Here is a 48298-nt window from a genome sequence, read left to right as displayed (position 1 = left end):
AGGATACGGAGCCGAGCCGCCGGGATGTCCCGTGCTGCCTGGCTCCCCACAGGGGCGCACGCGGACGCGTGCGCCCCGTCGCGCGTCTCCGTGCGCATACTGGCCCTTGGGGTATGTGGGTATGTGCACCGGGCCCCGACGGGGAGGCAGGGCCCACGGACGGCGTCGTACAGGGAGCACAGCGCAGGTGAGGGACACGGAGGAGCGCAAGCCGCAGTCGGACGAGGCGAGGAGTGCCTTCAGCGCTCCCGCCGGGCTGGCGGCTCCGGCCGACACGGAGACGGCGACGACGTCGGAGTTCGCCGTTCCGGAGGGACTGGAGTTCTCGCCGGTCGGCACGGAGGCCGAGACGACCTCCGAGTTCGCCCTCCCGGAAGGGCTGGAAACCGCCCCGCAGCCGGCCGAGGTGGAGGGGTCGGCGTTCAACCCGCCGAGCACGTACAGCGCCCAGCAGGGGCGGGCGGCGTTCACCCCGCCCAGCGGGATGCCGTCCTTCGCCCTGCACCGGGACGTGCCCTGGCAGGACCGGATGCGCACGATGCTGCGCATGCCGGTGACCGAGCGGCCGGCGCCGGAGCAGGTGCAGCGGCACGACGACACGGGTCCGGCCGTGCCGCGCGTACTCGACCTGACGCTGCGTATCGGGGAGTTGCTGCTGGCGGGCGGCGAGGGCGCGGAGGACGTGGAGGCGGCGATGTTCGCCGTCTGCCGCTCCTACGGCCTGGACCGCTGCGAACCGACCGTCACCTTCACCCTGCTGTCGATCTCCCATCAGCCGTCCCTGGTGGAGGACCCGGTGACCGCGTCGCGCACGGTGCGCCGTCGCGGCACCGACTACACCCGCCTCGCGGCCGTGTACCAGCTGGTGGACGACCTCAGCGACGAAGAGACGCACATCTCCCTGGAGGAGGCCTACCGGCGCCTCGCGGAGATACGCCGCAACCGGCACCCCTACCCCGTCTGGGTGCTGAACGCGGCGAGCGGGCTGCTGGCGGGCTCGGCCTCGATGCTGGTGGGCGGTGGGTTCCTGGTGTTCATCGCCGCCGCGGGCGGCGCGATGCTCGGCGACCGGCTGGCCTGGCTGCTCGCCGGGCGCGGACTGCCGGAGTTCTACCAGTTCACGGCGGCCGCGATGCCGCCGGCCGCGATGGGTGTCGCGCTGACGCTGGCCCACGCGGACGTGAGGGCCTCGGCGGTGATCACGGGTGGGCTGTTCGCCCTGCTGCCCGGACGGGCCCTCGTGGCGGGTGTGCAGGACGGTCTGACCGGCTTCTACATCACCGCCTCCGCACGTCTCCTGGAGGTCCTGTACTTCTTCGTGGGCATCGTGACCGGCGTGCTGGTGGTGCTCTACTTCGGGGTCCAGCTGGGCGCCCAGCTGAGCCCCGACGCGGCACTCGTCCTCACCGAGCGGCCGCTGTGGCAGATCGCCGCGTCGCTCGGGCTGTCGCTGGCCTTCGCGGTGCTGCTCCAGCAGGAGCGGTCCACGGTGCTGATGGTCACCCTCAACGGCGGGGTCGCCTGGGTGGTGTACGGCGCGATGTACTACGTGGGCGACATCTCCCCGGTGGCCTCCACGGCCGTGGCGGCGGGGCTCGTGGGGCTGTTCGGGCAGTTGATGGCCCGGTACCAGTTCGCTTCGGCGCTGCCCTACACCACGGCGGCCATCGGGCCCCTGCTGCCCGGTTCCGCCACGTACTTCGGTCTGCTGGCGATCGCTCAGAACAAGGTGGACGCGGGGCTGGTGTCCCTCTCGAAAGCGGTGGCGCTCGCGCTGGCCATCGCGATCGGGGTGAACCTCGGTTCGGAGATCTCCCGGCTGTTCCTGCGGATCGGCTCCGCCGAGAAGCGCAGGGCGGCGAAGCGGACCCGCGGCTTCTGACGCCGGACGCCCGGGTCCTCGGGACCCGGGCATCCGGCGGTACTGCTCGGCGGGACGGCTCAGTAGCCCCGGTTGTAGGGCTGCTGGTTGTGGTCCGGGCCGTGGCCCTGGGGGTGCCCCTGCCCCTGCCCCTGGGGGTACTGCTGGTCGAAGTACGGGTCGTAGCCGCCCTGGCCGTTGCCGTACGGCGGCTGGGGGCGCTGGGGCTGCGGGTTCTGCTGCTGCGGGTAGCCCTGGTTGCCGTAGGGCTGCTGGGGCTGCCGGTCCCGCTGCGGCGGCTGACCGGCCGGGGTGATGCGGCGCAGCTGGGTCGTGGCGTCGTCCATGACCGGCGGCCGGTCGTACGGGGTCTGCCGGTCGTACTGGTCGTGCTGCGGGGCGGCCGGGCCCTCCGCGGCGGCGCGCTTCTTCTTGCCGCGTTCCCGCAGGTACTCGACGATGATCGGGACCACCGAGAGGAAGACGATCAGGATGAGGATCGACTCGACGTTGTTCTTGATGAAGGAGATCTGGCCCAGCCAGTAGCCGGCGACCGTGATGCCCACGCCCCAGGCGACGCCGCCGATGACGTTGTACGTGAGGAACGTGCGGTACTTCATGCGGCCGGCGCCGGCCGTGATGGGGGCGAAGGTACGCACGATCGGCACGAAGCGGGCCAGGACGATCGCCTTGGGGCCGTACTTCTCCATGAACTCGTGGGCCTTCTCCAGGTTCTCCTGTTTGAAGAGCTTGGAGTTGGGACGGCTGAAGATCTTCGGCCCGAAGAACTTGCCGATCATGTAGCCGACCTGGTCGCCCAGGACGGCGGCGATCACGATCAGCGTGCACACCAGCCACAGCGGCTGGCTGATGTAGCTGCCCTCGGCCACGAAGAGGCCCGCCGTGAACAGCAGGGAGTCACCGGGCAGGAACGCGAAGAATCCGGACTCGGCGAAGACGATCAGCAGGATGCCGGGAAGGCTGAAGGTCTCGATCAGATAGTCCGGGCTCAGCCACTCGGGGCCGAGCGCAAGGGTGGTCACGGGATTGTGGCTCCTGCTGCTTGAGGGGGACGGGCGAGGCTGGCTGCCAAAACTTATCAACGCAGCCGTCCCGGCCCGGGTTCCACGGGGCGTATCCAGGATTGCACCGTGCCTCCTCCCCGGCGAAGCTGGGGCCATGGGCATCGAAGAGTACGGCGGTGGACAGGGCCCCGGGCCCGACGTCCTGGTGGTCACGACGAACGACGTGCCGGGGTACCGGGTGCAGGAGGTCATCGGCGAGGTCTTCGGCCTGACCGTCAGGTCCCGTCATCTCGGCAGCCAGATCGGCGCCGGTCTGAAGTCGATGATCGGCGGCGAGCTCAAGGGGCTGACCAAGACGCTCGTGCAGACCCGCAACCAGGCCATGGAGCGCCTGATCGAGCAGGCCCGCGCACGGGGCGCCAACGGTGTGCTGGCGTTCCGTTTCGACGTCACGGACGCGGCGGACGTGGGCACCGAGGTGTGCGCGTACGGCACCGCGGTGGTGCTCGTCCGCGAGTGACCGCGCGGTGCACCGCCGCACCCGGCAGGGGCGGACGGTGCTCCGCACCCGTACGGGCTCAGCCGCCGTGCCGGGCCGCGTTCGCGACGATCGCGTCGCGCAGGTAGACCGCCAGACCGGGCCGGATGTCCTCGTACGTCCGGGTGAAGCGCGGGTCGGCGACGTACATCTCGCCCAGACAGGTGTGCATCTCGTGCCCGCAGTCGTAGTACGCGCGCGTGATGAACCGCCGGTGCTCCTCCGCCGTGTCCATCGCCCCCTCGGCGTCGGCCGGCACCCCGGCCGACATCAGGTCGGCCATGCGCAGATGGATGGCGTTCAACTCCTCGGTGACGCGTTTCCAGTCGTCCTTGGTGTAGGACGCGGTCCGCTGCCGGGACTGCCGGTGGGCGTCGGTGCCGCCCCAGCGCTCCCGCACCTCGTCCTCGTACTGGTCCGGGTCGAAGTCCCCGAACACCTCGAACTTCTCCTCGGGCGTGAGATCGATGCCCATGTCGTGTGCCTCCATGGCGTGCTCCACGGCCGCCGCCATCTTCCGCAGCCTCTCGATCCGGGCGGTCAGCAGGTCGTGCTGCCGGCGCAGGTGTGCGCGCGGGTCTGCTCTTCCGGTGGCCTGATCGTCGAGCAGGGCGGCGACCTCGTCGAGCGGGAAGCCGAGCTCCCGGTAGAACAGGATCTGCTGCAGCCGGTCGAGGTCGGCGTCGCTGTAGCGCCGGTGCCCCGCGCGGTTGCGCTCGCTCGGGGTGAGCAGGCCGATGCCGTCGTAGTGGTGCAGGGCACGCACCGTGACCCCGGCGAAACCGGCGACCTGTCCCACGGAGTAGCTCACTTCCGCTCCCTTCTCGGTACGCACTCCACCCTGGGACCTCACGCCACGTGAGGTGCAAGCCGGTTTCCCACTTCCGGCACCATCACCGTTTCGTCCCTATTGAAATGGTTCATCCGACTATCGTGTGCGCGTGGCCCAGGACAGCGCGCAGCAGGAACCCTCCGCCGCCCCGGCGACCCGGGCACGCGACCTGCTGCTGTCCGTCGTGCCCGCGCTGATCGTGGGGGTGGGGGCGAGCCTGCTGCTGGTGGGCGTGAGTTCGGCGGCCGGGCAGCTCCAGGACGTGCTGTGGCAGGACCTGCCGGACGCGCTCGGGGTCGGCAGGTACTCCGTGCTGTGGATGTTCGCCGTCCTCGTCGCCACCGGGATCGCGGTCGGTCTGGTGGTGTGGAAGGCGCCGGGCCACGCCGGCCCCGATCCGGCGACCACCGGCCTCGAGGCCCCCGTGCTGCCGCCCGTGGTGCTGCCGGGGCTGCTGCTGGCCACCGCCCTGATGCTGGCCGGCGGGCCGAGCCTCGGGCCCGAGAACCCGATCATCGCCGTGAACGTCTCCCTGGCGGTCCTACTGGGCACCAGGGCGTTTCCCCGGGCCCCGGAGCGCGGCTGGGTGGGGTTGGCGGAGGCGGCGACGATCGGCGCGCTGTTCGGTACGCCGGTGGCCGCGGCGCTCGTCGTCTCCGAGGCGCTGGCGGGCCGGCGGATCAAGGGACAGCTCTGGGACAGTCTCTTCGCGCCGCTGGTCGCCGCGGGGGCCGGTGCGCTCACCGTCACCCTGGTGTCACGGCCCAGCTTCGACCTGCACCTGCCGCCGTTCGGCCGGCCCGGCTGGGCGGACCTGCTGTCGTCGCTCGTCGTCGCCTCGGTGGGCGCGCTGCTCGGCATGTGCGCCGTCCACGCCCTCCCGTACGTCCACGGGGCGTTCCGGCGGCTGCGGCATCCCCTGCTGATGCTTCCGGCCGGTGGAGCGGTGCTGGGCGCGCTGGCGGCCCTGGGCGGGCATCTGACGCTGTTCAAGGGGCTCGACGAGGTCGCGGAGCTGGCTGCCGACCCCGACGGCTGGTCGGCGGGCCAGTTCGCCACCATGACGGTGGTGAAGCTGGCCGCCCTGCTCGTCGCCACGTCCTGCGGGTTCCGGGGCGGGCGGGTCTTCCCGTCCGTGTTCGTCGGCACCGCGCTCGGGCTGTGCGCACACGCCCTGGTGCCCGGTGTGCATCCGGCGGTCGGCGTGTCGGCGGGGGTGCTGGGGGTTCTGCTGGCCGTCACCCGTCAGGGCTGGGTGAGCCTGTTCGTCGCCGCCTTCCTGGTCGTCTCGCCGGGCATCCTCGCCCTCCTGTGCATCGCGTCGCTCCCGGCCTGGCTGCTGGTGACGGGACGCCCCCTGATGCAGCTGCGGACGGACGGGACCTCGGTCCGGTGACCCCGCTCACCGCGTTTCTCGCATTTCCCGTGTTTCAAACGTTTCCAGCGTTTCCCTCATCCCCCACCGCACGAACCCCCCGGAGGTATCCATGCCGCTGCACACCGGACCCCGGCGCGACGAGCGCCCCTTGTCCGTCAACCCCTTCCTGGGGGAGGCGAACCCCGTCGGGGACATGACCGAGGCGCCGCCCAAGCACCGGATGCCCGACGCGCCGATGGCGCCCTCGACGGCGTACCAGCTGGTGCACGACGAGCTGATGCTGGACGGCAACGCACGGCTGAACCTGGCCACCTTCGTCACCACCTGGATGGAGCCGGAGGCCGGCGCCCTGATGTCGGAGTGCCGGGACAAGAACATGATCGACAAGGACGAGTACCCGCGCACCGCCGAACTGGAGCGGCGCTGTGTGTCGATGCTCGCGGACCTGTGGCACGCGCCCGACCCGGCGGTCGCCGTGGGCTGTTCGACGACCGGTTCGAGCGAGGCGTGCATGCTCGCCGGGATGGCGCTCAAGCGCCGCTGGGCGCGGAACAACGCCGACCGGTACCCGTCGAAGGACGCCCGGCCGAACCTCGTCATGGGCGTCAACGTCCAGGTCTGCTGGGAGAAGTTCTGCGCCTTCTGGGAGGTGGAGGCCCGCCAGGTGCCCATGGAGGGCGACCGGTTCCACCTCGACCCGCGGGCCGCCGCCGAACTGTGTGACGAGAACACCATCGGCGTCGTCGGCGTCCTGGGCTCCACCTTCGACGGGTCCTACGAGCCGATCGCGGACCTGTGCGCGGCGCTGGACGAACTCCGGGAGCGCACCGGCCTCGACGTCCCGGTGCACGTCGACGGGGCGTCCGGCGCGATGGTCGCGCCCTTCCTCGACGAGGACCTGGTGTGGGACTTCCGCCTCCCGCGCGTGGCGTCGATCAACACCTCGGGGCACAAGTACGGGCTGGTCTACCCGGGTGTCGGCTGGGCGCTCTGGCGGGATGCGGACGCCCTGCCCGAGGAACTGGTCTTCCGGGTGAACTACCTGGGCGGCGACATGCCCACGTTCGCGCTGAACTTCTCCCGGCCGGGCGCCCAGGTCGTCGCGCAGTACTACACCTTCCTGCGGCTGGGCCGCGACGGCTACCGGGCCGTGCAGCAGGCCGCGCGGGACGTGGCCCGCTCCCTCGCCGACCGGATCGGGGCACTCGGCGACTTCCGGCTGCTGACCCGGGGCGACGAGCTGCCGGTGTTCGCGTTCACGACCGCGCCGGAGGTGACGGCGTTCGACGTCTTCGACGTGTCCCGGCGGATGCGGGAGAACGGCTGGCTGGTGCCCGCGTACGCCTTCCCGGCGAACCGTCAGGACCTGTCGGTGCTGCGGGTGGTGTGCCGCAACGGCTTCTCCGAGGACCTCGCCGACGTGTTCCTGGAGGACCTGGCCCGCTTCCTCCCGGAGCTGCGCCGGCAGCCGCACCCCCTCACCCACGACAGGAGCGCGGCCACCGGCTTCCACCACTAACGGCTGAGCCGTGCGAACCTCCGTACCGCCAGCGGGAAGAACACCGCGAGCAGGGCCAGGGGCCAGGCGACGGCCGCCCACACGTGCCCCGGCTCGCCGCCGGGGCCGCCGAACAGGTCGCGTACGGCCGTGGCGGTGTGGGACATGGGGTTCCACTGGACGACCGTGCCGAGCCAGCCGGGCATGGACTCGGGCGCGGCGAAGGCGTTGGACAGGAAGCCGACGGGCCAGACCAGGATCTGCACGGCCTGCACCGTCTCCGGCTTACCGGCCACCAGCGCCAGGTGGATGCCGATCCACAGCATCGCGAACCGGAACAGCAGGAGCAGTCCCACGGCGCCCAGGAAACCGGCCGCGCCGCCGTGGGCGCGCCAGCCGAGCCCGGCGGCGACGGCGAGGAGCACCGCCAGGCCCAGCGCCGACTGGAGCATGTCGGCCGCGGAACGGCCGACCAGGACGGCACCGTCGGCCATCGGCATGGAGCGGAAGCGGTCGATGACGCCCTTGTCGATGTCCTGGGTGACCGCGACCATCGTGCCCTCCAGGCCGAAGGCCATGGTGAGCGCGAGCATGCCGGGCACCAGGAAGTCGAGGTAGTCGCCGCTCACGCCCCGGCCGCCGCCGACCAGGTAGCCGAACATCAGCAGCAGCATCACGGGGAAGACCAGGTTCACCACCACCGCCACCGGCTGGCGGCCCCAGCGGGCGAGTTCACGGCGGGTCATGGTCCAGGAGTCGGTCAGGGCGTACGTCGTGGTGGTCACGCGGCCTCCTCCACTCGGTCGTCGCGCCCGGTCAGGCGCAGGAACACCTCGTCGAGCGTGGGCCTGCGCAGGGCGATGTCCTCGGCCTCGACGCCTGCCTCCTCCAGTGCGCGGACCACTCCGGCCAAAGCCGCCATGCGGTCGGTGACCGGTGCGCTCAGCAGCCGGCGGTCGGTGTCCACGGTGATCCGGTCCTTCGGTACGGGCAGCAGGGCGACGGCCGCGCCCAACTCCCCCGCGTCGCGCAGGACGACGTCGATGCGGTCGCCGCCGACCGCCGCCTTGAGCTCGTCCGCCGTGCCGTCGGCGATGACCCGGCCGGCGTCCACGACCGAGATGCGGTCGGCGAGCTGGTCGGCCTCCTCCAGGTACTGGGTGGTGAGCAGGACGGTCGTACCGCCGTCGACCAGGGAACGGACCGAGTCCCACACCTCCGCGCGGCCGTGGGGGTACCCCCTGCTCGAGCGAAGCCGAGAGCTTGGGGGAGGGTCCAGGCCGGTGGTCGGTTCGTCCAGGAAGAGCACCTCCGGTTCGGTGATCAGGGAGGCGGCGAGGTCCAGGCGGCGCCGCATGCCCCCGCTGTACTGCCGTACCGCCTTGCGGCCGGTGTCGGCGAGGTCGAAGCGCGCCAGGAGCTCGTCGGCACGCGCGCGTGCGCGTCGCGCGCCCAGGTGGTGCAGGCGGCCGAACAGTTCGAGGTTCTGCCGGCCGCCCAGCTCCTCGTCGAGTGCCGCGTGCTGGCCGAGCAGGCCGATGCGCAGGCGGACCGCGTACGCCTCGCGCACCACGTCGTGGCCCGCCACACCTCGATCCGACCCGCGTCGGGCCGCAGCAGGGTGGCCAGGATCCGGACCAGGGTGGTCTTGCCCGCGCCGTTCGGGCCGAGCACTCCGTGCACCGTGCCGCGCGCGACCGTGAGGTCGAGCCCGTCCAGCGCGGGCCTGCCGTTCGTCGTGCCTGTTCCGCCGTTCTTCGGGTTCCTCGCGCTCTTCCCGCCGTACGTCTTGCGTGCTTCCTCGACGGTGATCGCCGCGTCGGCCACTGGGACTCCCTTGCTAGTCAAACTTGACTACACGCTTTCGAAGGTAAGCGCCGCCAAACCCCTCAGTCAAACTTGATTACTGCGCGGATCACCGCACGGGCGGACGCCTCAGCGCTCGTCCCCCGGGTGCCGCTCCCCCGTCGCGTACGGGTTCTCCTGGTCCTCGGCCAGCACGCCGACGAACGACTCGCCCTCCCCGGCGAAGGTGTAGGCCCCGGCCTCGATCCGCTCGATCAACCCCCTGGTCCACTCGGCCTCGGCGTCGGCCGTGTGCACCCACAGGTTCATGATCTCGCCGATGTGCCCCAGCGGCTCGGGGCCGTCCTCGGGCACGTAGTGCTCGAGGACGGCGGCCCGCCACTCCTCGATGCGCCGGGTCCGCTCCTCGAGCAGCGCCGTCGCCTCCTGCCTCGGCAGGTCGACGACGAAGCCGATGGCCGCCGACTTCACGTCCATCTTCTGGTCGTAGGCGACGAGGGCCTCCCGCAGCAGCGTGAAGTACTCCTCGTCGCCCGCCGGGGTGATCTCGTACTCGGTGCGCGGGGGGCCGCCGACCGTGGAGGGCGCGATCTCGTGCGCGTGCAGCAGTCCCTGCTTCGCCATCTGCTTCAGGGCGTGGTAGATCGAGCCGGGCTTGGCGTTGGACCACTCGTGCGCGCCCCAGTACTCCAGGTCGTTGCGCACCTGGTAGCCGTGGGCCCGCCCGTGCTGGCGCACCGCGCCGAGCACGAGGAGACGGATCGCTGACATGCGCTCCAGCGTAGGACGTCACGGCTCACCCCCAGGAGCTGCCCTGCTCCTTGGCGACCAGTTCGAAGGCGGTGGCCCCGTCCAGGGATTCGCGGATGATGTCGGCGTGGCCGGCGTGCCGGGCGGTCTCGCGGATCAGGTGCAGACACAGCCAGCGCATCGAGAGCCACTCGTCCTTCGGGTTCCAGGACGTCTTCGCCAGCAGGAAGGTGTCGTCGAGGCTGGGCACCGAGCGGATGAACGACTCCGTCTCGGCGGCCGTCCTCTCGTAGGACGCGAGAGTGGACTCCACGGTCTCGTCACCGACCAGCACGAAGGACTCGTGCCAGTTCGACTCGTCCCGGTGGACGGCCGGCGGCTCGCCCTTGGCCCGGGCGATCCAGCCCTGCTCGACCTCGGCGACGTGCTTGAGCAGCCCGGCCAGGGACAGCTCACTGGCACTGGGGCGGGAGGACGCCTGTTCCTCCGTGAGGCCGAGCAGCGCCCGCCGGATGCCGCCGCGCTGCTCGGCGACGAAGGCCAGGAGCGCTCCGCGCTCGTCGCCCCGCTCCTCGGGGCCCACGTGAGTGACCATGACCGGCTGCCTTTCGTCGTTCCGTCGTTCCGCCGCAGGTGGCCCCTGCCGGCTGACACCGACGACGCTACGGGCCGATGAGGACAGAAGCTGTCCTCATCGGCCCGGGCGGAAGGAGAAGGGAGTCAGAACGGAAAGCCGCTCCTGCCGTGCTGGACCGAGATCCACTTCGTCGTGGTGAACGCGTCCAGCATCGTGTCGCCGTTCAGTCGGCCGATGCCCGAGTGCTTCTCGCCCCCGAAGGGGATGATCGGCTCGTCGTGCACGGTGCCGTCGTTCACGTGGAACATGCCGGTGTCGATCTGCTTGGCGAAGTTCACCCCGCGCTCGACGTCACCGGTGTGCACGGCCCCGCTCAGGCCGTACGGGGTGTCGTTGACGAGGCGGACGGCCTCCTCCTCCCCGTCGAAGGGGACCAGGAAGACGACCGGGCCGAACACCTCCTGCTGGAGCAGGGACGAGTCGGCGGGGACACCGGTGAGCACGGACGGCTCGAGCAGGTTGTCGGTCCGCGTGCCGTGCGCCAGCGCGGTCGCGCCCTCGGCGAGCGCCTGCTCGACGACACCGGCCAGGGCGTCCGCCTGCTGCGAGTTGATCACCGGGCCGATGACGGTCTCGGGGTCTCGCGGGTCGCCGACCTTGAGGGACGTGACCTTGGCGACGAACTTCTCGGTGAACTCGTCGGCCACCGAGCGGTCCACCAGCACCCGGTTGGCCGCCATGCAGACCTGCCCCTGGTGGACGTACCGGCTGAAGACGGCCGCGTCGACGGCGTAGTCGACGTCCGCGTCGTCGAGGACCACCAGTGCGCTGTTGCCGCCGAGTTCGAGGACCGAGCGCTTGAACAGGGAGGCGCAGACGGTGGCGACATGGCGGCCGACCTTGTCGGAGCCGGTGAAGGAGATGACCTTCGGGACCGGGTGCTCCAGGAAGGCGTCGCCGATCTCCGCGATGTCCGTGATCACCACGTTCAGCAGGCCGCCCGGCAGGCCGGCGTCCTCGAAGATCCTGGCGATCAGCGAGCCGCCGACGATCGGGGTGTTCTGGTGCGGCTTGAGCACCACGCCGTTGCCGAGCGCCAGTGCCGGGGCGACCGACTTCAGCGACAGCAGGAACGGGAAGTTGAAGGGGCTGATCACACCCACGACGCCGACGGGCACGCGGTAGACACGGTTCTCCTTGCCGTCCACCGGCGAGGGGATGATCCGGCCCTCCGGGCGCAGCGCCAGGTGCACCGCCTCGCGCAGGAACTCCTTGGCGAGGTGCAGCTCGAAGGCGGCCTTCAGGCGCGTACCGCCGAGTTCGGCGACGATCGCGGCGGAGATCTCCTCCTCGCGCTCCTCGACCAGCTTGAGCGCCTTCTCGAACACCGCACGGCGGGCGTAGGGGTTGGTCGCCGCCCACTGCTTCTGCGCGCGGGCCGCCGCGCGGTACGCCTCGTCGACCTCGTCGACGGTGGCTATCGTGATCGACGCCAGCTTCTCGTCGTCGTACGGATTGAAGTCGATGATGTCCCAGGAGCCGGTTCCCGGGCGCCACTCACCGTCGATGTACTGCTGGGCCAGGTCGGTGAAGTACGACGACATGTGATCCCTCAACCCCTCGATCCCTCGCTGCCGGATCGGGCCCGCCCCGACCGGCCCCACGGTCCTGATCGAGCGTCATCGTACTTGCGTTTCAAGAGAGTTGAAGGAGACCTCGGAGAAGGTCCCGGCTCTCCGCCGGCCCCGGACTGTCCTGCTGGAGCTCCTTGAGCGCCTTCTCGTACTGGGCGACGTCCTCGGCCTTGTCGAGGTACAGCGCGCTCGTCAGCTGCTCCAGGTAGACGACGTCCGACAGATCGGACTCGGGGAAGCTGAGGATGGTGAACGCGCCGGACTCGCCGGAGTGGCCGCCGAGGCCGAACGGCACGACCTGCAGCCGGACATGGGGCCGCTCGGACACCTCGATCAGATGCTGGAGCTGACCCCGCATCACCTCGCGGCTCCCGTAGGGGCGGCGCAACGCGGCCTCGTCGAGGACGACGTGGAACTCGGGGGCGTTCTCGGAGACCAGGTACTTCTGCCGCTCCAGGCGCAGCGCCACCCGCCGTTCGACGTCGGCCTCGCTCGCGCCCTGCATGCCGCGCCGGACCACCGCGCGTGCGTATTCCTCGGTCTGCAACAGGCCGTGCACGAACTGCACCTCGTACGCCCTGATCAGCGCGGCGGCGCCCTCGAGGCCCACGTAGGTGGGGAACCAGCTGGGCAGCACGTCCGAGTAACTGTGCCACCAGCCCGCGACATTGGCCTCCCGGGCCAGGGAGAGGAGCGAGGCCCGCTCCTGCTCGTCCGCGATGCCGTACAGCGTCAGCAGGTCCTCCACGTCCCTGGTCTTGAAGCTCACCCGGCCCAACTCCATCCGGCTGATCTTCGATTCGGAGGCGCGGATCGAATAACCCGCCGCCTCTCGCGTGATCCCCCGAGCCTCACGCAGTCGCCTGAGTTGTGATCCGAGCAGCATGCGCCGCACCACCGATCCCGGCTCTCCCGCGCTCACGTTCGCCAGCCTCCCCAACGTCTGCCAGGGCCCGAAGTCTGCCACTAAAACACTCCGAGCAGTACTCGACCGGTTACGGAAACGGAATCGAGCCAGGGGTTCCGCTCGGGAAGGAGCACGGTTCAGACAACAGGAGAGGCTGACGGGACGGAAAGACGAAGGAAAGGTGACGGAAAAATTGACCAACAAGCGGTACGGGCAGGACGATTTCGGTCAGCTGCACGTGCATCTGCCCTTGCATCTGCCCTGCGCATCGGAAACCATGGCCTTCGCACCACCGCCGTAGCGCTACGACCGCGAATTCCGGGAGTGCCTCGCATGGGGACGAATGGATCGACCATGCTCGAGCCGTTACGGCAGGGCCTTCCGCCGCTGGACCCCGCGGCCGTGTCCGACGCCGCCTCCTGCTCCCTCCCGGCCCGCCACGAAGCGGTGCGCGAGGCCCGCCGGTTCACCCGGAAGACCTGTGACCAGTGGGACGTGGGCGACCGTTTCGACGATGTGTGCCTGGTCGTCTCCGAGCTCGTGACCAACGCCCTGCGGCACGGCCTGCCGGCCGAAGCGCCATGGCTGACGGGGCAGGAACCGCCGGTGCGGCTGCATCTGATGCGGTGGACCGGGCGGCTGGTGTGCGCGGTGCGCGACCCCGGCCACGACAGTCCCGTCACCGGTGAGGCGGGCGACTTCTCCGCCGAGTCGGGCCGCGGACTGCTGCTGGTCGAATCGTTCAGCGACAGCTGGGGCTGGCAGCCGATGAGGGGGGCACTCGGCGGCAAGGTGGTCTGGGCCCTGTTCCGGCTCCGCGGTCCGTCGTACGACATGACGTGACATGACGTACGACGTGACGCGGCGCGGTGCCGCGCGCGGGCACCGCGTTCTCTCCACGCGCGTCACCACCCCGGGGGCGGGGGCGGGGGACCGCCGGGTCAGCCGGCGACGAGGTGGTCGAACTCGCCGTCCTTGACGCCGAGCAGCATCGCCTCGATCTCCGCGCGGGTGTAGACGAGCGCGGGCCCCTCGGGAAAGCGGGAGTTGCGCACCGCCACCTCGCCCCCGGGCAGCCGGGCGAACTCCACGCAGGATCCCTGCGAGTTGCTGTGCCGGCTCTTCTGCCAGGCCACGCCGTCCAGCCCGGTGGCCGCCATGCCGTTGTACACGCGGGACGCGCCGGCGCCGTCGTACACGTCCCCCTCGTACACGTCGCCGTCGTACACGTCGTGGTCCACAGGTCGCTCCCCGGTGTGCACTGGCTGGTGTGGCCATTGATGCAGTGGTCAACTGATCCGGATCATAGCTTTGTTCATGTGCAAATGCATGGTCAGATGCACGTGCACGCGGGGTGCTCCCGCAGTTACAGCGCTGCCGCCGGGCCTGCCGGTCCCCCGTCTGGAAGTGAGACGCGCACGAGGGCTCTCCTGTTCCCTCGTGTGCCTTCGTGTGTCCTTCGGTTCTCCGCTCAGTCCTGCAAGCGGTCTCTTTTTTCGGCGCGCGGTGTCACGGGGGCTGGTGGGGCGCCGGGTACGTCCTGTTAGCTGGCTCCGGCCGTTCCGGCCGACGGGGCCGACCACAGCTAGGGGGCTTGCGGTGACATCGGTGGATCAGGGGATCGCGGGGGCGCGCACCGCGGCGGGCCGGCGCACGCGGATCGCGTACGCGGCCCTGGGGCTGGCCGGCGCGCTGGTGCTCGCCGGGTGCGGCGGTGGCGGCGGTGACGGCGACTCCCGCGACGACTCCGCGACCGGCGCCACACCGTCCACGCCGGCCACCACGACCGCCCCCGCGTCCGGCGGCACCGGGTCCGGGTCCGGTGGCTCGGACGCGACCGGCGCCCCCGCGGGCAAGCTGGAGGGCAGCTGGTTCACCGCGGCCGGGGGCAAGGCCGTGGCCCTGGTGTTCACCGGCGACCAGGCGGCCCTCTTCGCCACGAGCGGCACCGTGTGCAGTGGCACCGCGCGGGAGGACGCCGGGGCCTCGACGATCAGCCTGAAGTGCGCGGACGGCAAGGCGGACCGGGCGAGCGGCACGGTCGACTCCGTGAGCGGATCCACCCTGAAGGTCACCTGGGAGAGCCCCCTCGGCACCGAGACGTTCACCAAGGCCGAGGGCGGCCGACTGCCGCAGGGGCTGCCGACCGCGGAGCCGGGGTCGTAGGAGCCGCTGTGCGGACTCCGCCCTCCGGGTGCGCCGGGAGGGCCCCCCGGGGTGTGATGATCTGGGGGCTGCTCCACGACCCCAGGGGAATCCTCATGCGCGCCATGCCGACCACCGTCACCGCCGTCACCGCCCTCCTCCTGCTGACCGCCTGCGGCGGCGAGGACGGTGGTGACGGGGCGAAGGACGACGCGAAGCAGGAGAGCGGGGCCTGCTCGACCGCGACGGTGAGCGTGGAAGTCGGCCCCGCGAGCGAGGCCCCGGCCGCCGGTGACACCGGCGAGGTCCCCGTGGACCTCGTCAACCAGGGCCCCTCCTGCGTCCTGGACGGCTTCCCCGGGGCGAGCCTGGTGGCGGCGGGGGGCGAGCCCGTCGCGCTGGCTCCGACGGACGGCGCCACGGCCCAGAAGCTGACCCTGCCCGAGGGCGGGTCCGCCTCCTTCACGATCACCTACGTGCGCGGACCGGAGGACGCCGGCCTGAGCCTGGACGCGAAGACCCTGGAGATCGGCCTTCCCGGCGACTCCGCCACCCGCGAGTTCCCCTGGTCGTACGGCCCGGTGGCGAACCAGGGCGAGGGTGAGGGCACGGCGACGGGGACGGGCGCGGCCGACGCGACCGTGAGCGCCTTCCAGCGGTCGGGTGACTGAGCGGTCGGTGCCCGATCGGGCGGTGACCGACCGGGCGGTGACCGACCGGGCGGTGACCGACCGGGCGGTGACCGACCGGGCGGTGACCGACCGGGCACCGGTTCAGGGACGCCGTCCGGGGAGCCGTCCGCGCGCTTCGACCTGGGCGTCGTCCGCCGCCCGCGCGCCCTCCTCCCACCCCGCCGCGTCGCTCACCCCGCGCAGCCGGGTGGTCGTCGTCTCCGGGAACAGGCGGTCCAGCCGCTCGGTGACCGCGACGTCGCGGGAGGCGAGCACCGGGAGCGAGTCGTCCGTCAGCTGGCTCTCGGCGGCAGCCGCGAGGCGCGCGCCCACGCGGTGGACGTACGCCGCGAGGAAGGACTGCCGGAAGGTCTTGGTCCGCTTGCGTCCCCCGGCCCGCTGAGCCGCCTCCGCCTTCGCCATGGCCGTACCGGCCTGCACGAGCAGTGAGGTGTGGAGGAGTTCGACCGCCTCCAGGTCGGAGGCGAAGCCGACCACCGTGGAGAAGCCGAGGGCCTCGTTCCACACGGCCCGGCAGTGGTTCGCGGTGGCGATCACGTCCAGCAGCACGGCCTTGGTCTGTTCGTACGGCGGCTCCACCCCGATCCGGCACGCGCCCGGAGCCGTCGCCGAGGGGGCCCGCACCGCGAGCAGCGCCTCGTCGACGCTGTGCCGTGCCATCAGCTCCTGCGCCTTGGCGGTGAGGGCCTCCGCCTCCTCCGGGAACCCGGTCGCCTCCGCCTTGGCCAGCAGCGCGCGGATGCGACCCAGCATGCGGGACTCCGGGTGCCGTTCCCGCGCGGGTGAGCCCGCACCCCCGGCCCTTTCGCTCCCCGGCGCGCCCCCGTCGGGCTCGTCGAGGGGTTCGAGGGCGGGCAGGCGCAGCAGCAGCCGGTACAGCTCCAGTACGGCGGTGGCGTGCGAGAAGCGGTCGGCGCGCCGCGCGGCAGCGGCCTCGCGGTCGCCGGGACGACCGCCGAGATCGCCGAGATCGCCGAGCTGGGCGTGCCAGCGGGGGCCGCGGGGCCGGTCGTGCGGCGCCTGCGCGCGGATCAGCTCCGCGACCAGCCGTACGTGCACGTCGTCCAGTTCGCGCCGGACGATCCGTACGACGTCGGCGGGCTGCCAGCCGCGCCGCCAGGCCGTCGCCACGAACTCCTCGCCCCGCCCCGCGAGTTCGGCGTCCGCCGCCGGATCGGAGGCGAGCAGGGACGCGCCGGTGTCGAGGGCGGCGTCGGTGGTGGCGTACAGGGCGGCCCGGAAGGCGCGGGCGACGGTGCTGGACGTGCTCACGGGCCGATCGTGCCATGTCCCCTCTCCCCGCCGAACCCGCGACCCGACGCACCCGCTTGTCAACTGACGGTTGACACCCTCCCACTGTCAACCTACGGTTGACACATGGCGAAGAACCCCGGCATCAAGTCATCCGTACGCCTCGACGACCTCATCGCGGCCATCAAGAAGGTCCACGAGGAGCCCCTCCAACAGCTTCAGGACGCGGTGCTCGCGGGAGAGCACCTCGGCGACGTGGCGGACCACCTGATCGGCCACTTCGTGGACCAGGCCCGGCGCTCGGGCGCCTCCTGGACGGACATCGGCAAGAGCATGGGCGTCACCCGGCAGGCGGCCCAGAAGCGTTTCGTGACGAAGGACTCGGCCCCGCTCGACCCGAACGAGGGCTTCCACCGCTACACGCCCCGCGCCCGCAACGTGGTGATGGCCTCGCACAACGAGGCCAAGGCCGCGCGCAACGCCGAGGGCCTGCCCGAGCACCTGGTCCTCGGCCTGCTGGCCGAGCCGGGCAGCCTGGCCGCGAAGGCGATCACCGAGCAGGGCGTCACCCTGGAGGCGGTCCGCGAGGCCGCGGCCGCGCTGCTCCCGCCGCCCGTCGAAGAGGCCCCCGAGCTGGTGCCGTACGGCGCGGCGGCCAAGAAGGTCCTGGAACTCACCTTCCGCGAGGCCCTCCGCCTCGGCCACAACTACGTCGGCACCGAACACCTCCTGCTCGCCCTGCTGGAGCACGAGAACGGCAAGGGCGTCCTCAGCGGCCTCGGCATCGACAAGACCACCACCGAGCGGTACGTCACCGAGATGCTGGCGGAGTTCCTGGAGACCCGGGAACCGGAGGCTGCGGACGGACAGCCCGCGAAGCCCGAGCCCGGGCAGGACTGACCCGGACACAGGGGCGCCCGGGCGCAGGGCACAGGAACGCAGAGGCACCCGGACGCAGGCGTCCACGATCCCGGACCGCGGGGCGCTGTCAGACCCCCCTGCCACACTCACACCATGGCCGACCGGTGGGCGCTCGCTCCGGCCGAGGAAGGTGGCGTGGACGTCGCCCCCCTCGGCCCGGACGGGCTGCCCGCCGCTCCGGTGCGGCGGGAGGCGGATCCCGCCGAGGCCGTGCGGAGCCGGCCCGGCGTCACGCGGTGGGTGTGGCGGTCCACCTCCGAGGTCCATCCGCGCCTGCTCGCCGCGGGGGTGCGAGTGGCGCGGTGCTACGACGTCGAGGCCGCCGAGACGCTCCTGCTCGGCCACGAGGGGCGGTACGGGGAACCCCGTTCGGCCGCGGCCGCCCTGGCTCGGCTGCGCGGCGGCCCCGTACCGCCCGATCCGCCGCAGCGCCCGGCCGAGCCGGGCGCGCAGCCGTCCCTCTTCGAACCCCGGGACGCGCACGTACCGCTGGAGGACCTCGTCGCGGTCTACGCCGAGCAGCAGCGCCGGATCGGGGCGACCACGCATCCGGACAGGATGCGGCTGCTCGTGGCCGCGGAGTCGGCGGGGATGCTCGTCGCCGCCGAGATGAACCGCGCGGGGGTGCCCTGGCGGGCGGACGTGCACCGCGCGGTCCTGCACGACCTCCTCGGCGAGCGGTACGCGGGCGGCGGTGAACCGCGCAGACTCGCCGAACTCGCTGACGAGGTGTCCGCCGCCTTCGGCCGCCGGGTGCGGCCCGACCTGCCCGCCGACGTCGTCAAGGCGTTCGCGCAGGCCGGCATCAAGGTCTCCTCGACCCGCCGGTGGGAGCTCGAGTCCATCGACCATCCGGCGGTCGAGCCGCTGATCGAGTACAAGAAGCTGTACCGCATCCGGGTCGCCCACGGCTGGTCCTGGCTCCAGGACTGGGTGCGCGACGGCCGCTTCCGACCCGAGTTCCTGGCAGGCGGGACGGTGACGGGCCGTTGGGTGACCAACGGCGGGGGCGCGCTGCAGATCCCCAGGGTGATCCGCCGCGCGGTGGTCGCCGACCCGGGCTGGCGGCTGGTCGTCGCCGACGCCGCCCAGATGGAGCCACGGGTCCTGGCGGCGATCTCCCGCGACCCCGGGCTGATGGAGGTGGCCGGCCGGGAGACCGACCTCTACCAGTCGGTGTCCGACCGCGTCTTCTCCGGCGACCGCGCGCAGGCGAAGCTCGCCGTCCTCGGCGCGGTCTACGGCCAGACCTCCGGCGACGGCCTGAAGAACCTCGCCGCCCTCCGACGCCGCTTCCCCAAGGCGGTCGCCTACGTCGACGAGGCCGCCCGCGCGGGCGAGGAGGGCAGGCTCGTACGGACCTGGCTGGGCCGCACCTGCCCGCCCGCGGCCCGTGCGACGGAGGACGCGGTGGAGGAGGCGGGCATCCCCGTCGCGGCGGGCACCCCGGTCGCGGAGGAGGAACCCGACGCCACCCGGCAGTGGGTACCGGGTTACGCCTCGACCGACGCCCGCGCGCGGGGCCGCTTCACCCGCAACTTCGTCGTCCAGGGCAGCGCCGCCGACTGGACCCTGCTGCTGCTCGCCGCACTGCGGCAGACCTTGACGGACATGGCCGCCGAACTGGTCTTCTTCCAGCACGACGAGGTGATCGTGCACTGCCCCGAGCAGGAGGCGCAGACGGTGGCCGCCGCGATCCGGGACGCCGCCGCCCTGGCGGGCCGGCTGACGTTCGGGGAGACACCGGTCCGGTTCCCGTTCACGACGGCGGTGGTGGAGTGCTACGCGGACGCCAAGTGAGGCCTCGGGGAAGGTGGGGAAGTGAGGGCGCCCGGGCGCCCGGCGGGCTGCGCCCCACCGCTCAGACGACCGGCGGCCGCCCCAGTCGCGTCAGCTGCCACACCGTCCGCCAGCGCATGGCGCGCCGCTCACCGGCCGGCTCCCGCAGGCCCTCGGCGAACCCGCCGAACCACGCCCGCAGCCCGGCGACCGACCGGTTCCTGAGCAGGGTGAGCAGCACCCACACCCCGAGATGGACGGGAACGAGCGGGAGGGGCAGCCGCCGACGGGCGAGCCACACCCGGTTCCGGGCGTTCACCCGGTAGTAGATGGCGTGCCGGGCGGGTGAGGTCTTCGGGTGCTGGAGCAACAGCTCCGGCGCGTACAGGATCCGCCAGCCCGCGTCGGCCGCGCGCCAGGCCAGGTCGGTCTCCTCGTGCGCGAAGAAGAACGCGGCGGGCCAGTCACCGATCTCGTCGAGCATCGCCATCCGCAGCCCGTGCCCGCCCCCGAGGAACCCGGTGACGTACCCGCCCTTCATGGGGTCCGACTTTCCGACCCGGGGCACATGCCGCTGCTGTGTCTCCCCCGACTCGTCGGCGATCCGGAACCCGACGATCCCGAGCCGCTCGTCCTCGGCGTACAGCTCCCGCACGCGACGCAGCACATCGGCGTCGACGAGCAGTCCGTCGTCGTCCAGCTCGACGACGACGTCCACGTCCCCGAACTCCCGCAGCCGCGCGAGCGCGACGTTCCGCCCGCCCGGGCAGCCGAGGTTCTCCTCCAGCTCGACGGTCGTCACCTCACCCGGCAGCGACAACCGCCGGGCGAACTCGGGCAGCGGACACCCGTTGCCCACGATCACGATCCGCGCGGGCGCCACATCCTGCTTCGCCACCGACTCCAGCAGCGCGTCCACCTCCGCGGGCCGGTTCCCCATCGTCACCACGGCCACAGCGATCCTCGGAGTCCCGATGTCCCCCACCTCCCAAGCGCCCACGGCCGACGACCGACCGACTGACGCGCGATGCTAGCCGTTCACGGAAAGGACTCGTCTAGTACGCCTTCCCGTACGCGGTTCCTCAACCACATCCGCACGACCTGCGAGGCCCCGTCCAGCGCCGGATCGAACGGGACCGGTGGCGCGAAACCCGTACGCCGCAGCCCCGGCGAGCTCTACCGCGACATGGCCCCCTCTGTCGTCTGTCGCCGTCGTGCGGCTGCCGCTCGAGGCCCCGCAGGGCAACCGTCCCGCCCGGCCGGGCCGCCCGGCGGATGGGGTCAGCTCGCGGCGCCGCCCTTCGCTTCGAGCACGATCTGGGTCTGGGTGGTCTGTCCCACCAGTCGGCCCTTGTCGTCCCGCAGGTCGGTCTGCACGACGACGAGGGTGCCGCCGACGTGCAGGGGGCGGGCCGTGGCGTGCACCCGCCCGGAGGCCACTCCCCGCAGGAAGTTGGTCTTGGACTCGACCGTGGACGTCCCGGCGCCCGGCGGGAGGTTGAGGTAGGCACAGACCGCGCCGACGGAGTCGGCCAGCGCCATCAGGGCTCCGCCGTGCAGGATTCCTCCCGCGGTGCAGGCCTCCGGGGACCAGGGCAGACTGCCCGTGGCCCGGTCGGGGGCGGCCTCGTGGAGCTCGATGCCCAGCCGTGTCGCGAAGGGCATGGCCGCCAGGAGGGCGGCGGGGCTGGGGGCTGCCGTCTCGGAAGGGGGCATGGCGTGCTGCCTCTCGGGATCGGGCGGGTGCTCTCGGACACACGGTGAAGATCGTGCGGTGTACCGGACGCCAGTCTCGCAGCCCTCATCGGGAACGCCGAGGCGACGAACGAGAACACGCCACGGGCACCGCGCTCGGCACGACGCGGCTGGTCTTCCGGGGAAAAGCAACACTCACCGCCTTGACCCACCCGGTCAAGGGCAAGGAAAAGCCCCAGGTCACCATGAGTGGTTCCTGGGGCTTCCGCAGAGCCGCCTTCGGGATTCGAACCCGAGACCTACGCATTACGAGTGCGTTGCTCTGGCCATCTGAGCTAAGGCGGCGTGCGCTGTCGGCACCATGGTGCGATCAGCGACGTCGGTAAGTCTACACAGTTTCGGATAGTGCTTCGTACCTGCCCCGGAGGCGGGCCGGGGGGCCTGCCTCCGGGGTGGGCGCACCGGCTATGAGCAGCGCTTTCCGTCCGCGGGCGGGGTGCCGCGGAGGAGGTAGGTGTTGATCGCGGAGTCGATGCAGTCGCTGCCCCGGCCGTAGGCGGTGTGGCCGTCGCCCTCGTAGGTGAGGAGGCGGGCCGAGGAGAGCTGGTCGGCGAGGGACTCGGCCCAGCGGTAGGGGGTCGCGGGGTCGCGGGTGGTGCCGACGACGACGATCGGGGCCGCGCCCTTCGCCTCGATGCGCTGGGGCCTGCCCGTGGCGGCGACCGGCCAGTACTCGCAGTTCAGGGCCATCCAGGCGAAGCTCTCGCCGAAGACCGGGGAGGCCTTCTCGAAGTCGGGGAGGGCGTCCCGCACCTGCTCCGGGGAGTTGAAGGCGGGCGGGAGGTCCAGGCAGTTCACGGCGGCGTTGGCGAACATCAGGTTGGCGTAGTCGCCCTTGGCGTCGCGCTCGTAGTAGCTGTCGGAAAGGGCCAGGAGTCCGGCGCCGTCGTTCTTCTTCATCGCCGCCGTCAGCGCCTCGCGCAGCCGTGGCCAGGCGCCCTCGTTGTACATGGCCGCGATCACGCCGGTGGTGGCCAGCGACTCGGTGAGCCTGCGGCCCGCGGCGTCTTCGGTGGGGATCGGCCGGGCGTCGAGTTCGGCGAAGAACTCCTTCAGGTTCCTGCCGACCTGTTCGACACCGGTGCCCCGGCCCCCGAGGGGGCAGTCGCTCTGCCGTACGCAGTCCTTCGCGAAGGCCGTGAACGCCGTGTCGAAGCCCGCCGTCTGCTCGACGTTGAGCCGGCGCGCCGGCAACGAGGGGTCCAGCGCGCCGTCCAGCACCAGCCGGCCCGTCCGGTCCGGGAACAGCCCCGCGTACGTCGCCCCGAGGAAGGTGCCGTAGGAGGCGCCCACGTAGTTCAGCTTCTCGTCACCCAGCGCCGCCCGCACGATGTCCATGTCCCGGGCCGCCTCGACGGTCGACACATGGCGCAGCAGCCTCGGCGCGTCCACCCCGCAGCCCTCGGCGAACCTCCGGTACGCGGCGACCAGCGCGTCGGTCTCCTTCGCGTCGTCCGGTGTGACGTCCGTCTGCGTGTACGCGTCCATCTCGGGGCCGTCCAGGCACTCGACGGGTTCGCTGCGGGCCACGCCCCGCGGATCGACGGCCACCATGTCGTAGTGGGCACGCACCTCGGCCGGGTAGCCGACACCGGCGTACGCCTGGAGGTAGCCGATCGCCGAGCCGCCCGGCCCACCGGGGTTGATCAGCAGCGAGCCCAGCCGCGCCCCCGGGCCTGTGGCCTTCTTCCGGGACACGGCGAGGCGGACGTCACCGGCGGACGGGTGGGCGTAGTCGAGCGGGGCCTTCAGCGTGGCGCACTGGAAGCCGGGCGCCCCGCAGTCGCGCCACTTCGGCTTCTGCTCGTAGTACGGGGTGAGTGCCGCGGGCGTGGCACGGGGCAGTGCGGCCAGTACCTCCGTGGCCCTCGCCGCCGATTTCGCGGAACCCGTGGTGCCCGCCGTGTTCCCGGAGGAGCAGCCGGAGACCAGGAGCGCGGCGGCGGCGAGCAGCGTGGCGGCGGTGCGGGTCCTGCGGTGGAGGGTGCGCCTTGTGTGCATGATGCGAGGGTAACTGTGAGCGACGTTCCGGGTGCTCTGTGTGCGCACCGTGCCTCGTACGAGTCACGGGACGCGCGGGTTCAGCCCGCTCTGAGTGCCATGGTCATCGCCTCCACGGCCAGGAGCGGGGCCACGTTGCGGTCGAGGGCGTCGCGACAGGCGGCGATCGACTCGATGCGGCGGAGTGTGGACTCGGGGGAGCTGCCGCGTGCCAGTCGCTCCAGGGTGTCCTCGGCGTCCGTGTTGGCGAGGGCGACGCGGGAGCCGAGCTGGAGGGCGAGGACGTCGCGGTAGAAGCTGGTGAGGTCGGTCAGGGCCACGTCGAGGCTGTCCCGCTGCGTACGCGTGCGGCGGCGCTTCTGCATGTCCTCCAGGTCCTTGACCACGCTCGCCGTACCGCGCGGCAACCGGCCGCCCTGGGCCGCGCCGAGTGCCGCCTTCAGCTCGTCGGTCTCCTTGGTGTCCATCTGCTCGGCCAGTTGCCTGGCGTCCTCGGCGGCGGCGTCGACGAGTTCCTGGGCCGCCTTGAGCGCGCTCCCGACGTCGTCGACCCGCAACGGCAGCTTCAGCACGGCGGCGCGGCGCTCGCGGGCCGCCGGGTCGGTGGCCAGGCGGCGGGCCCGGTCGACGTGGCCCTGGGTGGCGCGGGCGACGGCCGCCGCCACGTCCGGCTCGACGCCCTCGCGTCGTACGAGCAGGTCCGCGACGGCGTCCACGGAGGGCGTGCTCAGGTTGAGGTGGCGGCAGCGGGAGCGGATCGTCGGCAGGACGTCCTCGACGGACGGGGCGCAGAGCAGCCAGACCGTGCGGGGTGCGGGCTCCTCCACGGCCTTGAGGACGGCGTTGGCGGAGCTCTCGTTCAGCCGCTCGGCGTCCTCGACGAGGATCACCTGCCAGCGGCCGTTCGCCGGTGCGGTGAACGACTTGCGGACCGTGTCGCGCATGTCGCGCACCAGGATCATCGCGCCGACGGCGGTGATCGTGCTCACGTCGGCGTGGGTGCCGATCAGGGCGGTGTGGCAGCCGTCGCAGAATCCGCAGCCCGGGGCTCCGCCGAGGGCACGGTCGGGGCTGACGCACTGCAACGCGGCGGCGAAGGCACGCGCCACCTGGTGGCGTCCGGCGCCGGGCGGGCCCGTGAACAGCCAGGCGTGGGTCATCTTCGACGCCGTAGGCGCGGGGGCGCCGGTCGCCGCGGCGGTGACGAGGGCGTCGGCGTCCCGGGCGGCGGCGGTGAGCTGTTCGCTCACCCGCTGCTGCCCGACGAGGTCGTCCCACACGGTCATGGGTCACGCCGCCCTTCCATCCGCCGTCCTTCCATTCGCCGCGCCTCCGTCACGTCCACCGCGTACGAGGCACCGCCGCTCATGTCAGCGGCGGCGGCCCCGGCCGCCCTCGTCGCCGTGCTCGCCGTGCCCGTCGCCGCGCTCGGCGTCGCGCGGGCCCAGCAGCTCGTCCGCCAGCGTCGGCAGGTCGTCCAGCGGGGTCTCCTCGGCCCAGTCCGGGCGCTGCCTGTTCCGGCCCGGCATGTTCGCGAGGTCGACCTGGGGCAACTCGCGTGTGCTCGCCTCATTGTCATCCGGCGCGACCGCGGGCAGCACCGCCGTCTCCTCCGCGTCGCCCCGTGGCGGCACGGCGGGCAGCACCTCGGTCTCGTCGGCCGCCCCGGGCGGAACCGACACCTGCGGCAGCTCGGTCGTCACCTCGGCCTCGGAGGGCCCGAACGAGGCTGACGGCGCCGACGACCCGGACGCCCCGGCAGGCCCTGCGTCGCGCCGGCCCTTGCCCGGCACCCTCGGCAGCACCGCCGTCTCGTCCGTGGCGCCCGGTGCCTTGGAGAAACCGGCCCCGTCCGTCCCCTTGGGACCCGTCTCCGCCGCGGCCGCGGCCCGCTCCGCGAGGCGCCGGGCCTCCTCGGCCCGCCGCAGCGCGTCCTCGGCCTTGCGCTGCTTCTCCAGGCGCAGCGCCTCGGCCTCGGCGCGCAGCCGCGCCTCCTCCTCGGCCTGCTTGCGGAGCCGTTCTTGCTCCGCCTTGCGCCGAGCCTCCTCCTCCGCCCGCGCCTTCTCCTCGGCGAGGAGCCGCTGCCGCTCCTCCTCGGCACGGCGAGCGGCCTCCTCGGCCCGCCGCCGGGCCTCCTCCGCCTGCCGTTCGGCCTCGCGCCGCTGCGCCTCCTCCAGCTCGCGCCGCTTGCGCTCCTCCTCCTCGGCACGCAGCCGCGCCATCAGCTCCTGGCGCTCGCGCTCCAGGCGCTCCTCCTCCGCCTTGCGCGCCGCTTCCTCCTCCGCCTTGCGGCGGGCCTCCTCCTCGGCCTTGCGCCGGGCCTCCTCACGAGCCTGGATCTCGGCCTCGGAGAGCGGCAGCACCTGGTCGAGCCGGTGCCGGATCACGGTGCCGACCGCGTCCGGCTCCTGACCGGCGTCGACCACCAGGTACCGGCCGGGGTCGGCCGCGGCCAGGGTGAGGAAACCGGCCCGCACGCGCGCGTGGAACTCCGCGGGCTCCGACTCCAGCCGGTCCGGTGCCTCGGTGAACCTCTCGCGCGCGGTCTCCGGCGCCACGTCCAGCAGCACGGTGAGGTGCGGCACCAGGCCGTTGGTCGCCCAGCGGTTGATGCGGGCGATCTCGGTCGGGGACAGGTCGCGCCCGGCGCCCTGGTAGGCCACCGAGGAGTCGATGTAGCGGTCGGAGATGACGACGGCGCCGCGCTCCAGTGCCGGCCGTACGACCGTGTCGATGTGCTCGGCCCGGTCCGCCGCGTACAGCAGGGCCTCCGCGCGGTGGGACAGTCCGGCGCTGGAGACGTCCAGCAGGATCGACCGCAGCCGCTTGCCGACGGGGGTCGCCCCCGGCTCGCGCGTGAGGACGACCTCGTGGCCCTTGGCGCGGATCCACTCGGCGAGCGCCTCGGCCTGCGTGGACTTCCCGGCCCCGTCGCCGCCCTCCAGGGCGATGAAGAAGCCGGCGCCCGCCGGGACCGGCGCCGGGTCGTCGCCGCCGAGCAACGCGTCCCGCAGGTCCTGCCGCAGCGGCACCCCGGAACGGTCGTCGACCTTGGCCAGCACGAGCGCGGCCACCGGCAGCAGCAGCGCGCCCACCAGCATCAGCGTGAACGCGGCACCACCGTGCGCGAAGACGAACCGGCCGCTCTCCAGCCGGTGCGGCCCGATGGCCGCGGCCACCAGCGGGGCGCTCACCGCGCCGAGTGCCACGAAGACGCGGACGACCGCGTGCAGGTGCTCCGTCGTGCGGGCCCGCCGCTGGTCCTCGGTCTCCTGGTCGAGCAGCGTGTGCCCGGTGTTGGCCGCGATGCCCGCGCCCACGCCGGCCAGCGCGACGATCAGCAGCACGCTGGTGACGTCCGGCACCAGACCGGCGGCCAGCAGCGCGACGCCGGTGAAGGCGAGCGCCAGTGCGAGCAGGCGGCGCCGCGACAGCGACGGCAGCAGGGCGGGCGCCGTCCGTATGCCGACGACGACACCTCCGGTCAGCGCGCCCACCAGCAGGCCGTACAGCACGGGCCCGCCGCCCAGGTCCGTGGCCTGCAGTACGAACACCGCGACGGCGGCCGACACCGCGGCGGCCACCAGGGCGGACGCCAGCACCAGCAACGGCATCACACCGGTGCGCCCCTTGTCGGGGCCGGCACCGGCGGTGCTCTTCGGGCGGCGCAGCCCCTCCAGCGGCGAGCGCGGGCGCGGAGTGCGCGTGGCGGGCAGCTCGAGGAAGGTCAGTATCGACAGCGACGCGGCGAACAGTCCGGCCGCGACATACGAGGCGAGGGCCGCCTGGTGCTGGGCGAACCAGTCGAGGCCCGTGCCCAGCAGGTTGTTGAACAGCCCGGCGACGACGAGTACGAGGGCCGCGACCGGCACCGCCACGAAGGCCGTACGCAGCGACAGGCGGCGCAGCGCGTCCATGTGGTCCGGCAGCGGCCGCACCGTCGCGCCCTCCGGGGGCGGGGCGGGCAGCAGCGCGGGCGCCGCGCTCTCCCGGCACACCGTCCAGAACCGCTCGGCGACCGATGCCACGAAGGCGGTGACGAGGAGGACGGCCAGGGCGTCGTCGGGCGTCCAGTCGATCCACAGCGGAGCGACGATGAGCAGGGCCGCCCGTAGTCCGTCCGCACCGACCATGGTCCAGCGGCGGTCCAGCGGCCCGTCCGGTGAGGTGAGCGACGTGAGCGGGCCGAGGAGGACGGCGCCGAACAGCAGCGTCGCGAGGATCCGCACCCCGAAAACGGTCGCCACTGCGAACGCGACGCCCAGATAGCCGCCGCCGAACGAGCCTTCGGCGACCGCCGCCTGGAAGGCGAGGAGGACCAGCACGAGGAGGGCGAGGATGTCACCGACACCGCCCACGAACTGCGCGCTCCACAGCCGCTTCAGCTGCGGACGGCGCAGCAGGGCGCGGACGGCGCGCTCGCGGGAGTCCGCGACCAGGGCGTCGTCGGGGGCCGGTTGAGGGGCCGCTGGCGGCTCGGCTCGCATCATGCGTTCAGCCTATCGGCCCGCGCCGACACCACGGCGCCCCGCTCTGACATGCGCACGCCCCGACACCGAAGTGTTGCCGGGGCGTTCGCATTCCGAACCCTTGGCGAAGATCCACACCTGGGAGCGGCCGACGGACCGCCGTGACGCACAGGGTCCTGAAGGCGCCTCAGTCCTCTCAGTCCTCGGCGCCGTTCGAGGCAGGCGCCTTCTTCGCGGCGGTCTTGGCCGCGGCGGTCCTGGTCGCCGTCGCCTTCTGCGCGGTCGTGGTCTTCGCCGCGGTCTTCTTGGCGGCCGCCGTCTTCTTCGCCGGAGCCTTCTTGGCGGCCGTCTTCTTGGCCGGGGCCTTCTTGGCGGCCTTCTTCGCCGTCTTCTTGGCGGGCCCCTTGGCGCGCTTCTCGGCCAGCAGCTCGAACCCGCGCTCCTGGGTGATCGTCTCGACGCTGTCACCGGAGCGCAGGGTCGCGTTGGTCTCGCCGTCGGTGACGTACGGACCGAAGCGGCCGTCCTTCACCACGACCGGCTTCCCGCTGACCGGGTCCTCACCCAGCTCCTTCAGCGGCGGCTTGGCCGCGGCCCGGCCACGCTGCTTGGGCTGGGCGTAGATCGCCAGCGCCTCCTCCAGCGTGATCGTGAAGAGCTGCTCCTCGGACTGCAGCGACCGCGAGTCGGTGCCCTTCTTCAGATACGGCCCGTAGCGGCCGTTCTGGGCGGTGATCTCCACGCCCTCGGCGTCGGCGCCGACCACGCGCGGCAGCGACATCAGCTTCAGCGCGTCGTCGAGCGTCACCGTGTCCAGGGACATCGACTTGAAAAGGGAGGCCGTGCGCGGCTTGACCGCGTTCTTGCCGGTCTTCGGCGTGCCCTCGGGGAGGATCTCCGTGACGTACGGCCCGTAGCGGCCGTCCTTGGCGACGATCGGGCGGCCGGTCGCCGGGTCGGTGCCCAGCTCGAAGTCGCCGCTCGGCTTGGCGAGCAGTTCCTCGGCGAACTCCACACTCAGCTCGTCGGGCGCCAGGTCCTCGGGGACGTCGGCCCGCTGGTGGCCGTCCGCGTCCTTCTCACCGCGTTCGATGTACGGGCCGTAGCGCCCGACCCGCAGCACGATGCCGTTGCCCACCGGGAACGACGACACCTCGCGCGCGTCGATCGCGCCCAGGTCGGTCACCAGCTCCTTGAGGCCGCCGAGGTGGTCCCCGTCGCCGTTGCCCGCCTCGGCCGCGTCGCCGTTGCCGGTGCCGGTGCCCTCACCGAAGTAGAACCGCTTCAGCCACGGCACGGACTGCGCCTCACCGCGCGCGATGCGGTCGAGGTCGTCCTCCATCTTGGCGGTGAAGCCGTAGTCGACGAGCCGGCCGAAGTGCTTCTCCAGCAGGTTGACCACGGCGAAGGAGAGGAAGGACGGCACGAGGGCCGTGCCCTTCTTGAACACATAGCCGCGGTCGAGGATCGTGCCGATGATCGACGCGTACGTCGACGGGCGGCCGATCTCCCGCTCCTCCAGCTCCTTGACCAGTGACGCCTCGGTGTAGCGGGCCGGCGGCTTGGTGGCGTGGCCGTCGACCGAGATCTCCTCGGCGGTGAGGGCGTCGCCCTCGGCGACCTGCGGCAGCCGGCGCTCGCGGTCGTCGAGCTCGGCGTTCGGGTCGTCCGCGCCCTCGACGTACGCCTTCAGGAAGCCGTGGAAGGTGATGGTCTTGCCGGACGCGGTGAACTCGACGTCCCGGCCGTCGGACGCGGTGCCACCGATCTTCACGGTGACGGAGTTGCCGGTGGCGTCCTTCATCTGGGAGGCGACGGTCCGCTTCCAGATCAGTTCGTAGAGCCGGAACTGGTCGCCGGTCAGGCCGGTCTCGGCAGGCGTGCGGAAACGGTCGCCCGAGGGGCGGATCGCCTCGTGCGCCTCTTGGGCGTTCTTCACCTTCCCCGCGTAGGTGCGCGGTTGCGGCGGCAGGTAGTCGGCGCCGTACAGCTGCGTGACCTGGGCGCGGGCGGCGGCGACCGCCGTGTCGCTCAGCGTCGTCGAGTCCGTACGCATGTAGGTGATGTAGCCGTTCTCGTACAGCTTCTGCGCGATCTGCATGGTGGCCTTCGCGCCGTAGCCCAGCTTGCGGCTCGCCTCCTGCTGCAGCGTCGTCGTACGGAACGGGGCGTACGGCGAGCGGCGGTACGGCTTGGACTCGACGGAGCGCACGGAGAACCGCGTGTTCTCCAGGGCGGCGGCCAGGGCGCGGGCGTTCGCCTCGTCGAGGTGGAGGGTGTTCGCGCTCTTGAGCTGTCCCAGGGAGTCGAAGTCGCGGCCCTGCGCGACGCGCCTGCCGTCGACGCTCTGGAGGCGGGCGACCAGCGACGACGGGTCGGAGGCATCCCCCGCACGACCGGTGGAGAAGGTGCCCGTCAGGTCCCAGTACTCGGCGGAACGGAACGCGATGCGCTCGCGTTCCCGCTCGACCACGAGCCGGGTGGCGACGGACTGGACACGGCCGGCGGACAGCCGGGGCATGACCTTCTTCCACAGGACCGGCGAGACCTCGTAGCCGTAGAGACGGTCGAGGATGCGGCGGGTCTCCTGGGCGTCGACCAGCTTCTGGTTGAGCTGGCGCGGGTTGGCCACGGCCTCGCGGATCGCGTCCTTGGTGATCTCGTGGAAGACCATCCGCTTGACCGGGATCTTCGGCTTGAGCACTTCCTGGAGGTGCCAGGCGATGGCCTCGCCCTCGCGGTCCTCATCGGTGGCGAGGAAGAGTTCGTCGGACTCCTTCAACAGGTCCTTGAGCTTCTTGACCTGGGCCCTTTTATCGGCGTTGACCACATAGATCGGCTGGAAGTCGTGTTCGACGTCCACACCGAGACGGCGGACCTCACCGGTGTACTTCTCGGGCACCTCCGCGGCGCCACTGGGAAGGTCGCGAATATGCCCGACGCTCGCCTCGACGATGTAGCCAGGGCCGAGATAGCCCTTGATCGTCTTCGCCTTGGCAGGCGACTCGACGATGACGAGTCGGCGGCCGCCCTTCGCGGTCTCGCTGGTCGGGGACAACTTCGCTCTTCTCTCCGGTCGACACTGGGGCCTCCCCGGGCTCTCGTCCCGGGGTCGGGTCTGCATTCACGGCTCGTGACGCTGCGGAGTGTGACGGTACCTCCCGCCCCCGTGTCAAACGGGAAAAGCCCGCAACGGCCACTCGAACGGTAACCCGACTTGCACCGTTCCTGCCGCCCGGACTGTCCGGACCCGGCCCGCTCCTCTGCGGAGCGCGACCTCTCGATTACTCGAATCCCCAGGTCGCCCGCGGCCCTCAGAGGCGGGTGAGACACCACACGCCGAGGACGAGGGAGATCAACGAGACGAGGCTCGCGACGCCGGCCGATGCGACGGGGTTCACACCCTGGGTCACGGGTCGACGCAGGCGGACGCGCGTCACGGTCCAGGCCAGCAACCCGCCCCCGAACAGGCAGAACACCAGCCCCGCGAAGATCGCCGGTCCGCTCTCCATGGTTCCCTGAACCCCTTCCCCCGGCCGCTGACGCCGGCCCGGGGATGAGGCTGGCACGCGCGAGCGGCGCGCAGGCGAACCGAAGGTGAACGCAGGGACGACGGGGGCGGGTGGGACGGCGGCCGGGTGCGGGCCGACTCCCGGTGAGGGTGTCCGGAACGACTCGAAAGTTGGCGAACCGAACACTCTTCCGAGCACCTGCCGGGTACGTTCCCCGCACCGCGCGCCGCACCACCGGCACCCGCCGCCTCGCTACCGTGCCACGGCACCCGCCGCCTCGCTACCGTGCCACGGCACCCGCCGTCCTCGCGGCCGCGCCCCGTCACCCCACCGGTTCCAGGAACCCCTGTTCCACCAGCAGCCGGATCTGGGCGGGCGTGCGGTCGCGCAGCAGCACCGGGTCCTCGCCGAGGAGCTGGGCGATGGCGTCGAGGATGCGGCCCGCGCTCATCGTGCCGTCGCACACGCCCGCGAAGCCCGCGCCGACCGTGTCCACCCTGGTGGCCCGGCGCATTCCGCGGTTCTGGCGCAGCACCACATGCTCCGGGTCCTCCGCGCCGGGCAGCCCGACCTGCTCCTGCACGACCTCGTCGGCCAACCGGAAGCTCGCCTCGAGCAGGGCCGCGTCGTCGTGCGCACGGAGGTAGTCGAGCCGCTCGAAGTGGGCCCGCACCGTGTCCCCGAGCGGCTGCTCGACCGGATGCGGCCACTCCTCCACCGTGACCGACGGCAGGGCGGCGCCCGACTTGCGCAGGGTGATCCAGCCGAAGCCGACGGCCTTCACGTCGCGCGCCTCGAACTCGTCCAGCCAGGCGTCGTAGCGTGCCTGGTAGTCGGCCGCGTCGCCGCGGTGGTCGCCGGCGTCCCGCAGCCACAGCTCGGCGTACTGAGTGACGTCCTGCACCTCGCGCTGCACGATCCAGGCATCGCACCCGTGAGGCACCCATGACCTGAGCCTGTCCTGCCAGTCCTCCCCCTCGACGTGCTGCCAGTTGGCGAGGAACTGCGCGTACCCGCCTTCACGCAGTCGTTCCCCCGCCTCCTGAACGAGCGTGCGGCACAGATCGTCCCCGCCCATCCCGCCGTCGCGGTAGGTGAGCCGCGCGCCCGGCGAGATCACGAAGGGCGGGTTGGACACGATCAGGTCGTACGTCTCGTCCTCCCGGACCGGTGCGAACAGCGACCCCTCGCGCAGATCGGCGGCCGGGGCCCCGGAGAGGGCCAGGGTGAGCGCGGTGATGTGCAGCGCGCGCGGGTTGACGTCCGTCGCCGTCACGCGCGTGGCGTGCCGGGTGGCGTGCAGCACCTGGATGCCGGAGCCGGTGCCGAGGTCGAGCGCGGAGGCGGCGGGCGTGCGGACGGTGATCCCGGCCAGGGTCATGGACGCCCCGCCGACGCCGAGGACGACTCCCTCCTCCCGGCTGCCGATGCCGCCGGCGCCGCCGACCGCGCACCCCAGGTCGGACACGATGAACCAGTCCTCACCCGCGGGCCCGCCGTACGGCCGTACGTCCACGGTCGCGGCGAGCTCGTCCGCGCCGACGCGCGCCAGCCACCCGTCCTCCAGGCAGGCGTCGACCGGCAGGACGTCCGCCACGCGCGCGCGGGGCACGGGCTGCTGCAACAGGAACAGCCGTACGAGCGTCTCCAGCGGCGTGTCCCCGCGAGTCGCCCGGAACGCGGGCACGGTCTCGCTGCGGGCCAGCGCCGCGTACGCGGGAGCGCCGAGCAGTTCGAGCAGGCCGTCGGCGGTGAAGGAGGCTCCGAGCAGCGCGTCGCGGAGACGGGCGGCGGTGTCGGAGCGGCCGGGCGAAGGGGCCGAGGGGGACAGGGGCAGGGGCGGCAGACCGGTGTTACTCACACCCTCCATTGTGGCCGCCGCCCTCGCCCCACGCGTGCCGTGCCCCCCCCACGGCCGCCGTGACCACCGTGCCCGCCGTGACGGCCTCGGCTGCCGCGCCGTCAGTTCTGCGCGGCCTGCCCCGGAGCGGTGGCCGTCTTGCAGCTGGGCTGGCGGGCCATCGCCTTGCCGACCTCGCCCTCCTCCAGTGTCTTGAGGGCGTTGTTGCCGCTCTTGCTGAGCTTGTCCAGCTCGGTGGCGATGTCCTTGAGGCCGTCGGCGAACTTCGCCTGGTCGTCCGTGTCGAGCTCGTCGACCTGCTTCTTCAGGGAGGCGTACGACGCGGAGATGCCGTTGAGCTCCTTGACCGCGTCCGTCTGCTTCTTCTCGCCGTTCTCGACGTCCGGGGCCCCCGCCTTGTTCACGGCCGCGCCGATCGCCTTGTAGGCGTCGGACATGTCCTGGAAGGCCTTCGAGTCGGTCTTCTGGACATCCTCCGGCGTGCTGTTGTCCGAGGTCTCCTTCTGGATCGCGGCGTTGGCGGCCGCGATCTTCTTCGCCTGCGGCTGCACCGCGTCACAGACCTGGTTCGCCCAGGAATCCAGCTTCTCGTTGCTGTCGTCGCCGCCGCATCCCGTCAGCGCCAGTACCAGTACCGCACCGCCGGACAGTGCGGCCGCGAGCTTCTTGTTCACCGGATTGGCCCCTTCCTTGGCTCCCGGCCCCGGAACATACACGCCAGATGGGCGACATCCCCCCGCCGAACGTCCGCCAAGACAATTTTTGAAGCCATTTGCACCAAGCGAGAGAAGGCTCACGGCGAGGGGGCGCGCACCACACGGCGCGGGCGGGCGACGCGTCAACTCGCGCCGCCCGCCCGCGCCTTGAGCAGGCCTTCGGTGACTGGACCTACGAAACCACCGCCGGGTCGACCGACTTGTGATCAGGTTCGGAGTTGCCTTCGTCACCCATGGCGATACCGCGCCGTTTGGACACGTACACCGAACCGACGATCACGGCCAGCGCCAGGACCGCGATCAGTATCCGTACGGCGACGCTCTTGTCCGCGCCGTAGGAGAACTGGATGACCGCGGGCGCGATGAGCAGCGCCACCAGGTTCATCACCTTCAGCAGGGGGTTGATGGCCGGCCCCGCGGTGTCCTTGAAGGGGTCGCCGACGGTGTCACCGATGACGGTGGCCTCGTGGGCCTCGCTGCCCTTGCCGCCGTGGTGGCCGTCCTCGACGAGCTTCTTCGCGTTGTCCCACGCGCCACCGGAGTTGGCGAGGAACACCGCCATCAGCGTGCCCGCGCCGATCGCGCCCGCGAGGAAGGCGCCGAGCGCCCCGACACCGAGCGTGAACCCGATGAAGATGGGTGCCATCACGGCCAGCAGACCGGGTGTGGCGAGTTCGCGCAGGGCGTCCCTGGTGCAGATGTCGACGACCTTGCCGTACTCCGGTTTCTCGCTGTAATCCATGATCCCGGGCTTCTCGCGGAACTGTCGCCGCACCTCGAAGACCACCGAACCCGCCGACCGCGAGACCGCGTTGATCGCCAACCCCGAGAAGAGGAAGACGACCGCCGCGCCCGCGATGAGCCCGACGAGGTTGTTGGGCTGCGAGATGTCCATCATCAGGCTCATCGGCGCGCCCTCGCCGCTGAGCCGTTCGCCCACGTCTCTCGCGCCGGTGGTGATGGCATCACGGTACGAGCCGAACAGCGCCGCCGCCGCGAGCACGGCCGTGGCGATGGCGATGCCCTTGGTGATGGCCTTGGTGGTGTTGCCGACGGCGTCCAGGTCGGTGAGCACCTGGGCGCCCGCGCCCTCGACGTCGCCGGACATCTCGGCGATGCCCTGCGCGTTGTCGGAGACCGGTCCGAAGGTGTCCATCGCGACGATCACACCGACCGTGGTGAGCAGGCCGGTGCCGGCCAGCGCCACCGCGAACAGCGCCAGCATGATCGACGTGCCGCCGAGCAGGAAGGCCCCGTACACGCCCAGGCCGATCAACAGGGCGGTGTAGACGGCCGATTCGAGGCCGAGGGAGATACCGGCGAGGACGACGGTGGCCGGGCCGGTGAGCGAGGTCTTGCCGATGTCCTTGACGGGACGCCGGGTGGTCTCGGTGAAGTAACCGGTGAGCTGCTGGATCAGGGCGGCGAGCACGATGCCGATGGCCACCGCGACGAGTGCGAGGATCCGCGGGTCGCCGTCCATGCCCTGGATCGCCTCGTCGGTGACGCCGTCGAGGTCGGCGTACGACGACGGCAGATAGGTGAACACGGCGATCGCGACCAGGACGAGGGAGATCATCGCGGAGATGAAGAACCCGCGGTTGATCGCGCTCATGCCGCTGCGGTCGGCGCGTCTCGGAGCCACCGCGAAGATGCCGACCATCGCGGTGAGGACGCCGATCGCGGGCACCAGCAGCGGGAAGGCCAGCCCGGCGTCGCCGAAGGCGGCCGAGCCCAGGATCAGCGCGGCCACCAGCGTCACGGCGTACGACTCGAACAGATCGGCCGCCATGCCCGCACAGTCGCCGACGTTGTCGCCCACGTTGTCGGCGATGGTCGCGGCATTGCGCGGATCGTCCTCCGGAATGCCCTTCTCGACCTTGCCGACCAGGTCGGCACCGACGTCGGCGGCCTTGGTGAAGATGCCGCCGCCGACACGCATGAACATCGCGATCAGCGCGGCCCCGAGCCCGAATCCCTCGAGCACCTTCGGCGCGTCGGCCGCGTACACGAGCACCACGCAGGTGGCGCCCAGCAGGCCGAGCCCGACGGTGAACATGCCGACCACGCCGCCCGTGCGAAAAGCGATCTTCATCGCTTTGTGCGAGACGGCGGTGAGATCCCTTTCCGGCTCGCCCTGAGCCGGTGTGGCCTCGCGGGCCGCCGCGGCGACTCTCACGTTGGTGCGCACTGCGAGCCACATACCGATGTATCCGGTGGCCGCCGAGAACGCCGCTCCGATCAAGAAGAACACCGATCGTCCGGCACGCTGATTCCAGTCGTCCGCGGGCAGCAGCATGAGCAGGAAGAACACGACGACGGCGAAAACGCCGAGTGTGCGCAGCTGGCGGGCCAGGTAGGCGTTCGCGCCCTCTTGGACCGCTGCGGCGATCTTCTTCATGCTGTCGGTGCCCTCGCCGGCCGCGAGTACCTGGCGCACCAGGACGCCCGCGACCACCAGTGCCGCCAGTGCCACGACCCCGATGACCACCACGAGCACACGGTTTTCGTCGGTCAGCACGGCTGCTGCGAGAGAGATGGGTTGGCCCGAATGATGTGAGATGGAAAGCCCCGCCATTCGTCCTCCTTGACGCTTGGGCTGAGCTCAAGATGTGGACGGGATTCTAGGTACCCGGAACCTGATCGAAACAGAGCGCGTTAAATGTAAATCGCCGCACATACTCTTCACGCCATGATCACCTGTAATGCCTCTGGAGCATTCACCGATCACCCGATGGATCGTGAATGAATTCACGCGGTGAACCGCACGGGAACGGCGGAACAGAAACCACAGTAAGCGCGGGCGGTGACACCCGCACATGCCGAAGGGCCCCACGGGTGAGGCCCTTCGGGAAAGAAGTCGCTGTTCGGGTGACTCGGGTCGGGCAGCCGGGTGACCGGCCGCGGCAAGCGGTCGGGCGGGTCAGCCGTGGAAGGTGGCCGGCGGCGTGGTGGACCACCTCATGCGGATCGTCCCGCCGTGCTCCCCGGAACTGACCTCGACGTCGTCGACGAGTCCGCTGATGACCGCGAGGCCCATCTCGTCCTCCTCGATCTCGGCCTCGGCGCCTCCCGGCCCGTCGCCGGGCGTCCGCCCGCCGGGAGCCGGATGGGGCGCCTCATCACCGACCTCGATGGAGAACTGCTTCTCCTCCTCGGTCAGCAGCACCTTCACGGGGGCCGGGATTCCACCGTTCTGGTGGAGTCCGACGGCCCGGGTGCACGCCTCCCCGACGGCGAGCCGGACCTCGTCGAGGACCGTCTCGTCCACTCCGGCCCTGCGCGCCACCGCCGCCGCCACCAGCCGGGCGGTCCTGACATGCTCGGGCAGCGCGCTGAAGCGGAGCTCAACGGTGGCCATGCATCCCCCTCGCAGACTTCGGGCGTGCGGTGGAGAGGCCGGGCTGTCGAAGAGCCCGGTCCTCCTGGTACTTCACTGCTCTGCCCGGACGCGGACGCCCGGACCCGATGATCAGTCGGTGGCCGCCACCGCTTCCTCGACCGAGGTGTGGATCGGGAACACCTTGGTGAGGCCGGTGATACGGAAGATCTTGAGAATGCGCTCCTGGTTGCAGACCAGGCGGAGCGAGCCCTCATGGGCACGCACCCGCTTCAGGCCGCCCACCAGCACGCCGAGTCCGGTTGAATCGAGGAAGTCCACACCCTCCATGTCGACGACAAGGTGGAAACTGCCGTCATTCACCAGCTCGACCAGCTGCTCGCGCAGCTTGGGCGCGGTATATACGTCGATTTCGCCACCGACCCTGACGATCGTGCGATCGCCCATGGTCTCGGTCGACAGGGACAGGTCCACGGATCCTCCAGCACCTAGCTATCGAGCGGTCGCCCTTGGGGCATCTCGGCTCAGCCCCCGGGACGGTTCGCCAGCCGCGATGGCATTCAATCACTTACCGGCAGGCGTGCACGACGCCTTGGTCCCATTGTCCGTCATGCCGGTGACACACTCGGTGCCGATGGCCAAGAATCTCCGACCCGATCGGCCCCTGACGGACAGCGCTTCCCAGCCTGCGCCGGGGGCGCTCCTGTCCCGGCTCGCCACCGGGCCGAGCCGGGCTTCGCGCATCACACATACGGAGCACTTGCCCCCGCGAGCGGGTCGTCATGCCCTCTGGCCGGACCGGATTCGCCCGGAGGTGCTCGCCGCCGTGCGGGCGGCGGGCATCGACCGCCCCTGGGCCCACCAGGCACGGGCCGCCGAGCACGCCCTGGACGGCGAGTCGGTCGTGGTCGCCACCGGTACCGCCTCCGGAAAGTCCCTGGCGTACCTCGCGCCCGTCCTGTCGGCACTCCTGGACGGCTCCGAGGCCCCGAACGGCCGGGGCGCGACCGCCCTCTACCTCGCCCCCACCAAGGCCCTCGCGGCCGACCAGTGCCGCGCCGTGAAGGAACTTTCACAACCTCTGGGCCATTCGGTGCGCGCGGCGGTCCACGACGGCGACACGCCGTTCGAGGAACGCGAGTGGATCCGCCAGTACGCCAACTACGTGCTGACCAACCCCGACATGCTGCACCGGGCCGTGCTCCCGTCCCATCCGCGCTGGTCCTCCTTCCTGAAGTCGCTGAAGTACGTCGTCATCGACGAGTGCCACACCTACCGGGGCGTCTTCGGCTCGCACGTCGCCCAAGTGCTGCGCCGGCTGCGCCGCCTCTGTGCGCGCTACGGCTCCTCGCCCGTCTTCCTGCTGGCCTCCGCGACCGCCGCCGAGCCCGCGGTCGCCGCCCGTCGGCTCACCGGACTGCCGGTGGTCGAGGTCGCCGACGACGCCTCACCCCGCGGTGAACTGGTGTTCGCCCTCTGGGAGCCCCCGCTGACCGAGCTGCACGGCGAGAGGGGCGCCCCCGTCCGCCGTACGGCCACCGCCGAGGCCGCCGACCTGCTGACCGACCTCACCGTGCAGGGCGTCCGCTCGGTCACCTTCGTGCGCTCCCGGCGCGGCGCCGAGCTCGTCGCGGTGATCGCGCAGGAGCGCCTCGCCGAAGTGGCATCAGCGGCCGGCGCCGCGGGCGACCGCTCACTGGCCCGGCGTGTGGCTGCCTACCGGGGCGGCTATCTCCCCGAGGAGCGCCGTGCCCTCGAACGTGCCCTGCACTCCGGCGAACTCCTCGGACTCGCCGCGACGAACGCCCTGGAACTCGGCGTGGACATCTCCGGCCTGGACGCCGTCGTGATCGCCGGCTATCCGGGCACCCGGGCGTCCCTGTGGCAGCAGGCCGGCCGCGCGGGACGCTCCGGGCAGGGTGCCCTCGCCGTCCTGGTCGCCCGCGACGACCCCCTGGACACCTTCCTCGTCCACCATCCCGAAGCCCTGTTCGACCGGCCCGTGGAATCCACCGTCCTCGATCCCGACAACCCCTACGTACTCGCCCCGCACCTGTGCGCGGCGGCCGAGGAGCTGCCCCTGACGGACGAGGACCTGGAACTGTTCGGACCGGCCACCGGGGAACTCCTGCCGCAACTGGAGGCCGCGAAGCTGCTCCGCCGCCGGACGAAGGCCTGGCACTGGACCCGCCGGGAGCGGGCCGCCGACCTGACCGACATCCGTGGGGAGGGCGGCCGACCGGTCCAGGTCGTCGAGTCCGGCACCGGACGACTGCTCGGCACGGTGGACGCGAGCGCCGCGCACACGGCCGTCCACGAGGGCGCGGTCCACCTCCACCAGGGCCGCACGTACCTCGTCCGCTCCCTCGACCTGGACGACTCCGTCGCCCTGGTCGAGCAGGCCGCTCCGTCCTACACGACGGTCGCCCGCGACACGACGTCCATCTCCGTGCTGGAGACGGACACCGAGATCCCGTGGGGTGACGGCCGCCTGTGCTTCGGCTCCGTCGAGGTCACCAACCAAGTGGTCTCCTTCCTGCGCCGCCGGGTCGTCACCGGCGAGGTACTGGGCGAGACGAAACTCGACCTGCCGCCTCGTACGCTGCGCACCCGCGCGGTGTGGTGGACGGTCACCGAGGACCAACTGGACCGGGCCAGGATCAACCCGGAGATCCTCGGCGGTGCCCTGCACGCCGCCGAGCACGCGTCGATCGGCATGCTGCCCCTCTTCGCGACCTGCGACCGCTGGGACATCGGCGGTGTCTCCGTCCCCCTGCACCCCGACACCCTGCTGCCCACCGTCTTCGTCTACGACGGGCATCCGGGCGGGGCGGGTTTCGCGGAGCGCGCCTTCCACACCGCCGGCGACTGGCTCACCGCCACCCGGCGGGCCATCGCGTCCTGCGAGTGCGAGGCCGGGTGCCCCTCCTGCATCCAGTCCCCCAAGTGCGGCAACGGCAACGACCCTCTGCACAAGCGGGGTGCGGTACGGCTGCTCACGGTGCTGCTGGAGGGGGCCCCGGCACCGGCGGGGGAATCGCCGGCGGAGGAGGCGGACCGGCAGGCCCCGCCCGTGCCCTGACCTCCGCCGCGAACGGCTCTCGTCCCGAGGCCACCGACACGTCCGAGACCTCGCCGTCGACCGCGCACCGCACGAGGCGGGTGTTCTGCGCCCGCGCCACCCGGTCGGCCCGTGCGCAGGCCGCCGCCTCGCCGTCCATCCACCGGTCCGCCGCCGCCAGCGCGGCGAGGTCCGCGCCCCCGGCCGCCCGATGCCGGACCACGACGGCCTGGCCGAGGGCGAGGACGACGCCGAAGACGACACACAGCACGGCGATCACCCCGACGCTCCAGACGGTCGCGGACCCGCGGTCACGTCCGCGGCCGCCGCCAGGGAGCCGGCCGTTCGACCACCGGCGCCGGTCACGGAATCCTCCGCTCTTCATGTGCCCGCCCCCACCGGCTCCTCCACGGCGGCCACCGCCTCCTCCCGTACGTCGAAGGGCAGCCCGCGCAGCACCGGGGGCCTGGCCACGACGACCACACGGACCCTCGCCGCCTCCCGGCGCACGGTGACCTCCGCCCCGGACGGCGCCGCCCGGCGGGCCACCTCGACGACCGCGCCGGGGGGATCCTGCCGGGCCGCCGCACGGGCGCCCGTGCGGGCCGCGTCCACGCACTGGATCCGCACCGCCACCACCAGCAGCCCCCACACCAGCGTCATCGCGAACATCACCAGCACAGGCAGCACCATCGCCGTCTCCGCCGTCACAAACCCCCGGTCCGCACGACGCGCACGGGGACCATCGCCCGTCCGACGCTCACATCCGGCCATCGAGCGCCTGCTCCACGATCCTCGTCAGCGCCGCGTCGACCGGGCCGCTCGTCACCACCTTGTAGAGCACCACGGCGAACGCCACCGCCGCCACGATGCCCATCGCGTACTCGGAAGTGACCATTCCGGTGTCCCTCCGTGCCGCCCGCATCCCGCACACCAGGGCACGCAGCCGTGCCCGTACCACCTGATACATCCCAACTCCCCTACAGATCCCCTACAGAAAAGCCCTGTTGAAACCACTCGGCTGTCCGTCCACTCACCGCCCCGGCGACTCACCCCCTCCCAGCACCCCGCCGGCGAGCCCGATCACCACGGGCAGCACGCCGACCGCGATGAAGGCGGGCAGAAAGCACAGCCCCACGGGTGCGGTGACCATGACGGCCGCCCGCCGCGCCCGTGCCGTCGCCGCACGTGCCCACTGCGCACGGGACTCCGCGGCGAACCGGGTGACGGGCGCGGCCATGGGAAGCCCGGACACGTCGGCCCGTTCCAGCAGCCGGGCCAGAGCGGCGGCTCCCGGCACGGAGGCCAGCCGCCGCCAGGCCACACCCGGTTCACCACCGAGCCGTACCTCTGCCGCGCCCCGCGCCAGCGCGTCCCCGACCGGTCCGCCCAGGGCCTCACCGACAGCCTGCGCGGCCGGTACCGGACCGGCGCCCGCCGCGATGCAGGCAGCCAGCAGATCGGCGGCGAGGGGTAGTTGCCGTGCCGCACCGGCCGCCTCGCGCTCCCGCACGTGCGCTCCGGCAGCCGTCTGCCGCAGTCGCCACCGCCACAGTCCGACGGCGCAGGCCAACCCCACCAACACTCCGGTGAGACCGCCCACCAGCGCCCATCCCGCGCACGCCACGCCCACCGGGGGCAACCAACGCCGTGCGGCTCCCGGCACGGCGAGGCGCGGCCGGGCGGCCGGCGACTCCACGGCCGTCATCCCGGCCAGCCTTCGTCGCACCCTGTGCTCACACCGCGTCCGGCGCAGCCACCAGACCGGCCAGCCGATCACCAGCGCCGTCCCCACGAAAACCCCCAGCCTGTGGACGAACTCGCCGCTCATCGCGATGCCTCCTCGGCTCCCCGCATGATCCGCAGCACCCACCACAGCCCCAGACCCTCCAGGACCCCGCCGGCCACGAGGCAGCCGAACCCCGACGCGGTGTGCAGCAGGATGTGCAGCGGATCGGCCCCGAGGGCCGCGCCGAGTCCGAGCCCCAGGGCCGGGAGCCCGGCGAGCATCACCGCGGTGACACGGGCACCGGCCAGCTGGGCGCGCAGGTCGCCGCGCTGGTCCCGTTCGGCACGCAGCGCCGCTTCCAGCCGGTCGAGTCCGGCCGCGAGCCCCGCACCCTGGTCGACGGCGACCCGCCAGCACGCGGCGAGCCCTCGAAGCCCCTCGGCGCCCGGCTGCCGTGCCGCCGCCGCGAGCCCGTCCGGGACGTCCCCGCCGAACCGCGCCGCCGCCAGTACCGCCGCCTGCGCTTCGCCGAGCCCGCCGGAATCACGCTCGGCCGACGACAGCGCCTCACCCGGCTGCCGCCCGGCACGCACCTCACCGGCGAGCGCCCCGCACAGCGCGATCACCGCGTCGGTCCGGTTCTCCCGGACCCGGCGCTCCCGAGCGGCCAGCCGCACCCGCCGCAGCAACGGCACCCCGGCCGCCCCCGCGACGACCGGCACCACCGACGAACCCAGCAGCGCCAGCACCACTCCGGCGGTCGGCGCCCACCATTCGGCCCGCAGCCGTCCACGGACCCGCCCCCACTCGCGGGCCACCCGGGGCCACCCCGGGGGCCCGCTCCCGCCGGTCCCTCCGCCGGCCAGCAGCAGGCGCGCCCGCCTGGCTCCGGCCCGGCTGCCGCCCAGCAGCCACGCGGCAGCCCCGAGGCACACCGCGGCCGCCCCGACCGACATCCCGGCAGTCCCGCTCACCCTCGTTCCCCTCTCACCCTCGGCCGTTCCCGCTCGCTCACCGTCCGCCGCCTCGCCCCGCTCACCGTCCGCCGCCCCCACTCCCGTTCCGGAGCAACTCCCGCAGCCGCTCCCATCCCGGCTCGTGGGCGAAGGCGTCCGGGCCCCACCGCAGCGCGGGCACCGTCCGCACCAGCCCCGACGGACCCCGTTCCAGCACGTGCACCTCCGCGATCCGCCTCCGCCCGCCCCGGTCGCGTACGAGGTGCAGCACCACGGACAGGACCAACGTGCGCTATAAATCACCTGTGAAGAAAAACCGAGCAAGCCTGTATGTGCGGCTCAGCCGCCAAGCCTCAGACACGAACCTGTCACTCGACGGCATGACTGATGACCTGCGCGAACTGTGCCAGCGCGAGGGACTGGCAGAGGTAGCGCTGCACGTCGATGACGGTCTGTCCGGCGGCTACCGGGACCGACCTGCCTTCGCCGACTGGATAGCCGACGCACGTAGCGGGCGGGCTGACGTACTCCTGACATGGCACGTGGACCGTCTGACCCGCGAGGGTTTGAACGTTGCCGCTCAACTCCTTGACGTAGTCGAAGGAAAGGACCCGCAAACGGGGCGTCTTATCAGCCGTCCGATTCGCCTACTCGATATTAAGGGACTCGACAGCGATCACGGCGAGACGTTCCGAATGCGGTTCGTCCTGCAAGCCGAAATTGCCCGCGCCGAACGGGAACGCATGCGGGAACGCAGTAAGGCAGCGCACAGGCGTCTAGCGCAGGCAGGCCGGTACCGGGGCGGATTCACGCCGTACGGATACAGGGCAGTACCGGCCGAGGACGGTAAGGGGCAGACGCTGGCAATCGAGCCGCGCGAAGCGGAAGCTATCCGCGAATGCGTCGACCGCGTATTGAGTGGGCACACGTTGGGTCGCGTGTCCCGCTGGCTCAATGACCAGGGCCATAAGCCGAGGCGCGCAGCGGAATGGTCCCGCCGGGGTCTGCTGCACGTTCTCACGGGTGACGCCATTCTCGGGCGGGTATCGCGCAGCGGGAAGCCCGTACGGGACGCCGAGGGCGCCATTCTCACCCCGTTCCCAGCCATCGTCACAGAGGCGGAAAGCGCAGCGCTGAAAGCCGCATGCAACCCCGCCGGAAAGCGTCAGACACCTATGGGCCGTCAACCCTCACGGCTGCTGTCCGGTCTGCTGACGTGTTTCAGTTGCGGGGCGACCCTGACAGTCGTTCGACGCAACGGCCGGACAGCCGCTTACCGCTGTATGTCCAGGGGTGTTGGGAAGATCTGTGAGGCGGCTGTCAGTGTGGGAGCGAAAGTCATCGAAGAACACATAACTGCGCGGTATCTGAAGGCAGTTGGCCACATGCGCATGATGCGCGAGCATGTCATCACTGAGGGTGTGGATGAACTCGCAGCGGTAGACGCCGAGATTGCCGACGTAATGGCACAGGTTGCTACGCGCGCCACCCCCGCACTGTTCGAGCGGCTTACGGCATTGCAAGCCAAGCGCGAGGAAATCGACGGAACACCGCCGCAGCAGCGAATCGAGATCGTCGACACCGGACTGACGGTTGCCCAGTGGTGGGAGGACGCACATATCGACGACCGGCGGGATGCACTGACCGAGGCATTCGCGGTGCTGGAGGTGAGCCCCGGTAAGCCCGGTAGCCGCATCTTTGACCCTGCGCGGCTACAGGTTGTGTGGACCTCATAGACGACCCGTAGACGGCCCTGAGGCAGGCCCGGTGGGACCTTTCCCCGCCGGGCCTTTGCCGTGCCCGCAGAAAGCCCCTGAGGGGCTTGAGGGGGGCGAGGCTGCCCCGGGGTCCGTACGGGCCACACGAGGGCGCTGAGGGCTGAGACGCGGATACGGCTACGGGCCACCTGAGAGCGCCCTGAGGGCCCGACGAGGGGGCTGCGGAAGCGGACGGCCGGACGAGGGCCGATAGGCACTCAGGCGGACGAGGGGGCAGCGGTGACGAGGTGGCCGGACCGGTGACGAAACGGCAGTGACGAGCGGGCAGCGCGGGAGGCCGGCTGTCACTGAATTTAGGTAAGGCTTACCTAATAAGTGTCTCATATTCTGAGATTTACCCGAAGTGGTCTAGACCACATCAAGATCAAAGTGACGAATGTCGTCACTCAGTAAGAGGGTCGTCACCACTTTTCAGGAACTCGTCACCCTCTCTGACCTGCGAAAACAGCATAGAGAGTGACGGAGTGGCGATTTTCTCTAGAAATAAGCATCCCTTCTATAGAGCTAATACTCTCTATGGTCGGGATGCCGGAAGTGCCGTCACCACCGTCACTCGTCACTTTTGGCGCTCCCGTTCCCGCTGCCTCGTCCGCAGCGCTCCCGCTGCCCGTGCCCGTGCCACTCGACCTAAAGCCCGTGAGCGCCCCTCTCTGCCCCTCTCAGGTATCCGGGCACACCCTTTGTTCACCTAGCCCGGGAAAGCCCGCCATCGGGGCGCACAGGGGCTTTCTTGGCCCTATCCTCCCGCCTCCCGGGAACGGCTACTCGTCCCCGCCGGAATGCGTGGCCGGCTGAGCGTAACGTTATGACTCTGTTACCTAATTTATTAGCTCAAACGGCCGTTTTAGTCCGTCCACTCGCTAACTGGATAGTGGGAGGGCGTAACCCGTTCTCTGCGTGGGTGCAGCGCATGCCCCGGGGAGAGTTGAGCCTTACAGGTTCCTTTTTCCGGGGCTAGCGTGCACCCCGCATCGCACACACCGGCAACCGTGTGCACCACCAAGCTTGCCCGGTACGGGAGAGACCTAGGTTGCCGCCTAGTAGGTCTTTCCTGTACCGGGCATTTTTCGTTCCTGTAAAGGACCATGCCATGACGCACCCCGTGCCTAAGCCCGTATCGCTTAAGCGCCCCGTTGCTGACGAAATAGAATACGTAATCCGTGCCCTCGTTGCTGCTGTCCGCGAGGACGGGGCAGTCCTTGAGGACGAGGACGGGACCGTTTCCGTTCACCCGGCAATTGGTCACCTCCACAACCTCATGCGGTGCCTGCCCGGTGGCCGTATTGCTCAGCGGCAGGCGGACAAGTGAACTGGACTAAGGACGAGCTGAATCTAGTCTTTGAGTTTCTGCGTGCCCGCACGGTCGATAAGACAGACCACCGGGTCCCCCGTTCGCTGCTAATGGGCCTCATGCGCCGTTGGGCGGAAGGGAACGGCTACTCAGCACGTCCCGATAACCGCACGTGCGTTGCACTTTTCGAGCGTGCCGGGTATGCGGTGGTCCGTGAGCGGGTGGGCAGAAAGACCGTCCAATTCGTTGAGGGCCTTGACCTTGCCCCCAAGGGGGAGGCGGACCGGTGAGCAACCCTTACGCCAATGCTCATAGCGCGGCTAAGCGGGCTTGGGGTCCTGCCTCGTTGCACGCTTGCCTATGGTGCGGGTGTACCGCTTCCCATTGGTCCTACGATCACAGCGACGCGGACGAGGAACGGGACGAGCGTACGGGGTTCCCGTATTCCCGGGACGTGATCCGTTACAACCCTTTGTGCCCCCGGTGCCACCGCCAATATGACGCGGTGTGCCTGCGTGAGGGCCGGATGAGCCCCGCTGATTTCGACCGCCTCAAGTCGGCTGCGTGGGACCGGGTTACGGACGAGCGCAGGGAGTTGGACGCGCGTAGGCGAGACACGCAAATTCGGCTGTTCCTCAAGTTTCACTATCCAGACCTCAGCGGCCCCAACTCCCCGTGAGGGTAGGGCTGTTGGCCACAACTTAATAACATCAGCACCACCACAACAGCACATAGCCGCCGGGCCCGGGGAGTGAGCACCTACTCAAATGAGTAGGTGACCCCAGGGCCTTTCCCATGTCTGAGATAGGGACACATCACGTGACCACCTTTACCGCTGCCAACCTCTCTACCGCCCTTGCCGCCCGTGAGGCCGCTACGGACGAGCTACGGAAGCTGACCGCCCGCGCTAACGGCCGCTCGCTCACTACCGCTGAGCGTGCCCGGGAATCGGTTCTCGTCGAAACGATCCGACACCATGACTCGATTGCCCGGGAGGCTATCGAGAATGGCGCTTCCATCCAGTCGCAGGCTGAGGCGGGGCTGACTTTCCGGACTTCCACCGGTGCAACCAACAGCCGCGATCTCCTGGACGCCACGCTGTTCGGTCGAGAGCTGCGGAACATTGCCCCCGATTCGCACGAGGGCGACGAGTTCGCCAATGTCACCCTTGCCGCTGCTAGCAACGGCAGCAAGCTACTTGGCAAGGTGAATGTCTTCCCATTCGCCGGTTCCAAGGGAATGGTCCCGGTGTCCCCGCGCGCTACCGCTCAGCTAACCGCCCCTGCGGGTGCCCTTGCGGACGGCAATGTCCCGGTGACCGTAGCCCCGTTCGATGTGGTCAAGGTGACCGCCTACACCACCATTGACCGGGACGAGCTACAGGATTACAGCTTTGCTGACCCCGCTATCCAGACTGCCCTAGCGTCCGCTGTTGGTCAGCGAATTGACCACGTCCTCGCTATTGGTGGAACGGACGGCGTGACCACCGTTGAGGGCTTTACCGGTGCGGGTACTGCGACCGCCGCAAATACAGCCGGCACCATCGAAATCGGGGACGTTCGCAACGCCGTTGCGCGTGTTGAGGACGAGGGCGGAAACGCTAACGCGCTCATCATGTCCCCGCTCGGCAAGGCTGCGTTCCTGACCGCTTATGCGGACCGTATCGGTGGTCTTCCCGAGATCATCGCCGTTGGCAAGCTTGGTGATGGCACCGCCGCACTAGACGGTTTCTCGTTCATTGCTGCTGACCTCACCACTGTGGGTGTCGCAATGCGTAAGGACATTGAGGTTTCCTACGTTTTCGAGGAACCCTCGCTTCACGCCCTGGACCGGGTGGCGCTACTGGCCACCGCTCGGGTTGGTGGGGTTTCCCTTGCCAATCCGGGCACTGTGCAGGTTGTTAACGGCAGTGCTGCCTAGTCATGACCGATAGCCAGGATGCGCCCCGGGTGCCTAGTCACCTATGCATGCCGGGGCGCTCTTGCGCTGAGTGTCGTGAATATGAGCGATACCAGCGTGAGCACAACGACGACGAGGCGCGGGAAATTCTCGACGAGCGCTCAGCGCGCAAGGGTTGGGGCGGTAAGTGGCCGTGTTACTACGGCCGTTGCGGTACGACCGGTGAACCGTCCAGCATTCTGCACGACCCTGCGGACCTCGTACTCATCATCGCTGAGCGTGCCACCCGTTACCGCGTCCGCCTCAGGTCCATTGGCGATACGGGACGGGCGACCG

Annotated in this window: 38 protein-coding genes, 1 tRNA gene and 2 pseudogenes; 12 read left to right on the top strand and 29 right to left on the bottom strand. The window is 71.1% G+C overall.

The genetic code is table 11. The annotated features are described in order from the left end of the window. The first annotated feature begins 187 nt into the window (after positions 1 to 187). Entirely contained in the window at positions 188 to 1882 is a 1695-nt protein-coding gene (locus AB0I73_RS07025; RefSeq protein WP_363034540.1) for a threonine/serine exporter family protein, read from the top strand. 59 nt (positions 1883 to 1941) lie between these two features. Here AB0I73_RS07025 and AB0I73_RS07020 read toward each other — a convergent pair whose 3' ends face one another. Then, positions 1942 to 2904 (bottom strand): VTT domain-containing protein, encoded by a 963-nt coding sequence (locus AB0I73_RS07020; RefSeq protein ID WP_363034538.1) that lies wholly within the window; start codon positions 2902 to 2904, stop codon positions 1942 to 1944. Between the two features lie 136 nt (positions 2905 to 3040). Between AB0I73_RS07020 and AB0I73_RS07015 the strand changes: the two genes are divergently transcribed. Further along, positions 3041 to 3406 (top strand): YbjQ family protein, encoded by a 366-nt coding sequence (locus tag AB0I73_RS07015; protein WP_363034536.1) that lies wholly within the window; start codon positions 3041 to 3043, stop codon positions 3404 to 3406. Positions 3407 to 3464: 58 nt separating this feature from the next. On the opposite strand, the gene AB0I73_RS07010 is transcribed toward AB0I73_RS07015, so the two are convergent. Then, the gene (locus AB0I73_RS07010; protein ID WP_363034534.1) at positions 3465 to 4235 is read right to left on the bottom strand and encodes a MerR family transcriptional regulator; all 771 of its coding nucleotides are present in this window, start codon (positions 4233 to 4235) and stop codon (positions 3465 to 3467) included. 130 nt (positions 4236 to 4365) lie between these two features. On the opposite strand from AB0I73_RS07010, the gene AB0I73_RS07005 reads away from it, so the two are divergent. Then, entirely contained in the window at positions 4366 to 5652 is a 1287-nt protein-coding gene (locus AB0I73_RS07005) for an ion channel protein (protein WP_363034532.1), read from the top strand. Between the two features lie 91 nt (positions 5653 to 5743). Continuing rightward, positions 5744 to 7153, top strand: a complete 1410-nt coding sequence (locus AB0I73_RS07000) for a glutamate decarboxylase (protein ID WP_363034530.1) — start codon at positions 5744 to 5746, stop codon at positions 7151 to 7153. Here the strand turns inward: AB0I73_RS07000 and AB0I73_RS06995 are convergent. From AB0I73_RS06995 to AB0I73_RS06970, 6 genes and pseudogenes are all read right to left on the bottom strand, one after another. Further along, entirely contained in the window at positions 7150 to 7878 is a 729-nt protein-coding gene (locus AB0I73_RS06995) for an ABC transporter permease (protein WP_363034569.1), read from the bottom strand. The genes AB0I73_RS07000 and AB0I73_RS06995 overlap by 4 nt on opposite strands. 35 nt (positions 7879 to 7913) lie before the next feature. Next, positions 7914 to 8959, bottom strand: a pseudogene (locus tag AB0I73_RS06990) (ATP-binding cassette domain-containing protein). Positions 8960 to 9067: 108 nt separating this feature from the next. Beyond that, entirely contained in the window at positions 9068 to 9709 is a 642-nt protein-coding gene (locus tag AB0I73_RS06985) for a PadR family transcriptional regulator (RefSeq protein WP_363034528.1), read from the bottom strand. A 25-nt stretch (positions 9710 to 9734) separates the two neighbouring features. Continuing rightward, the gene (locus AB0I73_RS06980) at positions 9735 to 10283 is read right to left on the bottom strand and encodes a DinB family protein (protein WP_363034526.1); all 549 of its coding nucleotides are present in this window, start codon (positions 10281 to 10283) and stop codon (positions 9735 to 9737) included. Positions 10284 to 10408: 125 nt separating this feature from the next. Beyond that, positions 10409 to 11869, bottom strand: a complete 1461-nt coding sequence (locus AB0I73_RS06975) for an aldehyde dehydrogenase family protein (RefSeq protein ID WP_363034524.1) — start codon at positions 11867 to 11869, stop codon at positions 10409 to 10411. Positions 11870 to 11960: 91 nt separating this feature from the next. Continuing rightward, positions 11961 to 12785 carry a helix-turn-helix transcriptional regulator gene (locus tag AB0I73_RS06970; protein ID WP_363034567.1) on the bottom strand — a complete coding sequence of 275 codons (825 nt, stop codon included), beginning with the start codon at positions 12783 to 12785 and terminating at the stop codon, positions 11961 to 11963. Positions 12786 to 13160: 375 nt separating this feature from the next. Between AB0I73_RS06970 and AB0I73_RS06965 the strand changes: the two genes are divergently transcribed. Continuing rightward, a complete protein-coding gene (locus tag AB0I73_RS06965; RefSeq protein ID WP_363034522.1) occupies positions 13161 to 13649 on the top strand; it encodes an ATP-binding protein in 489 nt (162 codons plus the stop codon). Positions 13650 to 13747: 98 nt separating this feature from the next. On the opposite strand, the gene AB0I73_RS06960 is transcribed toward AB0I73_RS06965, so the two are convergent. After that, positions 13748 to 13966 (bottom strand): DUF397 domain-containing protein, encoded by a 219-nt coding sequence (locus tag AB0I73_RS06960; RefSeq protein WP_109377352.1) that lies wholly within the window; start codon positions 13964 to 13966, stop codon positions 13748 to 13750. Positions 13967 to 14414: 448 nt separating this feature from the next. Between AB0I73_RS06960 and AB0I73_RS06955 the strand changes: the two genes are divergently transcribed. Next, a complete protein-coding gene (locus AB0I73_RS06955) occupies positions 14415 to 14972 on the top strand; it encodes a hypothetical protein (protein WP_363034520.1) in 558 nt (185 codons plus the stop codon). A 95-nt stretch (positions 14973 to 15067) separates the two neighbouring features. Further along, complete coding sequence (locus tag AB0I73_RS06950) at positions 15068 to 15622, top strand: DUF4232 domain-containing protein (protein WP_363034518.1); 555 nt, start codon at positions 15068 to 15070, stop codon at positions 15620 to 15622. A 102-nt stretch (positions 15623 to 15724) separates the two neighbouring features. On the opposite strand, the gene AB0I73_RS06945 is transcribed toward AB0I73_RS06950, so the two are convergent. After that, positions 15725 to 16915, bottom strand: a complete 1191-nt coding sequence (locus AB0I73_RS06945; RefSeq protein WP_363034516.1) for a DUF2786 domain-containing protein — start codon at positions 16913 to 16915, stop codon at positions 15725 to 15727. Between the two features lie 105 nt (positions 16916 to 17020). Here AB0I73_RS06945 and AB0I73_RS06940 point away from each other — a divergent pair, with 105 nt between their 5' ends. Continuing rightward, positions 17021 to 17794 carry a Clp protease N-terminal domain-containing protein gene (locus AB0I73_RS06940; protein ID WP_363034514.1) on the top strand — a complete coding sequence of 258 codons (774 nt, stop codon included), beginning with the start codon at positions 17021 to 17023 and terminating at the stop codon, positions 17792 to 17794. A gap of 114 nt (positions 17795 to 17908) precedes the next feature. After that, positions 17909 to 19615 carry a bifunctional 3'-5' exonuclease/DNA polymerase gene (locus AB0I73_RS06935; RefSeq protein WP_363034512.1) on the top strand — a complete coding sequence of 569 codons (1707 nt, stop codon included), beginning with the start codon at positions 17909 to 17911 and terminating at the stop codon, positions 19613 to 19615. Between the two features lie 61 nt (positions 19616 to 19676). Here the strand turns inward: AB0I73_RS06935 and AB0I73_RS06930 are convergent, their stop codons facing one another. The 13 genes from AB0I73_RS06930 to bldG all read right to left on the bottom strand — a co-directional run bounded on the left by AB0I73_RS06930 (position 19677) and on the right by bldG (position 37722). Continuing rightward, on the bottom strand, positions 19677 to 20570 hold the full coding sequence (locus AB0I73_RS06930; protein ID WP_363034564.1) for a glycosyltransferase: 894 nt from the start codon (positions 20568 to 20570) through the stop codon (positions 19677 to 19679). A gap of 305 nt (positions 20571 to 20875) precedes the next feature. Further along, positions 20876 to 21310, bottom strand: a complete 435-nt coding sequence (locus AB0I73_RS06925) for a PaaI family thioesterase (RefSeq protein WP_363034510.1) — start codon at positions 21308 to 21310, stop codon at positions 20876 to 20878. A gap of 250 nt (positions 21311 to 21560) precedes the next feature. Continuing rightward, a tRNA-Thr gene (locus tag AB0I73_RS06920) sits at positions 21561 to 21634 on the bottom strand. A 120-nt stretch (positions 21635 to 21754) separates the two neighbouring features. Next, on the bottom strand, positions 21755 to 23350 hold the full coding sequence (locus AB0I73_RS06915; protein WP_363034508.1) for an alpha/beta hydrolase: 1596 nt from the start codon (positions 23348 to 23350) through the stop codon (positions 21755 to 21757). Positions 23351 to 23430: 80 nt separating this feature from the next. Next, the gene (locus AB0I73_RS06910) at positions 23431 to 24636 is read right to left on the bottom strand and encodes a DNA polymerase III subunit delta' (protein ID WP_363034506.1); all 1206 of its coding nucleotides are present in this window, start codon (positions 24634 to 24636) and stop codon (positions 23431 to 23433) included. Between the two features lie 84 nt (positions 24637 to 24720). Then, the gene (gene tmk / locus AB0I73_RS06905) at positions 24721 to 27840 is read right to left on the bottom strand and encodes a dTMP kinase (RefSeq protein WP_363034504.1); all 3120 of its coding nucleotides are present in this window, start codon (positions 27838 to 27840) and stop codon (positions 24721 to 24723) included. Positions 27841 to 28015: 175 nt separating this feature from the next. Further along, the gene (gene topA, locus AB0I73_RS06900) at positions 28016 to 30877 is read right to left on the bottom strand and encodes a type I DNA topoisomerase (RefSeq protein WP_363034502.1); all 2862 of its coding nucleotides are present in this window, start codon (positions 30875 to 30877) and stop codon (positions 28016 to 28018) included. A gap of 256 nt (positions 30878 to 31133) precedes the next feature. Beyond that, positions 31134 to 31331, bottom strand: coding sequence for a hypothetical protein (locus AB0I73_RS06895; protein WP_363034500.1), 198 nt, complete (start codon positions 31329 to 31331; stop codon positions 31134 to 31136). Between the two features lie 322 nt (positions 31332 to 31653). Continuing rightward, entirely contained in the window at positions 31654 to 33201 is a 1548-nt protein-coding gene (locus tag AB0I73_RS06890) for a methyltransferase (protein ID WP_363034498.1), read from the bottom strand. A 92-nt stretch (positions 33202 to 33293) separates the two neighbouring features. Further along, entirely contained in the window at positions 33294 to 33866 is a 573-nt protein-coding gene (locus tag AB0I73_RS06885) for a small secreted protein (RefSeq protein WP_363034496.1), read from the bottom strand. A gap of 214 nt (positions 33867 to 34080) precedes the next feature. Continuing rightward, positions 34081 to 36486 (bottom strand): sodium-translocating pyrophosphatase, encoded by a 2406-nt coding sequence (locus AB0I73_RS06880; protein ID WP_363034494.1) that lies wholly within the window; start codon positions 36484 to 36486, stop codon positions 34081 to 34083. A 345-nt stretch (positions 36487 to 36831) separates the two neighbouring features. After that, complete coding sequence (locus tag AB0I73_RS06875) at positions 36832 to 37269, bottom strand: ATP-binding protein (protein ID WP_109377242.1); 438 nt, start codon at positions 37267 to 37269, stop codon at positions 36832 to 36834. Positions 37270 to 37380: 111 nt separating this feature from the next. Further along, positions 37381 to 37722 (bottom strand): anti-sigma factor antagonist BldG, encoded by a 342-nt coding sequence (gene bldG / locus AB0I73_RS06870; RefSeq protein ID WP_003991900.1) that lies wholly within the window; start codon positions 37720 to 37722, stop codon positions 37381 to 37383. 79 nt (positions 37723 to 37801) lie between these two features. On the opposite strand from bldG, the gene AB0I73_RS06865 reads away from it, so the two are divergent. Beyond that, a complete protein-coding gene (locus AB0I73_RS06865; RefSeq protein WP_363034491.1) occupies positions 37802 to 40330 on the top strand; it encodes a DEAD/DEAH box helicase in 2529 nt (842 codons plus the stop codon). Here AB0I73_RS06865 and AB0I73_RS06860 read toward each other — a convergent pair. The 6 genes and pseudogenes from AB0I73_RS06860 to AB0I73_RS06835 form a co-directional block, all read right to left on the bottom strand. After that, complete coding sequence (locus tag AB0I73_RS06860; protein WP_363034489.1) at positions 40245 to 40694, bottom strand: Rv3654c family TadE-like protein; 450 nt, start codon at positions 40692 to 40694, stop codon at positions 40245 to 40247. The two genes, AB0I73_RS06865 and AB0I73_RS06860, sit on opposite strands and share 86 nt — an antisense overlap. Continuing rightward, the gene (locus tag AB0I73_RS06855) at positions 40691 to 41083 is read right to left on the bottom strand and encodes a TadE family type IV pilus minor pilin (RefSeq protein ID WP_363034488.1); all 393 of its coding nucleotides are present in this window, start codon (positions 41081 to 41083) and stop codon (positions 40691 to 40693) included. Before AB0I73_RS06855 ends, AB0I73_RS06860 begins: the two co-directional genes overlap by 4 nt. Beyond that, the gene (locus AB0I73_RS06850; RefSeq protein WP_363034487.1) at positions 41070 to 41279 is read right to left on the bottom strand and encodes a DUF4244 domain-containing protein; all 210 of its coding nucleotides are present in this window, start codon (positions 41277 to 41279) and stop codon (positions 41070 to 41072) included. Before AB0I73_RS06850 ends, AB0I73_RS06855 begins: the two co-directional genes overlap by 14 nt. A 63-nt stretch (positions 41280 to 41342) precedes the next feature. Further along, entirely contained in the window at positions 41343 to 42140 is a 798-nt protein-coding gene (locus AB0I73_RS06845; RefSeq protein WP_363034485.1) for a type II secretion system F family protein, read from the bottom strand. Then, on the bottom strand, positions 42137 to 42994 hold the full coding sequence (locus AB0I73_RS06840) for a type II secretion system F family protein (RefSeq protein WP_363034562.1): 858 nt from the start codon (positions 42992 to 42994) through the stop codon (positions 42137 to 42139). Before AB0I73_RS06840 ends, AB0I73_RS06845 begins: the two co-directional genes overlap by 4 nt. A 79-nt stretch (positions 42995 to 43073) precedes the next feature. After that, a pseudogene (locus AB0I73_RS06835) lies at positions 43074 to 43274 on the bottom strand (secretion protein); the annotation flags it as partial. Positions 43275 to 43299: 25 nt separating this feature from the next. On the opposite strand from AB0I73_RS06835, the gene AB0I73_RS06830 reads away from it, so the two are divergent. Together AB0I73_RS06830 and AB0I73_RS06825 are read left to right on the top strand one after the other, a co-directional pair. Next, positions 43300 to 44730, top strand: a complete 1431-nt coding sequence (locus tag AB0I73_RS06830; RefSeq protein ID WP_363034483.1) for a recombinase family protein — start codon at positions 43300 to 43302, stop codon at positions 44728 to 44730. A gap of 2152 nt (positions 44731 to 46882) precedes the next feature. Beyond that, on the top strand, positions 46883 to 47983 hold the full coding sequence (locus AB0I73_RS06825) for a phage major capsid protein (RefSeq protein WP_363034481.1): 1101 nt from the start codon (positions 46883 to 46885) through the stop codon (positions 47981 to 47983). Positions 47984 to 48298: the final 315 nt, after the last annotated feature.

The organism is Streptomyces sp. NPDC050388 (assembly GCF_040655635.1).
GTDB lineage: Bacteria > Actinomycetota > Actinomycetes > Streptomycetales > Streptomycetaceae > Streptomyces.
This window is presented reverse-complemented; position numbering and strand designations above follow the sequence as displayed.

Bases quoted from the DNA above. Each gene is read 5' to 3' on its own strand.
- AB0I73_RS07015 (WP_363034536.1), top strand. From the start codon at position 3,041: ATGGGCATCGAAGAGTACGGCGGTGGACAGGGCCCCGGGCCCGACGTC.
- AB0I73_RS07000 (WP_363034530.1), top strand. From the start codon at position 5,744: ATGCCGCTGCACACCGGACCCCGGCGCGACGAGCGCCCCTTGTCCGTC.
- AB0I73_RS06995 (WP_363034569.1), bottom strand. From the start codon at position 7,878: ATGACCCGCCGTGAACTCGCCCGCTGGGGCCGCCAGCCGGTGGCGGTG.
- AB0I73_RS06985 (WP_363034528.1), bottom strand. From the start codon at position 9,709: ATGTCAGCGATCCGTCTCCTCGTGCTCGGCGCGGTGCGCCAGCACGGG.
- AB0I73_RS06980 (WP_363034526.1), bottom strand. From the start codon at position 10,283: ATGGTCACTCACGTGGGCCCCGAGGAGCGGGGCGACGAGCGCGGAGCG.
- AB0I73_RS06975 (WP_363034524.1), bottom strand. From the start codon at position 11,869: ATGTCGTCGTACTTCACCGACCTGGCCCAGCAGTACATCGACGGTGAG.
- AB0I73_RS06970 (WP_363034567.1), bottom strand. From the start codon at position 12,785: ATGCTGCTCGGATCACAACTCAGGCGACTGCGTGAGGCTCGGGGGATC.
- AB0I73_RS06965 (WP_363034522.1), top strand. From the start codon at position 13,161: ATGCTCGAGCCGTTACGGCAGGGCCTTCCGCCGCTGGACCCCGCGGCC.
- AB0I73_RS06960 (WP_109377352.1), bottom strand. From the start codon at position 13,966: ATGGCGGCCACCGGGCTGGACGGCGTGGCCTGGCAGAAGAGCCGGCAC.
- AB0I73_RS06950 (WP_363034518.1), top strand. From the start codon at position 15,068: ATGCGCGCCATGCCGACCACCGTCACCGCCGTCACCGCCCTCCTCCTG.
- AB0I73_RS06940 (WP_363034514.1), top strand. From the start codon at position 17,021: ATGGCGAAGAACCCCGGCATCAAGTCATCCGTACGCCTCGACGACCTC.
- AB0I73_RS06935 (WP_363034512.1), top strand. From the start codon at position 17,909: ATGGCCGACCGGTGGGCGCTCGCTCCGGCCGAGGAAGGTGGCGTGGAC.
- AB0I73_RS06925 (WP_363034510.1), bottom strand. From the start codon at position 21,310: ATGCCCCCTTCCGAGACGGCAGCCCCCAGCCCCGCCGCCCTCCTGGCG.
- AB0I73_RS06915 (WP_363034508.1), bottom strand. From the start codon at position 23,350: ATGCACACAAGGCGCACCCTCCACCGCAGGACCCGCACCGCCGCCACG.
- AB0I73_RS06910 (WP_363034506.1), bottom strand. From the start codon at position 24,636: ATGACCGTGTGGGACGACCTCGTCGGGCAGCAGCGGGTGAGCGAACAG.
- tmk (WP_363034504.1), bottom strand. From the start codon at position 27,840: ATGATGCGAGCCGAGCCGCCAGCGGCCCCTCAACCGGCCCCCGACGAC.
- AB0I73_RS06895 (WP_363034500.1), bottom strand. From the start codon at position 31,331: ATGGAGAGCGGACCGGCGATCTTCGCGGGGCTGGTGTTCTGCCTGTTC.
- AB0I73_RS06890 (WP_363034498.1), bottom strand. From the start codon at position 33,201: ATGGAGGGTGTGAGTAACACCGGTCTGCCGCCCCTGCCCCTGTCCCCC.
- AB0I73_RS06880 (WP_363034494.1), bottom strand. From the start codon at position 36,486: ATGGCGGGGCTTTCCATCTCACATCATTCGGGCCAACCCATCTCTCTC.
- AB0I73_RS06875 (WP_109377242.1), bottom strand. From the start codon at position 37,269: ATGGCCACCGTTGAGCTCCGCTTCAGCGCGCTGCCCGAGCATGTCAGG.
- AB0I73_RS06865 (WP_363034491.1), top strand. From the start codon at position 37,802: ATGGCATTCAATCACTTACCGGCAGGCGTGCACGACGCCTTGGTCCCA.
- AB0I73_RS06860 (WP_363034489.1), bottom strand. From the start codon at position 40,694: ATGAAGAGCGGAGGATTCCGTGACCGGCGCCGGTGGTCGAACGGCCGG.
- AB0I73_RS06855 (WP_363034488.1), bottom strand. From the start codon at position 41,083: ATGGCCGGATGTGAGCGTCGGACGGGCGATGGTCCCCGTGCGCGTCGT.
- AB0I73_RS06850 (WP_363034487.1), bottom strand. From the start codon at position 41,279: ATGTATCAGGTGGTACGGGCACGGCTGCGTGCCCTGGTGTGCGGGATG.
- AB0I73_RS06845 (WP_363034485.1), bottom strand. From the start codon at position 42,140: ATGAGCGGCGAGTTCGTCCACAGGCTGGGGGTTTTCGTGGGGACGGCG.
- AB0I73_RS06840 (WP_363034562.1), bottom strand. From the start codon at position 42,994: ATGTCGGTCGGGGCGGCCGCGGTGTGCCTCGGGGCTGCCGCGTGGCTG.